This is a genomic window from Shewanella aegiceratis, from assembly GCF_019457495.1.
GTDB classification, from domain to species: Bacteria; Pseudomonadota; Gammaproteobacteria; order Enterobacterales; family Shewanellaceae; genus Shewanella; species Shewanella loihica.
Genome location: NZ_CP080416.1, coordinates 748,685 through 806,355, shown reverse-complemented (window position 1 = coordinate 806,355; position 57,671 = coordinate 748,685). Strand labels below are relative to the sequence as shown.

Sequence of the window (57,671 nt, the reverse complement as noted above, 5' to 3'; positions counted from 1 at the left end):
CCCCAATTCCCTATTAAGTCCGAGTTATCGCCTTGGCGATCTCGACACCATACTCCCGGCGCAGGCGGTCCCTGCGCACGGTTATTATGCTAAATTTCGCGCCCCTGGCAAGCGGGCTGCGAATTGGGCTATCACTTCAGAGCAAATCTATTACTCGGCGTCGTGCCAGTGCAGGCGCCAGTAGCCCTCTCCCGCCTTGTCGCGGTAATGTCTTATCTTGACCACGCTGCCGTAGTCCAGGCTCAGCCGGGTATAGAAGCCTACGGCGCGCTCTACCCCCAGGGCCTTGGCCATCAGGTGACGTATCACGCCGCCGTGAGTGAGCAGTAACAAGGCCTCGCCGCAATGCTGATGCACCAACTGCTCGACCACCTCGTCGACACGCCGCTCGAACTCAGCCATGGGCTCCCCCTCGGGCAGCGAATTGGCCCAAGGGTCCCGCCAATAGGCACTCAGCTCCTCACCGTGATCGGCATGCAGCTCAGGGATAGGCTGGCCATCCCAACGGCCGAAGTAGATCTCCTTGAGCCCGGCATCCAGGGCCACCTTCACCTGATTCTTAGCGGTGAGGTGCTCGGCAAATACACGGCAACGCTTGAGCGGCGAGCTGATCACCCTGTCCACCGCCTGGGGCAGCTTGGCATAGGCCAGCTGCATCTGGGCGAAGCCTATCTCGGTGAGAGGTTGATCGCTATGTCCGCGCAGCAAGTTGCCGCCTTCACATTCGCCGTGGCGCATCAAATAGAGTGTCGTTTGCGTCATAACTGCAGCATTAAACCTTTAAAATCTAGATGGTTAGCAGGATACTCTCTGGAAGTATCCCGTGGCAATGAAAGATAAATAAGACCTTGAAAAACTTTCAGATTCACCCACTATCAAGGGGAGAGCCTTTTGCCATGGGAACGCGGCTAAACCAGCATTCTTCCTCGAAGCCAAACCAGATTTAAGCTTATACTCATTTGACTTGCCCTGGGTATTATAAGTCGATTAGTATAGACGTCTATACGTTTATACATCCAAAATAAAAATAGCACGTCAAATCGATAGACGAGGCAGTTTAGGCAATAGGTCAGTTGAAGTAGGTGAAAGTTATGGCGACCCAATCCCCTGTTCGAAACGTAAGGCAGATTAACGACGCGATCCGCGCGCGGCTCAATAAGGAAATTTTGATCCTCGACGGCGCCATGGGCACCATGATCCAGAACCACAAGCTGGAGGAGGCCGACTTTCGCGGCGAGCGCTTTAAGGAGTGGCCCTGCGATCTCAAGGGTAACAACGACCTGTTGGTGCTGACCCAGCCCGAGCTTATCAAGCAGATCCACAAGGATTACCTACTGGCGGGCGCCGACATCATAGAGACCAACACCTTCAACGCCACCCAGGTGGCCATGGCCGACTATGAGATGCAGGAGCTGTCACGGGAGATCAACTTAGAGGGCGCTCGCTTGGCCCGCGCCGCCTGTGACGAGATAGCAGCAGAAACCGGCCGTCCATGCTATGTGGCCGGGGTTCTCGGCCCCACCAACCGTACCTGCTCTATCAGCCCGGATGTGAACGACCCTGGCTATCGTAATATCCATTTCGACGATCTGGTAGAGGCCTATATCGAGTCGACTCAGGCCCTTATCGAGGGCGGCGCCGACATCATCATGGTCGAGACCATCTTCGATACCCTCAACGCCAAGGCGGCGCTGTTTGCCATCGAGACATTGTTCGACCAGCTGGGCCAGCGTCTGCCCGTGATGATCTCGGGCACCATTACCGATGCCTCGGGCCGCACACTCACGGGTCAAACTACAGAAGCCTTCTACAACTCGCTACGCCACGTGAAACCGCTCTCCATCGGTCTCAACTGCGCCCTGGGGCCACAGGAGCTGCGCCCCTATGTGGAGGAGCTATCGAAGATCGCCGAGTGTTATGTGTCGGCGCACCCCAACGCCGGCCTGCCCAACGAGTTTGGCGGCTACGATGAGACCCCAGAGCAGATGGCCGAGGTGATCGGTCCCTGGGCCGAGGAAGGCCTGCTCAACATCATAGGTGGCTGCTGCGGTACCACCCCAGACCATATCAAGGCGATCCGCGCCGCCGTCATCAAGCATAGCGCCCGTAAATTGCCCGATCTGCCGGTGGCCTGTCGCCTCTCAGGCCTGGAGCCGCTGACCATAGATGCCGACTCGCTGTTTGTTAACGTGGGCGAGCGCACCAACGTGACCGGCTCGGCCAAGTTTCTACGCCTGATCAAGACGGGCGAATATGAAGAGGCGCTGTCGGTCGCCAGGGATCAGGTGGAGAACGGCGCCCAGATCATCGATATCAACATGGACGAGGGGATGCTGGACGGCGTCGAGGTGATGCAGAAGTTCCTCAACCTTATCGCCTCCGAGCCCGACATCAGCCGGGTGCCCATCATGATCGACTCCTCCAAGTGGGAGGTGATCGAGGCCGGGCTCAAGTGCATTCAAGGTAAGGGTGTGGTGAACTCCATCTCCCTCAAGGAGGGCGAGGCCAAGTTTATCGAGCAGGCCACCCTAGTGAAGCGCTACGGCGCGGCGGCCATCATCATGGCCTTCGACGAGGTGGGTCAGGCCGACACCATGGCACGCAAGATAGAGATCTGTACCCGCGCCTACCGGGTATTGGTGGATAAGGTGGGCTTCCCGCCGGAAGATATTATCTTCGACCCCAACATCTTCGCCATCGCCACCGGCATCGACGAGCATGACAACTATGCGGTGGACTTCATCGAGGCGACGCGCGAGATCAAGCGTACCCTGCCCCATGCGATGATCTCCGGCGGCGTGTCCAACGTCTCCTTCTCCTTCCGCGGTAACAACCCGGTGCGCGAGGCGATCCACGCCGTGTTCCTCTATCACGCCATTCAGGCGGGGATGGACATGGGCATAGTCAACGCCGGTCAGCTGGCGATCTATGACGACATTGACCCTGAGCTTAAGGCCAGGGTAGAGGCCGTGGTACAGAACCTGCCCTGCCCGGTGGAAGGATCGAACAATACAGAACAGCTACTGGAGATCGCCGAGCAGTACCGTGGCGACGGTGCTACGGGCGCCAAGAAGGAAGATCTCGAGTGGCGCAGCTGGCCGGTCAACAAGCGTCTGGAACACGCCCTGGTCAAGGGGATCACAGAGTTTATCGACCAGGACACCGAAGAAGCCCGCCAGCTGGCCAGCCGTCCGCTGGATGTGATCGAAGGCCCACTGATGGATGGCATGAACGTGGTCGGCGATCTGTTTGGTTCGGGCAAGATGTTCCTGCCCCAGGTGGTAAAATCGGCGCGGGTGATGAAGAAGGCGGTAGCCTACCTCAACCCCTACATAGAGGCAGAAAAAGTCGAGGGAGAGTCCAACGGCAAGATCCTCATGGTGACGGTAAAAGGCGACGTGCACGACATAGGCAAGAACATCGTCGGCGTGGTGCTGGCCTGTAACGGCTACGAGGTGGTGGATCTCGGCGTCATGGTGCCGGTCGAGAAGATCATAGAGGTCGCCAAGGCGGAAAATGTCGATATCATAGGCATGTCGGGGCTTATCACCCCGAGCTTGGATGAGATGGTGCACAATGTCAAAGCCTTCCACAAGGCGGGGCTGAATATTCCCTCCATCATAGGCGGCGCCACCTGCTCCAAGATCCATACCGCGGTGAAAATCGCCCCCCACGCCCCCGAAGGCGCCATCTATATTGCCGACGCCTCGCGCGCCGTGCCCATGGTGGCCAAGCTGATCAACAAGGAGACCCGTCAGGCGACCATAGATGCCGCCTACGAGGAATATCGGGTGATGCGCGACAAACGCAACTCACAGGCCAAGCGCAAGCAGATCGTCTCCCTGGAGGCCGCACGGGAAAATCGCTGCCAGCAAGACTGGAACGCCCATACGCCTTTCGTTCCGAATCAACTGGGCAGACAGGTGTTTGACGACTATCCGCTGGAAGACCTGGTCGATCGCATCGACTGGACGCCATTTTTCCGCAGCTGGGAGCTACACGGCCACTTCCCCAAGATCCTCGACGACGAGGTGGTGGGCGAAGAGGCGCGCAAGCTCTATCAAGATGCCAAGGCGATGCTCAAGACCATAATCGATGAGAAGTGGCTGACGGCCAAGGCGGTCATCGGCCTCTTCCCGGCCAACACGGTCAATCATGATGATATCGAGATCTACACAGACGAGAGCCGCAGCCAGGTCGAGATGATCACCCATCATCTGCGGATGCAGATAGAACGTGTGGGCAACGACAACTTCTGTCTCGCCGACTTTGTCGCACCGAAAGACTCAGGGGTTGCCGATTACATGGGTGGCTTCGCCGTCACCGCAGGACACGGCATCGACGAGCATGTGGCCCGCTTCGAGGCCAACCATGACGACTACAGCGCCATCATGCTTAAGTGTCTGGCCGACCGACTGGCCGAGGCCTTCGCCGAGCGGATGCACGAACGGGTGCGTAAGGAGTTCTGGGGCTATGCCGCCGATGAGAACCTGGATAACGAGGCGCTAATTCGAGAGAAATACAAGGGCATACGTCCGGCCCCAGGCTACCCCGCCTGCCCGGATCACACAGAGAAAGGCCTGCTGTGGGAGCTACTAAAGCCCGACGAGACCATAGATCTCAAGATCACCGAGAGCTACGCCATGTTTCCGACCGCCGCCGTCTCAGGCTGGTACTTCGCCCACCCGCAGTCACGCTACTTCGGCGTGACCAATATCGGCCGGGATCAGGTAGAGGACTACGCCAAGCGCAAAGGAATGAGTGTCGAGGAGACAGAGCGCTGGTTGGCACCGGTACTCGATTATGATGTTTAACGGGAAGTGATCTGGAGTCATCACCTTGACTCCTTTGATTACGCAAACTTCGTTTGAACGTTAGTTCAGAGGCTTCGCCTAACTAACTCATACGGCCTTACGGCCGGGGTAAGTCGTGGGTCTTCAACCCACACCCGACCAAAAGGGGAAAAGCGCCTGTTCCCCTTTTGGAAATCCCTCGGCGCCCCAGACGAAGTTGTTTTTCCTCATACTCCAATGAAAATCGCCTAACGACTCGGATGGGACTCCTGTCCCCCCGAGCCTTGCCCATCATCCATGATGGCCACACGGCATTTTCATCTGCGTATTTCGGCAACTTCGATGGGGACTTATTGTAGCATCCAACCTCATTCGCACACAGCCAAAAACCTTTAAACACCTTACATTACAGACGGTTAAGTCACATCTAAGGCGACTTATAACAGATGCCGGTTGTGGTTTAAAAGACCCCGTTGGAAGTTGCCGCAGTGGCTTGCAGAAAATCACGTGATTGAGGCAGGGATGCCGAAATAGCCTCAGGTGAGCCATGGATGGCGAATATGAGGCGATAGGGATTTTCAAAAAGACACGAAGGAGTACAACTTCGCCGGGGCGGCACGGGAAGATGCAAGAGGGGGATTGCTGGAGATCCCCCTCTTGCCCGGGTGTGGGATGGAATCCCACGACTTTCTTCGGTCACTAGACCGACTCACCTCATAACAATGGGATGGAATCCCACGATGTTAAATTAATATCCAAACAAAGTTTGAACCAATACATAAGAAAGCCGTGAGGCATCACCTCCCAAAGGGAAAGAAATAACCCCACGACTTATCTCAGCCGTCAGGCCGCACATTCCCTGGTGTGGAACGGAGTTCCACGACTTACAACGGTCATCAGACCGACACTCCCCTGTTATCTATCTAAATTCATCACCTTGACCCAGGCGGCGACGAAATCATCGACAAACTTCTGCTTAGAGGTATCGAAGGCATAAACCTCGGCAACCGCGCGCAGTTCAGAGTTAGAGCCGAAGATGAGATCCACCGAGGTAGCGGTCCACTTAGGTTTGCCGCTGCTGCGATCCAGCCCCTGATAGATGCCATCGACATCTGACTTCTGCCACAGGGTCGACATGTCTAACAGGTTGACGAAGAAGTCATTGTTAAGTGTGCCGGGACGCTGGGTCAACACCCCGTGCTTAGCCCCTTGATAGTTGGCATCGAGAGCACGCAGGCCACCGACTAACACAGTCATCTCGGGCACCGTCAGATCCAGCTGGTCGGCCTTATCCACCAGCATCTCGGTGGGCGACTTATAGCTGTGGTTTACGTCGAAGTAGTTTCTAAAGCCGTCGGCATGCAGCTCCAGCAGGCTAAAGGAGTTTTCGTCCGTCTGCGCCTGTGTGGCATCACCTCGTCCTGAGGTGAAAGGCACGGCGACCTCAAAGCCCGCCTGCTTGGCGGCCTGCTCTACGGCGCTAGCCCCCGCGAGTACGATAAGGTCGGCCAAGGAAACCTGACGCTTGCCGGCGCCCTTATTAAAGTCGGCGCGAATCGCCTCCAGCGTCTTAAGCACCTTGGCAGTTTCGGCTGGGTTGTTCACCGCCCAATCCTTCTGCGGAGCCAGCGCGATACGAGCACCATTGGCGCCGCCACGCATATCTGATTGACGATAGCTGGCCGCCGACGCCCAGGCCAGGCGCACACGCTCGGCAACGCTCAGCCCAGACTTGCTGATGGCTTTTTTAAGCTGCTTGATATCGCCGGCGCTGAGACGCGATTGGGTCTTATCATCGATTGGGTCTTGCCAGATGAAGCTCCCCTGAGGCACCTCTTTACCGAGGAAGTTACGGGCAGGCCCCATGTCTCTGTGGGTCAACTTGTACCAGGCCTTGGCAAAGGCCAAGCGATACTCTTCCGGGTCGGCCAGGAAGCGCTCGGCGATCTTTCGATACTCTGGGTCATACTTGAGCGCGAGATCCGCCGTGGTCATCACAGGCGCATGAAACTTACCTTTGACATGAGCATCGGGCACGGCCTTGTGCACCGACTCGTCGGTTGGGATCCACTGGATCGCACCGGCAGGACTGCGGGTCTGTTGCCAGTCGTAGGTCAGCAGGTTACTCAGATAGAGCGAGGTCCACTTGGTCGGTGCCTGAGTCCAGGCCCCTTCTAAACCACTGGTGATGGTATCTTCTGAGTGGCCCTTGCCACACTTGTTGTGCCAGCCCAGCCCCTGGGCTTCGATGCCTGCCGCGGCAGGTTCTGCCCCCAGACAATCTTTCGGCTTGTGTGCGCCGTGCATCTTACCGAAGGTATGGCCGCCGGCGATAAGCGCCAGGGTTTCCTCATCATTCATCGCCATGCGGGAGAAGGCGGTGCGGATATTCTTGGCCGAACCAAGCGGATCTGGCACCCCTTTCGGGCCTTCCGGATTGACATAGATAAGCCCCATGTGGGTGGCGCCTAAGGGCCTTTGCAGCTTGCCATCTCTGTCTTCACGATCGCTGGCGAGCATCTCGACCTCCGGTCCCCAGTACACCATGTCTGGCTCCCAGTCGTCGTTACGACCACCGGCAAAACCGAAAGTCTTGAAGCCCATGTTTTCCAGGGCGACGTTGCCCGCGAGCACAATGAGATCAGACCAAGAGAGCGCCTCGCCATATTTCTGTTTCACCGGCCAGAGCAGGCGGCGCGCCTTGTCCAGGCTGGCGTTATCGGGCCAGCTGTTTAACGGCTCGAATCGCTGCTGTCCGCCACCGGCACCACCACGGCCATCCAAGGTGCGATAGGTACCTGCGCTGTGCCAGGTCATGCGGATGAAGAAAGGACCATAGTTGCCGTAGTCGGCTGGCCACCAATCCTGCGATTGGGTGAGTAGCTGGTCGATATCGGTTTTTACCTGGTCGAGATCCAGCGAGTTGAAGGCCTTGGCGTAGTCGAAACTCTCGCCGTAGGGATTGGAGCGGGAGTCGTGATCCCGCAGCGGGGAAAGATCCAATTGATCGGGCCACCAAAACTGTTTGCTCTTGGGTTGAAACGCTTTGGCGGTGCCAGTGGCAGCAGCCCCTTTGGGCTTAGTCATCTGTGCGGATTCTTGCTCATCGGCGACGGCAGGGTTAAACACCAACAAGGCACTCACTAACGCCGCGAGCGTTTGCTTGTTTACTGTTTTTCCTTTCATGGTTAGCTTCCTTCAGGTTAATTGCGCTTCGCCGAGGCGAAGCCTGTTGTCAGCCCAGAGTGGATTTCGCCAAGCCACAAAAAACAAAAAAGAGACAGCAAGCGGCAAGGCTAAATTTCCAGGGCATTATTTAGTCATCAGGAATATATTAGAAGCAAGATGCTAAAAGCATATATCGAATAAAAACGATTATCTTAATCGAAAATAATTAGACCTTTTTAGTGGCGAAAACCACAGTTCTGACCATAGCCCGACAAACCTCTGCCGATCCCCGTCTCAAAAAGATCGGCACAACCATTTCAACGAAGGTACTAGCAACAACAATACAGGTCGTGGCTACAACAAATCCCCATCGAAGTTGCCGACGACTGCATGGATGCAGAAGGTAGAGCGAAGCCGGATGCCAGAGCCAAAATGCGTAGATGAAAATGCCGTATAGCCATCATGGAGGATGGCTAAGGCTCGGGGGACAGGAGTCCCATCCGAGTCGTTAGGCGATTTTCATTGGAGTATGAGGCTCCTAACCAATGCAGTTAACTTCGTCTGGGACGGCACGGGGAGATGCAAGGTGAATAATCATCTTTGATGATTGTGCTTACGAACGAGAGGCAGGGATGCCGAACTGGCTTTTATATAGGGATATATTTGGGGATTGCTGGAAATCCCCCTCTTGCCCTGGTGTGGAACGGAGTTCCACGACTTACCTCGGCCGTCAGGCCGCACATTCCAAGATATGGGATGAAAACCCACGACTTTCTTCAGCCGCCAGATCAACTCCCCCACGTGTGAGGAATAGAATCTCAAACGAGGTTTGCCCCCACTCCCCCTAGACCCAGCTAACACCTTGATCTACTATGCCCACTCACCAGGATGTCTGGTCTCTACCAGCTGGCAACAAGGATTTAAGAAAATGGAAGTCACACTCACCCCGAGCAATGCACTCGAAACTGCCCTGCAGGCGGCACTTGCCGATCACACCCAGGCCAAAACCCTCTATGAACAGCTAATTAAGGCCAGGCTCTACCTGCTGAGCGATGGCCAAGAAACGCCTCAGTCCGATGGCACCACAGAGCTCTCCATCATGCAATGGCACATCCCCGTCAGCGATGTTCAGGTGCACTACTTCGTCCCGCTGTTTACCTCCCAGGAGGCGGTCGATCAGGCCAAGGCCATCATGGAGAGCGAGGGCAGTGAATTTCACGGTCAGATAGAGATAGATGCGCCTCAGGCATTTCAGCTGCTGCTGAGCAACCAGATGGATATGGCGCTTAACCCCAATAGTAATCTATCGAAAGTCGTCAGCAGCGATGAGATCCGCTATATGTTGCTGCCCGACATGGCGCTACTTCCCCAGGGCAATCAGCTCCTGCTGCTGGGCAAGGTTCTTGATGATGGGCTGCCCATGTTTGGCGCGGTGCGCCAAATATTGGCTAACTACCCCAGCGTCAAGGCGGGCTATTTCATCGAAACATGCGAGCTGGATATCCGCCGCGGCGGCACAGACAGCGCCTTCACCCTGGCGCTCACCCTGGAGGGAGACAGGATTAGCGATGATTTCAGCCGCATTCGCAGCGATTGCCGCAACCTACATAGAGAGATAGAGCTTCATGGCTGGGAGATACGCCCCTACCTGTTAAGAAGTGACAAACATGATGAGATAAGCGACTTCTGCCTGAAGAAGCTTGAGCCCTTCTATCGCCCTTCGCTGCTGAGCAAATTCAAGACCTGGTTTAGCTGATCGGCAAGCCAGGCTCGGCGGGTGACTTAATCGATGAAAAGCGCTACTCAGTCAGCAGAAAAAACGGCTTTAAGTCAGCGGTGAAAAGTGCACTCAGCCAGCATTGGGGCCTGGCTGAACTATACTTAGCGATAACGTTTCACAACGTTAACGAGGCAAGTATATGAGTATTTCAAACCGCTTAAATCACTACCTGGCGGAACATGAAGTGAACTATGAGATAGTGCTGCACCGCCACAGCCACAACTCTATCAGTTCGGCCATTGCCGCCCAGCTGGCCCCCGCCCAAGTCGCCAAGGGGGTGATTCTGGAGGATCATCAGGGACGCAGGGTCATGGCTGTGCTACCCACCAATCATAAGATCAACCTCAAGGCGCTGGGCGACAAGCTCAACCGCGATCTGCATCTGGTGAAGGAGCAAACCGTCTACCAAATGTTTGACGATTGCGAGCATGGCGCCATCCCCTCCCTCGGCGCGGCCTACAATATCGAGACCATCTACGACGACCTGCTGATCGAGGCCAAGGAGCTCTACCTCGAGGCCGGCGATCACACCAGCCTGGTCAGGCTCAGCCGGGAAGATTTCATCAAGCTGATCAAAGACGCGAAACACCTGAGATTCAGCTATCAGAGCATCCACTAGCACCCGCTTATCGGGGAAGCCGCGGCTTCCCTTTTTTCTGCACAGGCTCACGCTCAAGGCACTTAGGTAACCTATCCACTGGCAACGAGGGCCAGTTGCGGCATAATAGGTCGACCTAACACAGCTTTTAAGTGAATGAATCATGATATTAATTACCGGTGCCAGCAGCGGCCTGGGGGCAGCCCTCGCTAGGCGTTATGCCAACATGGGGGAGCAGGTGGTGATCTCGGGGCGCGATCAAGCCAGGCTTGCCAGCGTGGCGCAGAGCAGTTGCGGCCTTCATCCTCTGAGTGCCGACCTATGCAACGAACAGAGCGTAGCGACCCTGTTAGATGGGGTCGACGCCATGAGCGGCGCCTCACCACTCGGCACCGTGATTCACTGCGCCGGCAGCGGCTACTTCGGCCCCATCGCCGAGCAGCAGGCCGATGAGATCCACAAGCTGATGCAGAACAACGTCACCTCCAGCATCTTGCTGGTACGCGAACTGGTGAAACGCTATCAGGACACGCCGCTGCATCTGGTGGTGGTGATGTCGACGGCGGCCCAGCAGCCCAAGGCGGGGGAGTCGACCTACTGCGCGGCGAAATGGGCCGTACGCGGCTTTATCGAGTCGGTGCGTCTGGAACTCAAGGGCAAGCCGATGAAGATCATCGCCGTCTATCCCGGCGGCATGGACACAGGCTTCTGGCCTAGCAGCGGTAAGTCTCTCGATACCTCCAGCTTCATGAGCGCAGACGAAGCCGCCGAGATGCTACAGGGCGCCCTGAAGGCCACCGCCCATGGCCATATAGCCGATATCACCATCGCAAGAGGTTAGGCTGGGCTAGCGCTAAGTTAGACTAACAGCAGAAGAACAACAAAGGCTCGGACTGAAGGCAAATTCAGTACCGAGCCTTTGTTACCCCCTAGTTACAGGCGAAGCCATAGCTGGTCTTATCCGGCCGGGCTCCTGCCTGCTTGGTGACTGTACAGTAGATCTTGCCGTGCTTGTTAGGAACCGAACCTTCGATCCCCATGCCTCGCATCAGCTCGGCGTAACTCTGTGCCTGAGCCAGACTTCCACCGAAACCATAACCGTCACTGGCTATCTCAGAAAGCGGCACTCGTTTACCTAGGTTGTCTCTTGCCAGTTCGGGAATGGCTTTGAAGGCTAATCGCAATTGATCATCGAATGCCTTTAGACGGATATCGACCAGGATTTGGGAGGAGTCTGATAAACTGACGACCCAGGAACGCTCTTGCGTCAAAAGCCCCAAGATGGTCGCAACATTTCGGTAGCTAAAACCGAGCGCATTACCGAGTCGTTGCACCTGATGACTCAACCGGGTGACCCGTTCATTGAGTCTTGAGAGATCTGCGCTACTTAAGTCGGTCGCTAGAACGCCCTCAAAATCGGCGGTCTCCCTTAAGGCGTCGGCAACCGTGATAAACCCCGTATCTGGCGGCAATTTAATGCCCTGCTTTGCCTGTTTGGCTAGCTGCAAATTGATGGCCTTGAGTTCGGCCAATGCGCTAGCGGCTTCGAGCAGATGTGGCTTGTCGCTATTAATCTCGACAACATAGGGGGCCGAAGCGGTCGCCGGACTATCTTCTGCGTAGCGCAGCCTGAACTCGGTCGCCGTCGCCTTCTCTCTGTCCAGGACAACCAGACTCTCATAAGCATTTTTTTCAGCGCCACTTATTTCAGAGCCACTCGTCTCTAGGGAATGAGTCGCTTCCACATGTATCTCTATCAGGGCGTTAAGTTTCGTCTGAGTACAATTATCACAAACATATAGCTGAGTCGCCTGGAGGTTTACGCAATAGAGGGCGGTTAAGCATAGGCAGCGTGCAATTGTTTTTTTCATCGCAATCTCCTTGATTTGAGTTTGTCATCCGTAACAAATCCATACTAGAAAATCTGCGCTGTAATACTTCCCGATTATGCCAAGCATACTCTTGGAAAATAGCCAGGCAAGGCGGCTGCAAGAATCAGCGAGACTTAAACAAAAGCAGACACTAAAGCTAGCACTAGAACTTGCACTCGAATTGGCATTCGAGATACTGCTAACCCTATCCATAAAGAGAAAGGCTCGGCCTGAAGGCAAATTCAGTACCGAGCCTTTTTTAATTAGGCTGCTCACACAGTTAGCCGTGCGATTAACCTTGTATTACTTGCGCTTGAAGATGGCTTCCATCTCAGCGGCTACCGCCTCTGTCTCCTCGGCCTGTACCCGGTCACGCTTCTCGGTCAGTTCGATAAGCTGACGCTCTAACGCCTCGAGCTGCGCCTCATCCGCCGCGCTGCGCTCGGGCTTATCCTGCAGGGCATAGATGGCTTCGCTAACCCTATCCATCTCGTCGAAGATGGCATCCAAGGAGTCGGGATTGGCGGCGTCTTGACGGTCGAGCTCATCCAGCCAGGCGTAAAACTGCTGATTAGTCACGCCCACCTCTGTGGCGGTCTGGTCGATGAAACAGTTGGACAAGGCATCGGCGTTCTCTTCTATCATCTGCTCATACTTATCGAAACAAAACTTCATGGCGCTGCGGTAACCACGCTCCAGCTTGCCGCTGTCGATCCCAGATACCTGCTCCATGGCGGTAAAGTCGCCGCCGGCTTTCATATGCGAGACATTCATCTCGATAAATTTATCGACGTCCACCTCCATGCTAGCCAAGTCATAGGGGGCGTTGTCGGGCAGCTCGGTGCCTTGGGCGCTGGTGAGGATAAAAAACAGTGGTAGTATGAGTGTTGCTTTCATCATTAATCCCTTATTGATGTGAAAAATCGGTGATGTTAAGAGCCGGTGATGGTCGGTCGACCAGGCGGTGACATCCTTGTTGCCGCCATAAGATAGCTCAGCCCAGTCTGGCCTGTCTAGTGAGAAAAAAGTCGATAGATAAAAGGCTCAGGCATGCAGATCTAATCGAGACAGAGGCCTGAATATGGGTTAGAGATAGGCCTCTATCATCTCCTGAATTGCATCTGGCATCACAGGTTTGGTGATATAGTCATCCACCCCCAGCTTGAGGGCAAAGTCTTTGTCCGACTGCTCCGCCAGCGAGCTTATCACCACCAGGGGGATCTTAGCGGTCTCTTCGCTGCCCTTAAGATGCTGGATCACCTGATAGCCGTTGACATGTGGCATGGTGATATCCAGCAGGATGAGATCCGGCGTCAGGGATTTCAGCACCTCTATGCCGCCGCTCCCCGAGTTCACCGAGGTCACGTCATAGTCGTCCCCCAGCATGGCGAGTAATATCCCGGTGCAGACGGGATCGTCATCTATGATCAAGATTTTCGCTCTGGACATTTATCTCTCGCTCTCGCTGTTAAATTGATTACATTGTATCCAAGTCTGGCCGGAATACCAGCCTGCCACGACTCGTTAAGCCTACAGCTTAGACCCGCCTTTTTCGCTTAAGTTTCAGCCACAAAAAACGCGCCCATAAAAAAGCCCCATCCAAAGACGGGGCCTTAAATCACCATAAGATAGCTAGCGGGCGATCTTCACCTCTGGCTCGTTGAGCAGCGCCAGCATAGGGTTATTATTCATCACCCGAGTCTTTAGGGTCACGCCCAGGATAAGCCCCATCACGAAGCCACCTATGTGGGCCCAGTAGGCCACGCCCTGACCGGCCATCACCAGACCGAAGATGTTGAAACCCAGCCAGATGGCGAAGAAGGCCATAGGACTGAGCTTCTTCTGAAACACCACAAACATGAAGGTCAGGCTGGCGTGGCGGAACCACATGAGATACATGCCGAACAGGCCAGCGATGGCGCCGCTGGCGCCTACCATATAGATGCCGGAGCCAGGATCGGCGGCGATCTGCGCCGCCGCTGCCGCCAGGCCACACAGGAGATAGAGCGCGAAAAACTTGGCGCGGCCCAGCACATCTTCCAAGTTATCCCCCACCACATAGAGGAAATACATGTTGCCTGCCAGGTGCATGATGTCGCCGTGGAGGAACATGTGACTCAACAGGGTCCAGGGATGATGACCCGCCAGCAGATCGTTGGAACGCATGGCGAAGTTCTCAAACACCATATCTGTGGTGCTCAGGTTAAAGCCATAGGCGAAGAAGATCAGGATATTGAGCGCCAGCAGCAGATAGGTTACCAGGGGCGTCGCCTTAGGCTTGAGGTTAAACTCCACCGGCATCTTAGAGAGGAACTGGAACAGCCAGGTCTTGACGCTGATGCTGCCATTCAACTCCTCCAGCAGTTGGCGCACCTTGGGCGACTGTACCACCTTGGTGCGCTCATGTTCGTCTATCCAGATGCCGCTACAGCCGTGGCACAGATCCACCTCAATCTCATAGCCAGCCATTAGATGGTAGCGCTGCATGGCAAGGTCGCAACGATGGCAGCAGCGACTGGAGATCCCCAGTTGATCGCCCAGGGTCTCTTCGATGCGCACGTTATCGTCGCCGTTATCCGCCTTAGACAGGGCGGCGTTCAGCTCACCATTCTCGAACCAGAGGCCGCCGCACTGGCGGCAGCAATCTACCTCTTCGCCGTGAAATTTAAACACTCTCAGTCGCCCATCGTGGCAACCCGGACAGATATTGGTCATGGGGAGTTCCTTTCCTAATCTACTGTGATGTCGTTGCGTCTCAGCTCATCGGCCAGCGCAGTGTAGTTCGCCTTCAATGCAGGCAGGGTGTCGTCGCTCATCGCTTTGGTCTGGGCCTTGAGCAGGTCGCCGCCGTACTTGGTGCCATAGACACGCCCCTCAATCTTACCGATGATATCGTTCACCTGCAGGTAGAAGCGCCGCGTCTGCGACAGCAGCTGAGGCGGCGTCTCCAGGGTATAGGGCGAGTAGCGCATATTCTCCCACACGAAGGTGGCCAGCGCAGGCCTGTGATTCTTGATGTCAAAAGGCGCCTTACCCGCGATGAAGTCGGCGTACTCGTTGATGATGCCGACATTATCCTGCACCTCATCGTACAGGGCATGACGCAGGTAATAGTTGTTCTGTTTGTTGGTCAGATTATCGAAGGTGATCGCCTGAGACAACCCCTCCTGAGCCGCCAGATAGACGCCGGCAACCGTGGCGATGATCATGAAGATCTGGCTGATCCAGAAACTGGTCTTTACCAGCTCCCTATTGTCTAAACGGGGAAAACGCTTGCCCTCATCAAAGGCGGCTTTGTCATTAACATCCATATCCAGGCTCCGGTAACAAATAACAGGCTCGCCACCACAAGACAATAATGGGGGAAGCTAGGCAAGCGCGGATACTAACACAGGCCAATGATGATTTTGTACAGAGAGATTAAATTTTGATAACAAAAACAAGGATTACCAATCTTATTCTTGATAAAACCCTCACTCGGCCTTAGCCAATTGCCTAGCAACAACTCGGCTAATCATCCTATTTTTTAGAATCTAATATGCGGTATTTAGCGATATTCGTTCGATTAATCCAGTGATAGGCTGATCCCATTCCCGCCAGCTACACTTAAGCAGCGCTAATGCAGTACTGAAGCAGCACCAGGCGGTTCCTAATCAAGAGGTACTAAAGATGAAAGTGATCAGCCAATTTACCGCCCGCCCGGCTATGGATGGCGACGGCGTCAACATCCGCCGTGTGGCCGATTTTATGAATACCCGCTTCGATCCCTTCCTGATGCTGGACGAGATCAAGTCAGACGACGCCAACGACTATATTGGTGGCTTCCCGCCCCACCCTCACCGCGGCATAGAGACCTTTACCTATATCCGCAAGGGCGGCTTCGAGCACAGGGATCAGCTGGGGAACGTCAAGGCGATCAAGGCAGGCGATGTGCAGTGGATGAGCACCGGCAGCGGCGTGGTGCACTCTGAGATGCCCCTGGCCGACGCCCAGGATGGCCTGCACGGCTTCCAGATCTGGCTCAACATGCCCGCCAAGGAGAAGATGCGTCCCGCCATCTATCGCGACAGCACAGATGAGCCACTACCCGAAACCGAAAACGACAGCGGCGCCAAGCTGCGCGCCCTGGCCGGCAGCTGGCAGCTAACGGGGACCGATCCCATCGAGGCGCCGATTCAACAGCTAGCTGGTCAAGGTAAGATTGCCGATCTCATGCTCGCGTCAAATGGCTCGGCCCAGCTGGATCTGCATGAACGTGAATATGTCGGCCTCTATCTCTATCAGGGAGAGATGGTCAGCCAGACGGCGCCGGAGAAGGTCTATAGCGCGGGGCAATACCTGGTTGTCGATAGCCAGCAGCTCATCGCGCTTAAGGCGGGCGAGCAAGGCGCCGGTGCCCTGCTGTTTGCCGGTCAACCCATTCGCGAGAAGATAGTACACATGGGCCCCTTCGTGATGAATACCGAACAGGAGATCCAGCAGGCAATCGCCGACTATCAGGCGGGACGATTCGGCAGCATCAAGGCCTGATGCCTGAGATAAATCACACAAAAAGAGGACCTAGGGTCCTCTTTTTTTATGTAAATTCAGCAGCATCCGCAGGCGCCAAAAGCGTGATCCTGTGCTAAGTTTCTAACAACGCAAAACGCGCAATCGTCACAATTCTGATGATAGGTTTATTACCACTTTGTAGGTAAATATTTATTTTTCATACATAATTTTGTCAATTTTATGTGACTTAGCCGTAACTAATACACATAAACTTGAGGCGCATCAAAATTTACAGCAGGAAAGCTGTGGTAATTTTTAAGCTATTCCTAACACAGAGAATACTTAATGAGAAACCTTAAGCCCCACTTTGGCAACCTTGCCAGTACCTTAGCAAGCTTAGTTATATGTTTGGCCGCACTGTTTAGCCCGGCTGTCTTTGCCAGCAGTGGCGAGGCCCATGGGCAGCTGTTAGATCTCACCGCCACCGGCGCCGGCTATGTCGCCGTGGTGATCTTCGTCCTGGCCTATCTGCTGGTGATGGGTGAAGAGGTGCTGCATCTGCGCAAATCCAAGCCAGTGCTGGTCGCCGCCGGTTTGATCTGGGGCATCATAGGTTACATCTATGTGCAGCATGGCATGTCGGAAATCTCCGAGACCGCCTTCAAGCACAACCTGCTAGAGTATGCCGAGCTGCTGCTCTTCCTGCTGGTTGCCATGACCTATATTAACGCCATGGAGGAGCGCAATCTGTTTGACGCCCTGCGGGCCTGGATGGTGGGCAAGGGCTTTAGTCAGCGCACCGTCTTCTGGCTCACCGGCTTCATGGCCTTCTTCATCTCCCCCATCGCCGATAACCTGACCACGGCCCTGTTGATGTGCGCCGTGGTGATGAAGGTGGGCGGCGACAACAAGAAGTTCATCGCCCTGGCCTGTATCAACATAGTGGTAGCAGCCAACGCCGGCGGTGCCTTCAGCCCCTTCGGCGATATCACCACCCTGATGGTATGGCAAAAAGGCGTGGTGCATTTCGAGCAATTCGTCGACCTCTTCATCCCATCCTTGGTTAACTTCCTGGTGCCGGCGGCGATTATGAGCGCCTTCATCGTCAATCAGGTGCAAGAAGCGGAAGAGGAGAAGGTGATGATGAAACGCGGCGCCAGACGCATAGTCGGCCTGTTCCTGCTTACCATAGCCACCGCCGTCTGCACCCACAGCGTGCTGGGTCTGCCACCCGTGCTAGGCATGATGACGGGCCTCGGCTTCCTGCAGTTCTTCGGTTTCTACCTGCGTAAGAGCTTCCCCAAGGCGGTGCTCAAGGCCAAAGAGCAGGCGGAGCGCGACAACAACCTCAAGCGCCTGGAGCAGCTGGGTAACGTGGTGCCCTTCGATGTGTTCAGCCGCATCGCCCGCGCCGAGTGGGATACCCTGCTCTTCTTCTATGGCGTGGTACTCTGCGTAGGCGGTCTGGGCTTCATGGGTTACCTCAGCCTAGTGTCCGAGGCCATGTATACCCATTGGGACGTCACCTATGCCAACATCGCCGTGGGTGTACTCTCCTCAATCGTGGATAACATCCCTGTGATGTTTGCCGTGCTGACCATGAACCCAGAGATGGCTCTTGGCCAGTGGCTGTTGGTGACCCTGACCGCAGGGGTGGGCGGTAGCCTGCTCTCTATCGGCAGCGCCGCCGGTGTGGCCCTGATGGGACAGGCTCGCGGCATCTACACCTTCGCCAGCCACCTCAAGTGGACACCCGTGATCGCCCTGGGCTATGTCGCCAGTATCTTGGTGCATCTCTGGCTCAACAGCTCGCTGTTCTAAGTCCGAGTGTCGTATGTAGCGTGTAGCGTGAAGGAATAAAAAGTTAGATTACCTGTAGTCACCCTATGGGTTAATCAAAAGGGGCGTTGACTAGACTAGTCAACGCCCCTTTCTCTTGCATCTCTCTTGCTGACTTAAGCCAAGATAAGGAAACCGATAAAGGTCAGTCCCGCCGCCAGCAGGGCGTAGGGGAGCTGGGTCACCGCATGGCTCACAAGGTTACAGTCTGAGCCCTGGGCCGCCAGCACGGTAGAGTCAGAATAGAAACAGGCCTGACTACCGAAGGATGAGGCCGACAGCAAGGCGCCGATCACCAGAGGAATATCGGCGTTCACCGCCTGGGCCAGTGGCATCACGATAGGGATAGACACCGCGAAGATCCCCCAGCTAGATCCTGTGGCGAAGGCCAGAATCGACATGGTCAGGAAGACCACGGCCGGCAGCCACTGAGAGGTCATGAAGGGGCTCAGGTTACCAATCACATATTGCGGCAGCATCAGCTTGTCGCAAACATCCTTAAACACGAAGGCGGCGATAACCGTGCCTATGGCCGGCAGCATAGACTTAAAGCCGTCTAGCATCTGCTCCATCATCTCTGACAGAGGCATCAGACGCTGCACGCCATAGTAAGGCAGGGTCACCGCCAACGTTGCGATCAGCCCCTTGAGCACGTCGATATCGAAGTAGACGGTAAAGCCCACCAGCAAGATTATTGGCACCATGAAGTTATGCAGCTTGCCCAGGTTATCGGCATGCTTAAACTCCTCTTCGATCGCCTTGACGCTGTAATCATCCGAGGTCTGCACCTCGTCAATGGCATCGACCGCCTTGGCCGGTTTACCCGCCAAAGCCGCCAGCTGCGCCTTCTTCATCGGACCGAAAGCAGGCACTATACCCAGGATCACCAGCAGCACCATGGCCACCGCCAACCAGGCGTAGAGCATGTAGGGAATGGCCGACATATAGACGCTGATCCCTTGGCCCTCGCCCGCCACGCCGTTGTCCACCAACAAACCGCCGAAGAAGACGGCCCAGGTCGATAGCGGCACCAGCACACAGATGGGCGCGGCGGTAGAGTCCACCACATAGGCCAGCATCTCCCGCGACACCTTAAACTTGTCGGTCACCGACTTCATGGTTGAACCCACGGTCAAGGCATTGAGGTAGTCGTCGATAAAGATCACCACGCCCAGGATAAAGGTCATCAGCAGAGATGACTTAGGCCCCTTGGCATACTTGAGCGCATGGCGACCGAAGGCCATGGAGCCCCCCGTCTTAACCAAGAGGGCGATCAGGGCGCCAAAACCGCCACACACCAGAATCAACCAACCTATGGTTTCATCGGCCATGACAGAGAGCGAGATATCAGAGAAGTTATTCAGCACCTGATCGGGTTGATACAAGACCAGACCCACTAAGGCACCTATGATTAACGAAAGGATTGGACGGCGTAGCCAAACCGCTAACACCAAGACCACCACAGGTGGGATAAGACTTAAGGCTGTCGCGTCAGACATGGCTTAAGGTCCTTCTAAAATTGAGCCGATACGGCAAACTCATTTTACTCGGCGTAAAACCCCAAAGTTTATACGCTTAATTGCTGCTTTATTATGGACATAACGACGTTCGCCCTTAGCGAACCATGCCTTTATTTTTGTACCCCAGCTAAAACATCGGGCGCAAAATAATCTGCATTGGAGACTGAGTCAATCAGAAATAGTTATCCGGCAATAAATAATTTTTCGGCCTCAAACGCAATTAGCGCAAGTCGTTGATAAACAACAATATAAGTAAAATAGAATGCGCTAATTTCGCACACCTTCAAAATTAAGCTTATGCAGTGAAAGCGCTTAATTAATAAGGCCATGCTCAATTAATCTTCGAAGGCGGGATTGCCCCTCAAAAAGGTCGATCAACCGCTAACCCCATTCGCCAGCAACTCGATAAGCGGCTAATGCCATCGTCAGCAACTCGGTAAGCTGGCATGTCGATAAGCCGCAGATAGATAAGCCACTGAGCCCGTTTCAGTTTATCCATGCGGCCAGAGACATGCTTTGTCTGCTTAATCACAAATTTTCATCTCAAAGATGACACGCACCTAAAGCGTGTTACTCTGCCACAGGTGTCAATCAAAGGAGCATGACCATGACCCAATCAAACGCTGCCCCACATTCTCACGCAGCAAACGCTTCTCCAAAAGCCATCCGCCCGCTCGCCTCGGCGACCCCGATTATTCTCGACTGCGACCCAGGCCATGACGATGCGATCTCCCTGATCCTGGCGCTGAGCAGCGAGCGCCTCAATCCGTTGGCGGTCACCACCAGCGCGGGTAACCAGACGCCGGACAAGACGCTCAACAACGCCCTGCGCATCCTGACCCTGCTCAACCGCGCCGACATGCCGGTGGCCGGCGGCGCGGTGAAGCCCCTGGCCAGAGAGCTGATTATCGCGGACAACGTTCACGGCGAGAGCGGCCTCGACGGCCCTAAGCTGCCGGATCCCAGCTTTGATCCCCTAACGCAAAACGCCATTGAGCTGATGGCCGAGAAGGTGCGTCAGAGCGCAGTGCCCGTGACCTTAGTGCCCTCCGGGCCGCTCACCAATATCGCCCTGTTTATCGCCAACTATCCCGAGCTGCACAGCAAGGTTGAGCGTATCGTGCTGATGGGCGGCGCCGCGGGGGTTGGCAACTGGACCCCAGCCGCCGAGTTCAACATCTTCGTCGACCCAGAGGCTGCCGATATGGTGTTCAAATCGGGCATTCCTATCACCATGTGCGGCCTGGATGTAACCCACGAGGCGCAGATCATGGATGAGGATATCGAGCGGATCCGCGCCATCCCCAACCCAGTGGCCCAGTGTGTCGCCGAGCTGCTGGACTTCTTCATGATCTACCACAGAGATCCTAAGTGGGGCTTCACCGGCGCGCCGCTGCACGATCCCTGCACCATCGCCTGGCTGCTAAAACCTGAGCTGTTCACCGCCCAGGAATGCTGGGTCGGCGTCGAGACCAAGGGGGAATATACCCAAGGGATGACTGTAGTGGATCGCTATCAGCTAACCGGCAAGACGGCTAACGCCACTGTGCTGTTCGACTTAGATCGCCAAGGCTTCGTCGACCTGATTGTCGACTGTCTCAGCGCCTATAATTAATAGCCCAGGGAGGGTTCGCCCTCCCCTCAGGCGAGAGGACACTATGACCAGACTGTTAATCCTCGGCAGTGCCAATGCCGATCATGTGATGAACCTGGAACACCTGCCCAGCGCAGGACAGACGCTGATGAGTCGCGGCTATAGGCTGGAACACGGCGGCAAGGGGGCTAATCAGGCGGTGGCCGCCGCACGCCTTAGCCAGGGCGAGACCCGGGTCGACTTCATCTGTCATCTGGGCCGGGACGCCATAGGTCAGGCAATGGCCCAGGCCTGGCAGCAAGATGGCATCGCGCCCGATGGCATCACCTACACGGACGAGCAACCCACGGGCACAGCGATGATCTTCGTCGCCGATAAAGGCGAGAACATCATAGGCGTTTCGGCCGGCGCCAACGCGACCCTGACCCCCGAGGCGCTCAAGGCCCATCTTGAGCTGATCGAAAAGGCCGATTATCTGTTGGTGCAGCTAGAGACCCCGGCGGTGACTGTGCTGGATGCCTTAAAGCACGCCAAGGCCAACGGTGTGACCACCATACTCAACCCGGCACCGGCCATGGTGATCGGCAAAGATCTGTTCCGCCTGGTGGATGTGATCACCCCCAACGAGACAGAGGCCGAAGCCATCACTGGCATAGAGGTGACCGATGAGCAGAGCGCCAGAATGGCGGCGCAGATGCTGCATCAATTCGGGCCGCAGACGGTGATCATTACCCTGGGCAAGCAAGGCGCCCTGCTCAGCACCAAGGACTATTGCGCCCTGATCCCTGGCGTTCAGGTGAAAGCCGTAGACACGGTCGCCGCCGGCGATACCTTCAACGGTGCCCTCATGGTAGCTCTTGGCGAGGGCAAGTCTGTCGAGGAGGCGGTCGCCTTTGCCCACCGCGCCGCCGCCATCTCGGTGACCCGCGCCGGTGCCCAGCGCGCTATCCCCTATCGCCACGAACTGGCGGATATCTAGCAAGCTTTGGGGTTGACCCTTGACCTCTTCTTTGAGGCAGGGATCAACCTTATTTCACCCAATACAGTTAGGCATAAGTTACTGAATTAAAAACTAAAACATTATTTGCTAATCTGTGATAAAATACTGTTTGCTTTTTAAGCAATCAAGAAGTAATCTTGCGCCGCCTGACAGAGTCAGGCACGACAATACAGATAGTTTAATACTGATAGTAAGAGGAAAAACCATGAGCAAACAATCGCGCCGTAACGCGCACGCTCCCCACGAGAGCGGCCGTGGCGTCATCAAGGACAACGCCTTAAAGGCGATAGTCACCAGCGAACTGTTTAAGATGCGCGTCGAGAAACCCAAGAAAGGCAAAGGGTCATACAAACGCCAACAACAAAAGGGGCATATGCTAAAGGGCAATGCCCCTTTTGACTTATTAAGCCCCTGCGTTTGACACCAAGAAATGAGTCGATACCAAAGATCCGACTCGGCCGTCATCCCCCTTTAGCCTTTTACCATAAACCATTCATCATAAATTTTTCTCAAGGCCACACTTGACCATAGCTTTCCGGTGCGAACTGGGTCAAAATCGCCTCTATCACTCTTTGCTTATTTTTGTACCAGGGCCCCGCTAGCATGTCTTCCCCTACTCAAGCCGACGCCGCTCAACTGCCGCGTCTGGTGCCTGTTTCGTTTCTGGCCGTGGTGCTCATCTGGTCGACGACTCCGCTGGGGATCGTCTGGAGCAGCGAGACGGTACATCCCACCATGGCGGTACTCTCGCGCATGGTGATCGCCCTAATCATTGGCAGCCTGATCATCCTCCTTAGCAGCATACGCCTGCCCTGGCATCGCACCGCCTTTAAGCTCTACGCCTATTCGGCCATAGGCATAGTGGGCGGCATGTTGCTGAGCTATTTTGCCGCCCGTTATCTGGCCTCGGGCACCATGTCGCTGCTGTTCGGCCTCTCCCCGCTGGTGTCAGGCCTGTTAGCACAGCGGCTGCTAAACGAACCTAAATTCAGCCCCATGCGGATCATGGCGCTCATTCTGGCATTCTGTGGCCTGGGCGTGGTCTGTTCGGCCAAGCTCGCCCTGGGCAGCGATACCTGGATTGGCCTGGTGTTGATCCTCTTTGCCGTGTTTCTCTTCAGTCTCAGCGGCGTGCTGATCAAGACGGTGGAACTGGCGATTCACCCCATCGCCAGCACGGTCGGCGCCTTGCTGTTTTCGACCCCCCTGTTTGCCCTGGCCTGGTTGATATTCGATGCCAGCCTGCCAGTGGAGACCTGGTCGACGCGCTCCATCGCCGCCATCTTCTACCTGGGGATCTTCGGCTCCTTGATAGGCTTCATCGGCTACTTCTATATTCTGCAGCACCTCAATGCCAGCACGGTCGCCCTGGTCACACTGATCACCCCGGTATTTGCCATGGCCCTGGGCGCAATGGTGAATCATGAGCAGATCTCCCAGACCCTGATGATAGGTGCCGGCCTGGTGCTGGCGGGGCTCGGCCTGTTTCAGTGGGGCGATACCCTGCTGGCTCGGCGGCGGGCCAGGGTCTCCTCACAGCTCTAACGCTTTATCAGGCAGGCCTGGCGCTCGCGTCGGGTGTGGCCCTTTTCTGCCTGGCCCCTGTCAGACTGGCGCCTGTCCGCGCCCGCCAGGCGCATTAACTTGCAGATATAATCGATACGTTGCCGGTAGGCCTCGCTGCTGGCATACAGGGTCCGGTTGACCACAAATCCCAACAGGGGAGCTTGATTGCATAACCTCATCGCCGACTCCTTACCCTCATGCTTGAGGTATCTGGTTCGATAACCTAGCTGAGCATAAGGCGTACCAATCCATGAGAAAGCCACTCAAGTGGTTCAATCGGCAGGGGTTGTTAATATGATTTGACGATGCTTAGCAGAGGGGGAAGCTCAGGCGGCGTCAAGAAAATGCGCTTTGCAATGCAAAACGCCTCCTAATCTTCGGCCTTCACCAGATGCAGCCGACTAAGGTCCTTGTTCCACAGCTGGATGATCTTGCGGGTCTTGTCTTTGTTCCAGAAGCATTTGCCGAAGAGAATGATGCCTGCCCCTTCGAGATCCTCCCGCTGCTGGATATCGTATTTCTTACACAGCTCATCCTTCACCTCCTCGATGGGGATGCCCACATCCTTACAGTCGGCGGGATTGAGCCAGAGCAGCGCCTTGTCGGCGTGGGAGATGGTGCCCCAATACATGCGCGGGGCGTGACGCTCGTTGGGCTCGGCATCGGCAAAGTTGACGAACAGGTTCTTGGCTCGCCAGCGATATTTGTCGTCGGTATAGACCCAGAGATCTGAGCTGGCCAGATCGCTGCCCCGCAACAGACTGTGGAGAAGTTTCTGTAGCCCCTGGGTGGCTACCTTAGGTTCTGGCGAGCCCTTCGGCTGGGACTCAGATTCGGTTTTAGTTTCGGCTTTAGACTCGGCGTTAGCGAGATAACTCCCCTTGGGGCTCTGCACGCCTTCCGCCTGAGCTTGTTCGGCCTGAGCTTGTCTGGTCTGAGCCTGCTGCGCTGGTTGACTCTTACGCCTGAGCGGCATGCTGAAGTCTATCTTCAGGGCGTCACTCTCCAGCAGCTGCTGATTCACCTCCAGGGCATCTTGCTCCTCCTGTTTGCGACTGGCCGAGGGATTAAACTCGCTGCAGTCCACCTGATGATAGCGAGAGCCGAAACAGGCGGCCTTGCCGTCCCGCGAGGCCTTGCGAAAATAGGCCTTGCCGTCACACACGGGGCAATAGAGCTGCTGGCGCAGCGCCTCTATCTCTTGCTCGCTGAGGCGCTGAAAAGTAAATACCGAATAGGTTTTCTCGGCCTGGCCCTCGACCCGGCAGACGGCATCCAGCATAGACCTACTCCGCCGTCTCGGCGTCGCGCAGTGACTCAGGCGCTTCCGCCTGAGCCAACACCGCCTCGGGCTCACCGCCATTTAGCCAGGCGATGAAGAGTTCATACCAGATGGCCAGCACCACGGCGCCCAGGAAGAGGCCGATGATCCCGGCAAACAGCATGCCGCCGATGGCACCTATCAGTATCACTGGCATGGGCACATCCACGCCCCGGCCCATCAACATAGGCTTGAGGATATTGTCCGAGATACCGCCGAGGAAGATCCACACGCTGAAGATGGTTGCCGAGGTACCCTCCATGGAGGAGTAGGCATAGCCAATCAGGGGCAACACTATGATCAGCGCCGGCAGCTGGGCGATCCCCAGGAACAGGGCCACCAGGGTGAGCAGTCCGGCGGCGGGCAGGCCGAAGACAAACAAAGCAGAGCCGATCAGCATGGCCTGGATGAAGGCGACACCGACCACCCCGAGGAGCACACTGCGGATGGTGGCGGCTGTCAAACTGGTCCAGGCGTGGGCATTGGGACCTACCGCCCGCACCGCCACTTTACTCATGGCTGCGGCGCACTGCTCTGAGTTCGCCATGAAGCCGGCGGCGATCAGCAGCGAGATGATAAACATCACCAGGGTGGCCAGGCTACTGCCTATCACCCCGGCCAAGGCCGAGAAGCCCGCCTTGATCTCCGGCAGGAAGTGCAATATCGCCTTCTCCAGGTTGCTGGCGATGTTATGCCACACCTCAAACAGGCGCTCGCCTATGATGGGAATTTCCGCCACCCGCTGGGTCGGCTCTGGCAGGTGGATCTCGCCGCTCTGCAGCACCTTAAGGGTGTTGGAGATCCCCTCAAAGATGGAGCCCGAGACTACCACGAAAGGGGTCACCAATAGGGCGATCCCCACCAGAGCGATAAGGGTCGCAGCCAGGCCACGACGACCCTTTAACATGCGCTCCAGCCTGTGGGTTAACGGCATTAGGGCAACTGCGATGATGGCGCCCCACAGGGCCGGTACGATAAAGGGCCGCACTATGTCGTAGGTCCAGATCACTAAGATGGCGAGTAGGCCGATGCGAATCGCCGACTCCGTCATATTACCGATAAACTCTTTGCGCTGCTGCGCCTTGGCTTCATTGTCCATAACTTTCCCTTCCCAGCGTGTGTAAGTGCGTACCGATAACCCGACTAAGGCCCAAAGCGTTAAACGCTAAACTAGAATCTTTGCTTTAGGCCTCACCACCTAGTCTGAGCAAAATATAGCCGATAGTGTTAATTAATCCCACAAGTAAAACAAGAATATAGCCCACATTTTGCCTCTTTGGACCTCGCCCTATTCCCTGATCTTGAGGCTGACCATCACGGGGGCGTGATCTGTGCTGTGGCTGTCGCGATCATATTGCGGATTGATCAGGTGGCTATCATAGGTGTGATACTGACTCACCTGTGCCAGACACTGATGATTATGAGGATCGAACTCGTTGGAGAGCAGGATATAGTCGATCACCTCGCCGCGATTAAGATGATAGTGGGTCGGGGCCCGCGCCACCGAGGTAGGGCTGTACTCGGAGCGCTCATGAAGCAGGTAGGCATCCTGCAGGCGATAGTCCTGAAACGCCTCCTCACCCAAGACCCCAAGCAGGCGACTATCCTCACTCACCAGGGCCGACAGCACGCCACCGGCCAGGCTATCGTTAAAGTCGCCCATCAGGATCACTGGGTAGCGGGTATCGATACGGCGCCTGGCGATGGCGACTCGCAGCAGGCTCGCCTCACTGCCGCGTATCAGCGAAGAAGCCCACTTGGCCGCCGCCTCGATGGCAAACAGGGCTTCACTCTTCTCAATGGTCAGGCTATCGCTCTGAGCCCCCGTTGCGGCAGGTTCGCTCCCGGAGTCTGGGGTCATTGCCTGCTCGGGCTCAAACTGAGCCCGCTTGGACTTAAAATGCACCAGATAACAGTCGCAGGGGCCAAGATGCGGCAGCGCTATGGTCGCCCTCAAGGGCAGGCGGCTGTATTGAAAGCCGGGGGCAATACCCATGAGGCTGGCGACCGTCTGATCTATGTCGCATGGCTCATAACTAAGGATGGGGTACTTGCTGGCCAGGGCCAGCACTGGGTGGCGATAGATGAAGTCGTCGCTGACCTCGGGCGTGTCGACGGTAACAAAATAGGGATAACCCGCCTCGGCCAGCAGGGCTTGCAATGCTTCTATCGAAAACACCTCCTGAAAGCCGATGACGCAGGGGTCATGGCTCGCCAGATAGCGCCTTATCCAGTCACATTTCTGCTGCCACTGGGCCTGAGTGTAGATGTTGTTAAAATCGTAGTAGGCGTCAGGCGGCGCGATGAAGTTGTACAGATTGAAACTGGCGATCCGTATTTGGCCCGCCGCTGCTGACGTTTGGGTCACGTCCCCTCCTCTACGCCTCTACTAACTGCCAAATCTATACTAGCGACCAAACCTATACTAACGGCCAAACCTATACTAACGGCAAGGCCCTTACTCGCGGCAAAGCCATCATGAGTAGACAAGCCCTGCCGCTAGCATCTCTCCTGTCTCACGCGCAGCCAGGCTTAACCCCAGGGCATGTCGAAATAGACTCTGACGAAGAGATCTTTGTTCCAAGGCAAGATCGGCAGAAAGTCCGGCGAGTCCACGGGCACCCTGGCATAGGGGTCCAGATTATACTCGTTATATTTCACGCTGAAGACGAGCTGACTCTTAGATGACCAATGGTCGGCATCATAGCTGAGACGCGCCTCCAACTGGTTCTCCAGCCAGTCGCTACCATCGTGCCACTGCTGCGCCGCCAGGCTCAGATCGAAATCTTTGCCCAAGGCAAACAGGGTCGCCGCGGCCAGCGTGTAGGCGCCGGTCTTATTCTGGAAATCTTCCCTGTCATAGCCACGCATGCGCGGCACATCGTCGTCGATCTCAAGGAAGTAGTAACCGCCTCCCAGCTTAATATCGGCCTGAAACCCCTCTCTCTGGTAGCCATAACCCAGGGCCGGAAACAGCCTAACCTGTTTCTCCACCGAGCTGACGGTATTACGCTTGCCCCCCAGGCTTATGTCCCAAAAGAGACGAGAGTACTGGGATAGCGAGAAGAGGTCGCCACTGGCACTGTAGTAAGAGCTAAACCAGACGGGAATATGGTCGGGGTCGAGCTCGTCCACATCATGATCCACGAAGATATTCAGCTCGCCGGTAAGCTTGATCTCACTCTCGGTAAGATGGGTCAGGGCAATACTCACCCCAGCGCCTAAGGTGTGGGAGTCGGCCTCATCCACATAGTAGTCGTGTCCGCCTATGCCCAGGCGCCAGTCCAGGGCCATGGCGGGCGCACTCAACAATGCCCCCATCAGGGGCCAGGCGATGATGGATGAATCGATTCGAAAAGCCATGTTTTCTTCTCCGGCGTAGGCGAGTCGGGCGGAGCGCTCGACTCAAGATGACAGCTCTGAAAGTTAAGCATAAATCATCTTTTTTGTCAGGTAATTAGCTTCACTTATGCGACTGCTATCCGTTGAGCAATCGCTAAGGGTTATGCCTAGACGATCATAATGGCCTCTGCAGACTGGTGACCGCCTATTATCAATATTTTTTTGAAAGTATATGTGACTTTCCTCTGTTTTTATCGGTGAAAGAGTCACGTAGAATCAGCCTCACTCTCGACATAAAGAATCGACTCAATCACAGGATGCTTGTCATGCAACAACTCAGTTTCTACACCAATAAGCGCTACACCACTAAGGCATTCGACCCTAGCCGCAAGATCGCCGACGACAAGGTCGAGGAGATCAAGCAGCTGCTTCGCATGAGCCCATCGTCGACCAACTCACAGCCTTGGCACTTCGTGCTCGCCTCGACCGAGGAAGGTAAGGCGCAGATCGCCGAGGCCACCAGCGACTTCGCCTTCAACACCGCCAAGATCCTCAACGCCTCCCACGTGCTGGTGCTCTGCACTAAGACAAACATGGATGAGGCCCACCTATTAAAGGTACTCGAGCAGGAAGATGCGGATGGCCGTTTCGCCGACGAAGCCGCCAAACAGGGCCAGCACAACGGACGTTCCTTCTTCGCCAACATGCACAGAATCGAGCTGAAAGACAGCCAGCACTGGATGGAGAAGCAGGTCTACTTGGCGCTGGGCACCCTGCTGCTGGGCGCCAGCCTGCTGGACATCGACGCTACACCAATCGAAGGCTTCAACGCCACTAAGCTCAACCAGGTGTTGGAGCTGCCGGCCAAAGGCTACGCCGCCTCTGTGGTGGTGGCCCTGGGTTATCACAGCGAGGATGACTTTAATGCCAAGCTGCCTAAGTCGCGCCTGCCTATCGAGACGCTCTTCACCGAGATCTAAGCGTCTCAACTCATGATCTGCCATAGGGCGATGCATATGCCATGCATCGCCTTTTCATTGGTTTCTGGCCCGGCTAGCCCAGGCTTAACCAATAAGACTTGCGTTCTATTTTCTCCATTGTCATAGTAGAAATTATCGCCAGTCACGGATGAGACTCTCTGTATGCTTCTTGCCAAATCGACCCCGACAGCCGCCAGGCTGCAAGACGCCTCATCGTCCAGCCAATGCTTCGCCATCAAAGGCGATAACCCGCTCATCTGGCCGCTCCTCACCCTGCTGCAGCGGAGCAATCGTAGCTGGAAAGTGCATCACCTGGCCGCCGCCCTACAAGAGAAAGGCCTGATGCGCGCGCTGGATACAGACCCACAGAAGGCCCTGTTTAAGCAGAACTTCCTGCTGATGAATGCCCTGTTCGAGTTACAGGCCATGCTACTGCCCGGCAGTTACCTGCAGGTCAGGGCGATGGAGATACAGATTTTTCGCATCCCTCCCAGCAATTTAGATAGCCAGCTGAGTCAGGACGATGCCCTGAGAAGCTACTATCAGGACTGGCAACACTACGACACCTGCCCGGATATCATTCAGGAGATGCTGGAATCCTTCTGGCAGCGCTATGAGGACTATATCGGCACCCGCCACAACGCCCTGCCCAAGCGTCAGGCGCTGGAGGTGTTCGAGCTGCCCCAAGACGCCAGCGACAGAGAGATACGCAAGCAGTGGCGAAAATTGGCCCTGCAATGGCACCCCGACCGTGACGGCGGCGACGCCACTCAGTTTAAGCGGGTCTGCGAGGCCTGGCAGACACTGAGAGAGTCGCGCTAGCCCCGTCACAGATCCGCCCTTTCTACCGACAGACAAAACGCAGAACTTCAGCTCAGGTCACACTCTGGCCACTGTTTCTCACTGCGCCTTCAGTCATAATTAAGCTTTGGCATTTAGGCTAACCCTATTGTCGATTGACGTTAGCCATTGATTGCACAACGACGCTATCAATTTAAGGATCATCATGATTAAACATATCGCACTCGCCCTGACCCTAGCCGTGGCGCCGCTCACCAGTTTTGCCGCCCAGTTTGTCGAGGGGCAACACTTCATGACGGTGTCTGACAAGGCCCCCAGTGCCAGCCCTAAGCTGACCGAGTTCTACTCCTTCTACTGCCACAACTGCTTCAACATGGAGACTCAGTTCCTGGGAGACATCAAGGCTAACCTGGACAAGCGAGTGAGCTTCGACAGCAAGCATGTGGACTTCATGAACTCAGACATAGGCACAGAGGTAATGCGCTCACTTGGGGTGATCCAGGAGCTGGGCGTCGAAGACAAGATGGTCCACGCCATGTTTAGCGCCATTCAGGGCGAGCAAGGCGGCCACGGACACAGCCATGATCATGACCATAGCGCCCATGAGAAACCTGCTATTAATACCCGCGACGACATCAAGAAGGTGTTCGCCGATCAGGGGATCGATATCAGCAAGTATGACGAGATCGCCGATGGTAAGACGGTCAGCAGTAAGCTAGACCTATGGCGCGCCCAGCAGCGTGAGTTCCGCATTCAGAGTGTGCCCACCTTTATCGTTAACGATAAATATGCGGTCAACCTAAGCCAGATCCGCACCCTGGGTGAGCTGATCGATCTGATCAACTACCTAGCCGTCGAGCACAAATAGGCTCGGCAAAATGACATAAAAAAGGCGCCCTACGGCGCCTTTTTCGTTTCTCGTTGTTATTAATCGCATTGGCTTTAACCTTGTGGCGTTAGCCGACAACCACCTGCTGCGCCCCCTGATAGGTCTGTTGCTCCCCCCGCGCCAACGCCTCGGTCTGTGCCCGGTAAATAGTGTTAATCACACTTAGGGTAGCGAAGGCCAATAAGATAGTGGAAACCTCTGATACTTGAGCTAGCATGTTGAGATTAATGAAATCTTGTAACTCCTCTGCCCTATCGGTTAATCGATATACCACCTGACCCAGGGCATTACTGACGATCCATAGTAACCACCACAGGCTGATGCTGGAGTTGAAGCCGCTCAAACTCCAGTTCTCGGGATCATGGCTCGCCTGCCAGATCTCATTCATCGCCTGATAGGGTTTCCAGATGCAGAAGATGGGAATGAAGAAGTAACCGATGGACCAGCCAGGAGTGAAGCTCATATCAGTGGCGCCCAGCTGACGCGCGTTGAAGTTCGCCCTGTATATCCACTTGAGGATCATGATCCCCGAAACGATAAAGACAACAAAATAGAGACCTGCCACCCCCAGCTGGCGTCGATCATTTTCGTCACCATCGGCAATCGCCTGCTCCTCTGAAGAATAAGCCCCAGACTGATAATCCATCAGCAACTGATATTCCATGTAATTGGAGCTAATCGCGAGCAATGCAACAAAGACTTGGGCATAAAGCAGATAACGCACCCATTGAGTTAATAGTCTTGCGTCTTTAAATTTAAAGATATTCCCTGACATTTTGATTTTCCTATTATTATTTCTGGCATTATCCGTTTACTAAAGCGCTAATTGTAAGGCACCAGCTCAAGGCGTCGTGCGATGCACCAGGCTTGAGGCCGCTTCATCCTCAGGGACACACTTGAAATGCACCTCCCCTTCCTGCATATGTTTAGTTTCATATTCTGATTCGGTGCGGCTCACGCCCAAGACTGATACAGAGGAAGATTTCTTGGTTTGGTCGATGGCTTCACCCGTCATCTCGATATTTTCAGAGATGATGTCGTAACTCAGTCCCTTATCACTACATATCTTATTCATGAATCCTTTAGAGGTTTTCACCACCTGTGTCTTACTGGGGTGGGCAACAAACACCTTATAGGTTCCATCGGCTAGCTCGATCACCTCGGGCATAGGAGGGATACCGTTAAGGGAGACCTGGCAGCCGCCAAGGCCGATTAGAAACAGCAAATTCACCTTGCTCAATCTAGGCATATCTAATTAATCCTTTAATTTTTTTAGCGAAAAACATTAGGCAATGTCGGTAAATCTAGACTGCTGAAGGAGTGTATTTGCCAGGAGAGATCCCAGATGCCTTCCATGAATTGACCCATTCCCTGCACGCACCGACGAAGACGTTTATCCGCTCGCCATGGCGATACGCTCCCAAGCTAACATACTCGCAATGCTCTGCAAAGCAGGCTATGCCTAGCTCTGCTCTTAGCCCTTCACAATAAGCTTGCCAAGACCTAGGCTAAATCAGGCTAACTCTCTTTCCCCGCCTTTTTAGATACCTAGGTCATATAAACACCACTAAAACGAGACTTGTTACTTGCTGGTAACAGGATCGAGGTTTACCATGAAACAATCTCTATTCATCGAGGCGAAGGCATGTCTGCTGCGGAACAATCATCACGGAAAATGAGTTTTTACATCATAGGCTTAATCTTAGCGGTCTGGCTCTATAGCCTGTGGGCCGACAGGGTAACGCCCATGACGAGCGATGCCAGGGTGCATGCCTATCTGGTGCGGGTGGCCTCAGAGGTCGCCGGTAACATCACAGAGGTGAGCGTCAGAGATAACCAGATCGTCGAGGCCGGCGAGCCCCTGTTTCAGATCGATCCGCGCAACTATCGTCTCGCCATGCAATCGGCTCAGGCCAATCTATCGTTGGCGGGGCAGAATATCGGTGCCAGCACGGCGGCGGTAGAGGTAGCACAGGCCAAGGTGGTAGATGCCATCGCCGCGCGTAACAACGCTAAGGAGCAGGCCGCGCGCGTCAGCGAGCTGGCCGGACAGGGGGTACTCAGCCAGGCAGAGCTGGATAACGCCATCGAGGCCAGAGACAGAACCCAGGCGAATCTCGAAGCGGCCGAGGCCTCGCTAGTGCAGGCCAGACAGGCCCTGGGCCCGGCAGGTCAGGACAATCCGCAGATCCTCGCGGCCATGGCAAACCTGGAGAAGGCTCAGCTGGATCTGCAAAAGACTCAGGTCAAGGCCCCTTCTAAGGGCGTGGTCACCAACCTTCAGCTCACCCTAGGACAGCGCGCCAACGTCGGCTCGCCCATGTTGACCTTTATCGATCCAAGGGGCGTGTGGATCTCGGCCTTGGTCAGAGAAAACTCGCTGGAGCATATCAAGGTGGGCAACAAGGTGGAGATAGTCCTCGACGCCCTCCCGGGACGAGTGCTAGAAGGCAAGGTCGACAGCATAGGCTGGGGCACGGGCGGCAGCAACAATATCGACCAGAATACAGGGTTTCTCACCGCAGACAGCAATGGCATCAAGGCCCAGCGCTACCCGGTCAACATAGTCTTCACCGGCACTAAGCCGCCAGGCAATATTCGCTACGGCTCTCAGGCCACAGTGGCCTTCTACACAGAGCAGAGCAGCATAGGCGAGTTCCTGGCCGGCATCTGGATGCAGATAGTGAGTATCTGGACCTATGTTTCATAGCCCAGCCAACCCTATCATACGCCTGGTATTCGGCCCGCTGGCGCTGCTGTTTTACCTCTGGTCCCAGGCGGCGCCGCTAGCCATATTGGCGCCCATGTTCATGGTGATCTTTCTCACCCTGATGCCCTCGCGTCCGCCCCTAAGCCTGATGCTCAAGCTGCTGCTGATCGTCCTGTTTGTCAGCCTGGGGCTGGTGTTTATCGGCGGACTCTTGCTGGACTCTCCCAGCGGTTACCTGCTGTTTTGCTGGTCGCTGCTGTTTTGGAGTTTCTATCGCAGCCACAACGACGGCAAAGATCTGCTCGCCACTCTGATGTTGATCGTGGTGATCATCATGACCATCATGAGTAAGCAGATGCAGGCGCCCATCGAGGTGCTGCCCTGGTTGCTGATGAAATCGGCGGTGCTGGCACTGATCCTCACCTATCTGAGTTTCCTGCTGTTTCCCGGCGACGAGCAAGACATACTGGCCGATGAGACCCAAGCCGATGGCAGCAGCACCCATATGGGCACCATCTTATTTAAGACCACCGCCATGACAATCGTGTTGGCGGCGCTGATCGGCATAGGCAGCTCACAGAGCATGCTGATCGCCATCACCATAGGCAGCATGATCAAGCTGGCGGATCCCAAGGAGCACAAGAGCTTCAAGCAGAATCGTCTGATCACCACGGCCATAGGTATCCTGTTCACCTTCCCCGTGATGTTGACCTTCGCCTTCGGTCTGCCGACCTGGGTGGTGTTGGGAATGGCCATCTTCTGCGGCTTGCAACTGGCGGGCTTTGCCGTCAGGCGAGCCACTCCCCTCGCCATCTATCAGCTGCTGTTTACCAACTTTGTGGTGCTTGTGTATCAGATCATCACTCACATAGGATCCGATGCCCTCTATGCCCAGCTGGTGCGCCTTATCTCTATCAGTATCGCCATCATTATTGGTGGCCTGCTGCTCAGCCTGCTGCACCATGAGACGGTGTCAACTGATGAAACGGAATTGACTGATGAGACGGGCGCGGATGATGAAAAGGGCTCAGAGGAGGCGCCTAGCAATGCTCCCGCAAAGGAACCTGAGGCGGCACAAGCTGGCAACTAGCCATAGGGGCTGATAAGAAAAAGCGCGGCCTAAGCCGCGCTTTTTTAAACCCATTTTGTTAAGGCATTCGCCTAGCTTACATATTAGACCAGGTGATGGTCTGAGCGCCTTTATCTACCTGAGCCATGATATCGGCATGCATTGGCGTCTTGAACTGCTTAGTGTCTTCCAGGTTAAACTTGATCTCCTTGCCGCTCATCAGGCTGCGGAACCAGATATCACCGTTATCCAGGTTGTACTGCATGCTGAAGAAGCTTGGGTAGTCTTTGCCCGTCTTAGGGTCCTGCACACCGAATGGCACCAGCGCCGCCGCATCGAAGGTGCCCTTCTGACGAGCAACTGTCTCTGTGTAGCTCAGCCCTTCTAAGTCCATGTGAGTCGACATGGCCAGCAGGCGTGAGTTACGCTCCAGGCCGCCGATGCTCCAAGGCATCTTAGTGGCGACGCTAGGATCCTTAAGGTCGAACTGCTGCATATACTCTCTGTGCTTCTCCTGCAGCGGGTCGTTAGTCTTGACGCGCAGATCCGATTCGGCATCACCCAGATAGATCTTCTGCTCACCGCCCTTCACCAGTTGGATGAGCATGATGTTACCGTCGGCATCAACCACAGAGTAGTGCAGTGGCGCAGCGTGCTCCATACCATTTGGCGCAGAGGCCCAGGCGATTTGGAACTCACCATTATCCAGGGCCGCTTTCACCTCGGCGGTGGTGGCATAACGCTCGGTGATAAAGCTCACTACGTCGGCGGTATTGACCGCTGGCGCGCCATTATCTTTGTGCTGGCTCAGATAAGGCTCGCTGTCATGCTGAGATAGTGCCATCACGCTGAGTCCCTTCTCGTTAGAAGTCTGACCCGACAGGCCGCCGAAGGCGCCATGCTCTTCGATAGAGAGGGTGTGGTACTTAGTCTGCCACTTAGTCATGGCCTGCTGGTACTCGGCAACCTGACCGCGCATGGTGCGCTCGGTGCCGACAGGGAAGACAGACATGTGACCGTCGAAGGGGGCTGTGCTCACCCAGTCTGCGGTGCGCATTAACATAGTGCCGTATTGGGTCTCTGTCACCAGACGAGAACAGGCTTCGGCGTTTATGGCGGCGCCCATAATAGTGGCAAATAGGGCTGCGATAGTGGTGCTTAGTAGTACTTTTTTCATGGTAACAATCTCCGTAACTAAGGATGTTGATTCGTTGACGGGTTAATCGTACCAAAGGCGAAAAAAGTGCTACGCTAAGAACTATCAACCTAAAGTTAAAGGTTCGCCGATGATCATCACCACAGAGAGATTGCAATACATTGTGTCCGTAGCCCAGCATGGCAGCTTTTCCGGCGCCGCCAAGGAGCTGGGGGTCAGCGTCGCTGCGGTCAACAAGGCGATACAACATCTGGAGTTTGATCTGGAACTGACCCTTTTCGAGCGCCATGGAGGTAAGAAACCACAGCTCACCCAGGAGGGCAAACGCCTCTATGTGAAGGCGCTGGAGATTCTGCCCAAGCTTATCGCCATGGAGCGCCAGGCACAGATGATGAGCGAAGGAATAGAGAGCCAGCTCTCCATCTGCCTGCATCCCTATACCTGTTACCCCGAATACACCCGGCTCATCGGCGAGCTAGCGGCGCGCTACCCAGATCTGGAAATCAACATAGTCGAGGCGGAGACCCTGGACTGGCAGAATCTTCAGTGCGATATCATCATCGCGCCCAATCGCCTGGCAAACCTCAGGGGGGTCAACATACAAACCATCAGCCGTATTAAATGGCTGCTGGTGAGCGCCCCCCAGCATCCACTGGCACAGCTAAGGAGTGCCCCCGAGCTGGAAGACTTCGATCACCATCACCAACTCATGCCGCCTGCGGGCAACATCATACTGCCCCATTACCTCGAGGTGATGCGCTACTCCAGCAAGCTGGTGACCGTCGAGCGCTTCTACCAACTGCGGGAGCTACTGCTAGCGGGCTGTGGTTTTGCCATGTATCCAGAGGCGCTCGCTAGGCCGCTTATCGAGGAGGGCAAGCTTAAGGATCTGAACTTCGATTATGGTAAGCAGGGCAATCACTGGCCCATAGATCTCATCTGGCAGGAGGGACTGGGCCAGGCGGGCAACTGGTTTATCGAGCAGTTGGTCGATGAGGAGTGAGCAATTCTAGCCTTGTCTTGCGGCGCTTAAACTCTCGCGGACGCTAGCTCTGGCCTAACTCTGACCTAGCACTGGCCTAGCACTGGCCTAGCGGCGAATAAAGTCCAGCAGGTGCGACAGGGCAAACAGGGCGTGGATCACCATGAAGACGATGAAACCATGGGCCAGGCTGTGATGATAGCTGCGCCAGTTGAGGGCCTCGCTGCTGCCCTGGGTGAGAAACCACATCAGGCCGGTAACGGATACCGCCACAAACAGCAGCATACCTATCCCCTCGACCACGCTAAACAGGCCGCGGCCACCGGCCAGGGGCAACTTGCCACGCTTCAGGCCACACACGTCGTTACTCAGCTGGGTAAAATCGCCCACCAGATAGGGAAAATATTGTCGCCACTGACCGCGCATCAGGTTGATCGCCAACATGGTGACCGAGAAGATCCCCGCCAGCAGCCCAAGGTAGACATGCAGGATGTCCCAGACCGAGGCGTTGGCCCGCAGCGCCCGTCCCATCATGAGCCAGCCGCTGGTGCTCACCAGAAACAGGGTCAGCAGGATGACAAACAGATGCTGATAGGTCTCCAGCACCTCGCGCAGCTTGGTCAGTGTCTTCATCTTGCTCTCCCCTTGATATGACTCGCGCTATGTTGACGCTTGGACTTCACGAAAGCGCGCAATATTAGAGCGCATCGACCTGCTGCGCATAGTGTTTCACCTTGTCCCAGTCGGTGTACTCGACCTTGGTATCCGGCGCCGTCGGCCCCTTAGTGATCCACATGATGAAGCGTATGATGTTGCGATCCAGGGCGTTATAGCCCTGATAATCCAGGTTACCGCCAAACACCGCCAGCAGCTTAGGCTGCCAGGGCGATTTGGCCAGAAACGCCTGCATGTACGGGTTGGTCTCCGGGGTATTCTTGGCGGGCTTTCGTGCCACCAGGCTCACCGAAAAGAAACTGCTGGCCTTCTCCTGCAGCACCTTGATGTTCTCGCGAATGAAGTCATACACCCTGGGATTATGCTTGCCGTGACGAATGCTGGCGCCCAGGACTATCTTATCGAACCCTTCCAGGGCGGGCGGGTTGTCTATGCTGGCGCAGGTGACGCTATGTTCCAGCGCCTCGAGCTCGCGCTGCATAAAATCGCACAGCTTACGGGTCTGCCCATGCACACTGGAATAGATGATTAATATTTTGCTCACGAAGGCCCCTAAGTCGACTTAACTCTTGCTATAGCACCATGATAGGGGAAATCGGGCAATATTTAATTGAAACAGATCACGAGGACTAAGGGCAAAATCCGGCTTAAGTTTACCGAGGTCACAAATTGCCTCCTGGATACATTTTGTCATAAAAAAGCGCGGCCTAGACCGCGCTCCTCATCGTCTTTCTTAGCCTTAGAGGGACATCACGAAGGCCAGCAGTTGCGAGCGCTCCTCTTGAGTCAGGGCCATAAACTTATCGGTGCTGGCCTGAGCCTCACCGCCATGCCAGAGGATCGCCTCCTCGACACTCGCCGCGCGGCCATCGTGCAAAAAGCCCGCCTGAGGATTAACCGTCTGGGCCAGGCCTATCCCCCACAGTGGCCGGGTGCGCCACTCGCTACCGCTGGCCAGAAAGTCCGGGCGACCGTCGCTCAGCTCTTCGCCCATGTCATGGAGCAACATGTCGCTGAAGGGATAGATGGTCTGCCCCTTGAGGGCCTCTATCATGGGCAGGCCGCCGATCTCGCCACTGCTCTTGGTGACAAACTTGGGCTGGTGACAGCCGCTGCAGTTGACCTGCTCGAACAGGCGCGCCCCTTCCCTCACCTTAACATCATCCACCTGGCGCCTCGCCGGCACCGCCAGGGTCTCGGCGTAGAAGACCACGTCGTCGCTGAACTCGGCGCTCGCCTCCGGCTCACCGTCGACGCCGCTGCCGGTATCGACAAACCCAGTGCGGGTTAGGTAGCTGTCGTGCATGCTGGTGCCCTGGATGCTCTCCTCGGGAAACAGAGGATTGGTGATCCCTATATCGCCGCGTAGCGCGCCCAATGACTGTACCCGCACGCTGGGGGTGTTGGCCTTCCAGCCGAAACGCCCCAAAGAGACGGGATGGCTCTCGCCGCGCTGCGCCTTGACGGCGTCGAACACATAGTTTGCCCGTCCTGAAATGCCATCGCCATCGGCATCGTTTTCATCCACCAGCGCCAGAATACTCGCCTCGGGAATCGCCTCCAGCAGCCCAAGACCAAACACAGGCATGCCGTTACGCCAGCCCATCAAGACATCGCTCTGCAAAAGCTCAGAGGTCACATTGCTGCTGTTAAGGCGCTCACCCGGTGCATCGAAGGGGTTTTCCACCGCAAACAGTGGTCTTTTCAGCGTCACTTCGGTGCCGTCGGGATAAGTAACCGTCTTTAGCTCGTAGGAGAGGTAGACATCCGCCTGACCGCCGAACAGGTTCTGCTGCCAGTCTTCCCTGGCCTTAAGCACGCCGCGGTGAAACAGCTGAGTGCCGAAGTTGGGCACAGGGATAGGCGCGCAGTAGTTGTTCGCTGCCGTCCCTTGCAGGCAGGGCTGGTCCGGCGCCTTGCTGATACGCAGGAAGATCCCCGCCTCGGAGCCGAGCTTGATGCGCGCTTGCCCCGCAGGCACTATGGGCGTCGAGTTACGACCGTCGCGCTGATGGCAGGAGTTACAGTCGGCGTTGTTGAACACTGGCCCCAGGCCGTCGAGTTCGGGATGCTCCTCGTTGGGCGCCGTGGTAAAGGCGGTCTCAAAATTCAGGTCACCACTAAGGTGCTGGGCGAGCTGCGTCTGGTTGAGATTCAACGCCGGCGTCGAGTAGCCGTGACCCGAACTCGAGGCATCGAAGGTGGTGGTGTCACCGCCCAATGCCGTCACCTGGGTATAGTCGGGATACAGCTTCTCGGGCTCTGGCACCTCTATCTCATCACCCGAGCCACCACAGCCGGTCAACGCCAACGTATGTGCCAGGGTCAGGGCCGCCAACAGGGCGGAGGGTTTGGTTAAGCAATTCATCATCTTTATCACACTTTATTGCAGTCGGGCCAAATGGGGCTTTTGCCATTTAGCCTTTGTTTTTATGAGGTTATATAGGCAAGAAAAAGAGAGCCTGGGCTCTCTTCTTAACTGGCCTTATACCTTCCACTCTTTGAGTAGCGGCAGCACCTGGTTTTCCAGACTCGCCTGCAGGGTAGCCAGGGCATCGACCGCCTTCTGGATGCGCGCGCGGCCCGCCTCATCTTTTATCGCTTGACGGAACGGCATCTTGTCAGTGCCTTCGATGGCGCGGATCTGCAAGATGGCGGCGTCTATTTCGGCGGCGACCCGGCTAGCCAGCTCGCTGTCGGCGGCGCGCACGAAGTCGATGATCCCCTGCTTGTCGGCCTCGCCGGTGAACTCGCCCTGATATACGTTGCGTACCCCTATGATGTTGTCGCTAAAGTCGGTCAGCGAGTTCCAGGAGTACTGCGATTCCACCTTAGATGTGTCGGCGCTGGCCAGCGAGCCGCCAAAGGGATCGGCGATCTTACCGTTGCCCACCTCATCGACTATGCCGATCATCCCCTTGATCAGCTCCTCCAACACGCCCACCTGCGAGCTGTAGAAGGTATTGCCATCGACGCCCGGCGATTTCAGCAACTCGCCATAGGCCTTGCCGCTCTGACCGTCATGGCTGACCAGCCAGGCATCGGCCAGCTGTTTGGTGTAGTCGCGAAACACCTCGGCCAGCCCCATAAGGTAGTCTCGCTCATTGGCGGTCAGCTCGTCGATCTGCTTGACGTTGTCGTCTATGCCGTCACCGAACAGCAGAAACTCCATGGTGTGGAAACCCTGCACGTCATCGTTCCAGCCCTTGATGGTCTCGGCATCGAAGCCGCTGCTGTTGACTAATACCGTCTTAAGATCTGTGGTGTTCAGCGGCCAGCTATCCAGGTGTGGGTCGATCCCCAGCGAGTCCACCGGGCCGAAGATGTGTGACTCGCCCTGCTCCCAGGGCTGACGGGCCGCCTTCCAGGCCGACTGCGCCGCCTCAAGGTTGGCCTGGGTCGGAGTGGCAACCAGGGTCTGGGTGGCCTGTAGCAAAGCCTCGCCGCGATCTGCCAGTGTGCTGTAACCCTTGACGATCACCTCGTCGCTCAGGTTGACGATCAGGGCGTCGGCATCGAAACTAAAACCAGTTTCGGGCACCACCACCTCGGGCTCATCGCTGCCCGAACCACCGCAGGCCGCCAGGGCCGAAATGAGTGCCAATGCGATCGCGCCATATTTAAATTGTTTCATCTGTCTCTCCATAAAAATCAAAGTTGTCGGCCGTTAGAGCGAGAATTGATAGCCCACGCCCAGGGCAAAGAAATGGGTGTCCGGGATGGCAGCTACCGCCACCTGATGCAGGCCGCCCTCGGCCTTGATCACTATCTCGGGGATCGGCGAGTAATTGATGCCGACGCTGGTCCAGGTGTTCTCATAGCGCTTGGTGGCCGTACCGGTTTCCACCTCGCTCAGCGGGTTGGCGTAATCCAGGTTGGCAAACACAGTCAGCGGCACAGAGAAGAAGTGGTTGAGATCCAGCCCCGCCTCGACGAAGAAGGACTCTGCCTTGCTGCCCAGCTGGGCGAAGTTACCCGGCTTGAGACCCGGGGTGGTCTTGTTGGCCTGAGTGATCGCATCGGCATCATCCAGGGTGCCCTGCAGATACTGCCCGCGCAGTATCCAGGGGCCGTCCACATAGGCACCGGACAGCGCCAGCAGGCTCACGCTGCCATCACCGGCCAGCTTGTTGCTCTTGTGGCGATTACCGCTGGTGTTGCCATAGTAGTAGGCGGCGCCCAGGGCCAAACCTGGCTGTTTGAAGCTGCCGTAATCCAGGCGCAGCACATAGGCCAGCTCGTCGGCGTTGATGTGCTCGAAGCGCTTCTGATGACCGGAAGCTATCCAGTCGTAGGTGCGGAAATACTCAGAGTTGAGGCCGCTGACCACCTGAGCCTGATAGTGAAAATCCCCCAGGTCGCCGAAGATGCCGATACCCGTCTCGTTCCACACCGCGGGCAACATGGCCGCCTCGCTGCGGTGACGCAGCACGGTCAGGTATTGGTTAGGCTTGTGCAGCACGCTGGAAAGCCCCACAGGCAGATGTATGTTACCGAACTTGACGCCGAAGGCTTTACTCGGGCGATACCTGAGCTGGGCCTTCTCGATCATCACCTCACCGCCGGCTTCGACCTCCGACTCGAACTCGCCGAACTCGTCGAAACCGTCATATTCCAGGGCGCTGCCCGTGCCGCCATGTTCATATTCGATCTCCACCTCCATGTCCCACTCGTCGTTGAACTGGTAGCCAAATTCGGTGACGATCCGCTCCAGATCCAGGCGGCCGCGACGCTCGGGCGAGGTGTCCTGCACGTTATCGAAATACTCGTCGCTGGTGTAATTCATGCTGCCGTAGGATTCAAACTTGAAGCGGCTCCAGGGGCTGTTAGCGGCCTCCAGAGCAACCTGTTCCTGTACCGCCTTGGTCAGCGCCTGTCGGTCAATCTGTTGCTCGGCCTGTTTCTCTGCCTGTTTCTCTGCCTGCTGCGCCTTAAGCTGGGCCAGCTCCTGTTTCAGCTGAATAAGCGCCTGTTCCTGCCTGGCGATCGACTCGGCTAAGGTGGCGGTATTGGTCGCGGTATTGGTTGTGTTATTTAGTTGTGTGTCGGCATAGGCATTGCCCGCCAGCAAGCCGGCGATTGCCATCCCTAAGGTGGTTAATTTCAGTGTCATCTTCTCTCCATGCTGAATAAACAGCATCCCCCATTAAATTGCGGGCACAATATTTCAAATGAGAATAATTTGCATTACAATTTACATTTGTTAATAACAAATTGATGACAAAGCATGCTAGGGCGTAATGATTGAAACCAGTTTGTGCCGCCCAAGCTATGGGGTAGACTGATCGCCCCGGGAAAGACTGGAAGCCAATGGAATGTTAAAGAAGAACCCACAAACCCTCTTACTGCTGATGACCTTCGTGATGTCCTTGGTGTTTTCTGTGTGGCAGGTGCTGCTGAACAACTTCGTCATCGAGCGGGCCAGCTTTACCGGCGCCGAGATAGGCATATTACAGAGTCTGCGGGAGGTGCCCGGATTTCTGGCCTTTACCGCCATCTTCATCTTACTGCTGCTCAGGGAACAGACCTTCGCCCTAGTCTCCCTCGCCCTGCTGACCATAGGGGTCGGCATCACAGGCTTCTTCCCTCAGGTGCTGGGCCTCTACCTGACCACCATACTCATGTCGGTGGGCTTTCACTACTACGAGACCATCAATCAGTCCCTCACCCTGCAGTGGGTCGACAAAGCAGACACCGCTGGCTTCATGGGCAAGGCGCTGGCCTGGCGCTCGGCGGCGGCCCTCACAGGCTATGGTAGCATCTGGGTGGTGATGACCTATCTGCAACTGGATTATCAGTGGATGTACGCCATCATAGGGGGCCTGGGGCTGCTGATGGTGATCGCCCTGACTCTCTACTTCCCGCAGTTTCCCCAGGGCGAGGTGCAGCACAAGAAGGTGATCCTCAGACGACGCTACTGGCTCTACTACCTGCTGACCTTCTTCTCCGGCGCGCGGCGACAGATCTTCATGGTGTTTGCCGGCTTCATGATGGTGGAGAAGTTTGGCTATAGCGTCAGCCAGATCACCGCGCTGTTTCTGATCAACTATGTGGTCAACCTGCTGTTCGCCCCCGCCATTGGCCGCTTTATCGGCCGCATCGGCGAGCGCAACGCCCTGATGATAGAGTATGTGGGCCTGATAGTGATCTTCACCAGCTACGCCTTCGTGCAGCAGGCGGAGATGGCGGCCGTGCTCTATGTGCTGGATCATCTGCTGTTTGCCATGGCCATCGCTATCAAGACCTATTTCCAGAAGATCGCCGAGCCCAAGGATATCGCCGCCACCATGTCGGTCAGCTTCACCATCAATCATATCGCGGCCGTGGTGATCCCGGCGCTGCTGGGGATGCTCTGGCTCTACTCCAACAAGTGGGTGTTCTTTATCGGGGCAGGCTTCGCCGTCTGCTCACTGGTGCTGGCCTTCAACATTCCGCGTCATCCGGCCCAGGACAAGCATGTCAACTGGCCGGCCAGCGCGTGAAACTAGGGTCTGTAGTGAATTTCAGATAGAATCGGACAATAGCATCACTAGATAAGATTATTCACAAGAAAAGATTATGGCCGAGATCGTTAAGCTATCCAATTCAGGGTCCAATCAACCCGATGTATCTGCCCGCCGCAAGGCCCTGCTGCTTGGGCGCCTTATCGGTCTGGGCAGCGATGAGGATTACCGTCCCTCTCAGGCCTCGTTGGCCGAGCGCTCGGACCATCGTCTGCGCAAGCTCGCCAGCCAGTATCAGGCTAACCTGGAAAACATCTACGCCATCGCCCTCTCCCACACGCCGTCGGATGTGACCGGCGCGGATCTCGACCCCGATTGGATCCACCAGTTTTTTCAGCTAGCAGAGCAGATCCACAACCGCAACATGCAGGCGCTCTGGGGACGGATCCTGGCCAATGAGATCACCAGCCCAGGCAGCTTTAGTCTCAGGAGTCTGGCGACCCTGAAGCAATTGACCCACAAAGAGGCGCAGATGTTCGAGAAGGCTCTGGGAATGGCAGTGACCTTCAACAACGAATCTAAGCTCAAGTTGGTGATCGGCTTTCGCCACGCCGGCGGCATAGGCCAGCTGTTTCGCAAGACGGATACCACCCAGATCGCCCTGTCGCAGTTTGGCCTGCCCTACTCCTCAGTGCTCACCCTGGTGGATGCGGGCCTGCTGCACAGGAGCGAGTTTGAAACGGGGCAGCTCAACGCCAAGAACCCCATTAGCTTTACCCTGTCAGGCAAGCGCATGACGCTCACACCCAAGCACGGGCACTTAGTATTTAGCTACTATCGACTGACGCCGACCGGCGACGAGTTGGCGCAGCTGGTGCGCCCCAAGGCAGATGAAGAGTATGCCCGCGCGCTGCAGGCACTGTTCAAGAAAGACTTTAAAGTAGACTACTGAAAAGCAGATTACTGAAACGTAGATTACTGAAAAGTAGATTACTGAAAAGTAGATTATTGGCCCAGCGACTGCTTCACAGCAGCATCCAGGGTCTTAGGGCTGGTCTCTGGGTTGAACCAGTGCAGGCTATCGGCCAGGCCAACCACCTCACCTATGATCATCAGCGCCGGCATCTCCAGTGCCGGATCCGCCGCCAGTTCCGCCAGTTCACCTAGGGTGCCGATAAATCGCTGCTGCGCCGCCGTAGTCGCCTTAGAGACGATAGCCACCGGCGTCTTGGGCGAGCGCCCAGCCGAGATAAGTCCATGTTGAATGCTGGCGGCGTTGAGGATCCCCATATAGACCACTAGCGTATTGGCGCTGTTGGCATAGGACTGCCAGTCCATGGGACGACTCTCCAACTTGCAGTGACCCGTAATAAAGGTGACTCCCTGGGCATGGTCCCTGTGGGTCAGGGGAATACCTGCGTAGGCAGAGGTGCCGCTGGCCGCCGTGATGCCTGGCACCACTTCGAACTCAACCCCCGCCTCTACCAGGGTCTCCAGCTCTTCGCCACCACGGCCGAAGATGAAGGGATCGCCCCCCTTGAGACGCACCACATTCTTGCGGGTATAAGCCTTGGTCACCAACAGCTGGTTGATCTCCTCCTGGGCAGCGCTGTGTTTACCAGCGCGCTTGCCCACGGCGATCAGCTCCGCCTCTTTCGGCGCTAAAGCCAAAATCTCGTCGCTCACCAGGGCGTCGAACAAGACCACATCGGCCTTCTTCAGGATGCGGTAGGCCTTGAGCGTTAATAGCTCAATGTCGCCAGGACCGGCGCCCACAAGCCAGACTTTGCCCTGTGCCTGCTGCCCGGGTAGAGTAAATAGTTCCATATCCGCATCTCGTACAATAGTGATGAGGTTAATATAGCGTCATTCTTATTCCATAAAAAATAGAAGTTTATTAGGTTTTATTCTTTTTAGTTATTAGTGGCGTTTGACGAAATTTTCATGAAATAAATCAAGTAGACAGAATTAAAATAGGTGCGCGCGGCGGGCTCAAATGTTACAACATAGCCTAGATTGGAGACGACGCGCTAAGCTTGCGACACGAGAGGAAACAAGGATGCAAACCACCCAATACCTTAAATGGCTTCCCCTAATCACCCTATGTTCACTGCCTGCAACCTGCCTGGGCGCCGAGCCCACAGAAGAGAAGAAAACCACAGAGGGTAGCTCGTTGCTGGACCAGCGCGTCGAAGATGAACTGGCAACCTCGGAGAAGCCCTTCGTGATCACGCCGCACAAGGTCAACTACATCTTGCCCGTGACCTATAACAGCTCCCCCAATAGAGATCCCTTTGATGAGAAACTGTCCAAGAACAACTCGGAAATCGACAACCTGGAAGCCAAGTTTCAGATTAGCTTTAAGTTTCCCTTGATGTATAACGTGTTCGGCGACAACGGCCACCTGTTTTTCGCCTACACCAACCAGTCTTACTGGCAGGTGTATAACAAGGATATCTCCTCGCCGTTCCGCGAAACCAACCATGAGCCTGAGATCTTCATGCTGTTCAACAACGACTGGCAGATAGGCCCGCTGACCAACTCCTTCTGGGGCGTCGGCGCCGTGCATCAGTCCAACGGCAATTCAGGCTCCCTGTCCCGCAGCTGGAACCGTATCTATGGCACCATGGTGTTCGATAGCGGCCCCTTTGCCCTCGCCGCCAAGGTGTGGTGGCGGATTCCCGAAGATGAGAAAGAGACACCCGATTCACCCAAGGGAGACGATAACCCGGATATCCTGGATTACATGGGCAACTTCGAGCTCATGGGCGTCTATGGTGTAGACAAACACAGGTTCTCGCTGATGCTACGCAACAACCTAGAGAGCCCTAATCGCGGCGCGGTGGAGTTTACCTGGAGCTATCCCATCATTGGCAATCTGCGTCTCTATACGCAATATTTTAATGGCTATGGCGAGAGTCTCATCGACTACAACGCCCATACCCAGAGGATCGGCATCGGCTTCGCGATCAACGACATTCTCTAACCATAGGCGGCGCGCTATGCTCGCCGCTCGCATTAGGAAGCAGAATGAAATTCGGACACCAGAGCATCATCAACGGCTTCGGCCTCATCATGCTGTTGAGCTGTATTCAGCTGACGGTGATCGCCCTGCGCGAGGAGCCGCCCAAGCCGCAGCTCTCCGCCCGGGAGATGCTGTCGGATCTTAACTATCTGCAACAGCATCTCAGCCAATACTCCGCCAGCGCGGCCGCTTCCCCCCAGCGCTTAGTGAGCCTGGAAACCCAGATCAACAAGGCCCAGGGCCAGCTGCCCTTGGGCGGTGAGCGTCAGCTGTTTGCTCAGCAACTGCTTAAGATACTGACGGCCATAGACGATCCCAGCGCCCGGCTCGAGGGTGTTACCGCCCAGGCCTATCTGCCGATCAAGCTGCGCAAGCTGGACGATAAGTGGCTGGCGCTGACCCAGGACAATCGCCCGCTGGACAGTGAAGCGCCCTTTATCACCCATATCGATGGCCTACCCATCGCCCTCTGGGTAGCAGCCACCCAGGGCTTTCTGCCCCCCAGCCTGGCCGACACGGTAAGCGAACAGGCAAGCTATCTTGGGATGATTGCCATGCTCAGGCGCGAGATAGGCCTGGCGCCCAGCGAGCACTGTCGCCTCACCCTGAGCGATGAGCAGGGCAACGGCCACCAAGTTAGCCTGGCGCTGACCAGCAAACCGCCTCAGGCGCTCAGTAGCAATGACAATGAGCAGGTCAGTGTCGACCTGCAAGGGGTGTTTAGCCTCCATGACCTGTCGAGCTTCAATCCAGGCAGCCCCCTAGGGCAGCGTCTCAAGCGCTCGCTGACCAGCCCTGTCACCATATTGGATCTGCGCCAGGCTCATGGCGCGGGCGATGAACTGCTGAAAATGCTGGCCCAGACATTCAGCCCGGACATCAGACCGCCGCTACTGGCGGGCTGGCCAGACTCCCTCCAGGCGGTGGCGCGCTACAAGAAGGGGCCTAATCTGCGCAGCGACTACCTCAAGCCCTTAGGCTTCCTGCCGCCCGCTAGCCTGAGTCAGGCGGAGCAGTTACAGCTGGAGTTGCTCCGCCCACACCTGCCCGAAGAGGAACCCGGTTTTAGCCCCTGGCAGGCCAAGTTTTGGCACCTGGCCAGCCTACCCTGGTCGTATCTTCCCCGCCCTAAACGAGGTAAGTTGATGTTGCTGATTGGCCCAGATTGTCGTCAGCAGTGCCAGTGGGTAGCCCACTTCGCCAAGACCTGGCCAGACACCTTAGTGGTGGGTGAGGCGACGCGGGGGGAATATGGCAGACAGCAACAGCTCACCCTTCCAAACAGTGGCTTTAAGATAAGTTTCAACGCCACCCAGGTATATGACGCCACGGGCAAGGCGCTGTCGGGTGTGCCGACTCAGCCGGATATCGAGCAGTCGCTGGATGATGCCATCTACTGGGAAAACCTGATCGCCCTGTTTACGCCGGATACAGACACCCAGGCGCCGACTTCAACTAATACAAGTAATTAATACAAGTGCCTAATACAAGCAGCTAATATAACTAAGCCTACAACGAACACAGCCAACTCACTAAAAAGGACCACACATGAATAAGTTAGTCACCAGACTCTTGCTCGGCCTGAGCCTACTTCTCGCCGCACAGGCCAACGCCACCGACCTCAAGGTGGGCGATAAGGCGCCAGATTTCCGCCTACAGGCCACCGACGGCCACTATTATCAGCTCAGCGACTACCTGGGCAAACAGACCCTGGTACTGGCCTGGTACCCTATGGCCAATACCCGAGGCTGTACGCTTGAGTGCAAATCTCTGGTGGAGAAAGGCGATCTTATCCGTCAGTACAAGGCCGTATACATGATGGCCAGCGTCGATGATCTCGAAGACAATCAGAAGTTTGCCAAGGAGCAGAAGGCCGATTTCCCTATGCTCAGTGACCCCACAAAAGAGACCGCCAAGGCCTATGACGTGCTCAACCTGGTGCGCGTCGCCAGCCGAGTCACCTTCTACATAGGCGAGGACGGCACCATATTGAAAATCGATGAAGACATTCATCCTAAGACGGCCGCCGAAGATATCGCCGCCAACCTGGCTGCCTTAGGCATCGCCAAGGCCGAGTAAGTTAAAATTAGCAATAAAAAAAGCCCCGGGCGCTCAGGCCCCAGGGCTTTTTATTTGCTATGACTTATGTGCAATGACGTATTTGCAACGATGAATACGCTTAGTCGTTGCGGGTCTCCACCAGGCTGTCGATGACGATCCCCTTGGCATTGATATCCATCCCCACCTTCAGCTGGGTGCGATAATCTTTCAGCGCCTCCAGCTCCTCAGGAATAGGCTCGCCGCTCATGGCCATCAGGTTCATGGCTGGGGTGAACAGCTTGGCGTAATCGGCTGTCATAGAAAACAGGCCATTCGCCGTTGGCTTCTCATCGGCAAGCTTGTCGGCGATCGCCTGGCTCTTGTCGCCCGTGTAGATGGTCAGGTGTTGACCCTTAAGCGCCATCTGTGCCCGCACCCCGAGGGATGGCGGTAGTTGCAGCGCTGCGCCGAGATCGACCGTGCTACCGTCGCTAGGCAGATTGACATTGGCCAGCTCGGGGGCAAACGGCTTCACCATGTTAAACAGAGTCGCCGGGTCGTCCGCCGTTAGGGTAGCGATGGCGTCGAGATCCTTAAGGGAGATCTCTTGGGTATCTTGCTCCAGGGCGTAATCCAGCAGCGAGAAGGAGACCCCTTTCACGCCGTTGGCCATACCGGTAAACATGCCGAGCATGGCCGGGCTCTGCCCTTCCATTTCACCCTGTAGCTGCGCCAGCGGCTCACACTGATAGCTTGGGGTAAGCAGATCATCCCAAATCTTAGAGATGCTAGGCACAAACTGATTCACATCCAAACCAAGGGCCATGGAGAACACCCCAGCGTCTATGCGCTTGGTATGAGCCGGAATAAAGCCGCGCATCTGACTCAGGGCGCCGAGGATCACCTGGTTATTGCTCTCGATAACAGTGCTAAAGCCTATCTTGGCCCGCTTGTTCTTCACCTCGAAATCCGTATAGCCGATCACTGTGCGTGGCCAGTTGGCGGCGATGCCGGCCAGCTCGCTTTGACAGGCCTGGGAGCGTAGTTCAACGAAGGGATCATCATGAATCAACTTAAATATCTTGGTCAGCTGACGCGCCATCTGGTTAGCATCCAGTGTGGTGATCGCCTTAACTAATTCCTGATGATTGATATAGCTGACGCTGTCCTTTTTAAAGCCGTGTTTCTTGATGATCTCATCGACCGTGCCAGCCTTGGCCAGCGAGTCTTGTACCGGCTTAAGCCCCAGTGCGGTTTCAAGCAGCTCAGGCTCGAGGAAGCTGGTTTCCAGCGTCAGGGTCAGCATGCCCTTGTCGATGGCAAACACTAGATCAACGCGTTCGTTCTCGCCCTCGTCGGTAAGACTATAGGCACGGTACTTGACCTCGCCAAGCTGCTTCGCCGTGTGGGTCAGGCCGCTTTCAACCTCGGCCTTATCCAGCACCGCCCAGAGATGATCTGGATTGGCGATATCCAGCTTGATCACGGGCAATACGCCTAGGGTATAGAAATAACTGGTGATCTTCTCGGGCAGGCCGAAGGTATCGATCAGCTGCTGGCCATCTTTCGAGGCGTCGAAGTAACGCTCCAACACTCTGAAGATAAACTGGGCTCTGGGATCATCATCCTCAGACAGCAGGGTCTTCATCTCTACGGGATATTGCTTCTGCGCCTCTGGAAGCGCGTCGATATAGTCCTTTATGGGAAAAGGCTCAAACTGTGCGGAAAATAGCGGTGTATCGGCAGGTACATAGGCCAATACCTGATTATCCACCGACTTAGGCGTCTGTTGCATCGCCCAGTAGCCTCCCGCGCCTATGGCAAGGATCGCCGCCGCCACTAATGCCTTCTTCATTCACTAAACTCCCTGTTAATTCGCGCGGCAGTCGGGCCTATCCCAAGCTGGCAAGCACGTAATACCCATCAATGACTTACTTTGATTGGTATAAGAAAAGAATGGGGTCGATATTACTATATAGATGAATAAAAAGGGAAATAAGATTAGCGGGGATATCCCTGGATAGCCGCAGCGGACTATCCAGGGCCTATGGCTATTAATTAGCATGCGCCAGCAGACCAATCAAACATCTAGCTCTCGCCAAGCGAGTTGGGTTTCGATCTTGTCGGCGGCTCTGCCTGTCGCATCAAAGAGGAAGAGAAAGCGACTGGATCCAAGTGAGATCCGATACAGACAACAATCCAAAACCATCTACGGGAACTTACCACTATAGTTCAAATTTCCGATCTGTGCATAACCCTGTGTAAAAAAAGTGCACAAATCAGAAAAAAGTACTAATGAATCAAACCGCTAGTGCAGCGAATTTCGCTGCAGCATTAGATCTCATAGTGCAGGCCACACTCGCGCTTGAGGCCGTTGAAGCGGGTCTCCTCTTCGGTCATCCCCAGCTCCAGCGGGCGACTCGAATGGGTATCGCCAACCGACACATAGCCCTGCTCCCACAGCGGGTGGTATGGCAGGTCATGCTTGGTGAGATACTCATGCACATCCTTGTTACTCCACTCCAGGATCGGCAGCAACTTGTAGCGATCGCCGTGGATCGCCAGAATCGGCAGATCCTCACGGGTGCTGGACTGGCTCCGGCGCAGGCCCGCGAACCAGGTGCCTACTTCCAGCTCCTTGAGCGCCGTCTGCATAGGAGTCACCTTGTTGAGGCGATTGTATTGCTCCAGGCCATCCAGCCCCTGCTCCCACAGGCGACCGAAACGGGCTTCCTGCCAGGCGCTGGTCATAGGCGCGCGGTACACCTTAAGATTGAGCTTGAGTCGCTCGGTCAGCTCATCGATAAACTGATAGGTCTCCGGAAACAGATAGCCAGTGTCCGTGAGGATCACCGGGATATCCTGCTGTACCTGGGTGACCAGATGCAGCATTACGGCCCCCTGAATACCGAAGCTCGACGACAGCGCATGGGTGCCCGGCAGGTAAGCCAGGCCCCAGATCACCCGCTCGGCGGGCGTGAGTCCCGCCAGGAAGGCGTTGACTCGAGCCAGCTCGGCGTCTTGCTCCGCCTTGGGCGCGCTAAGCAATGCTTGCAGCGCCTGGGCAGAGATCACTGAATTATCCATGGAAATCCTTAGCGGCATCGATAACCGCCTTCACCACGCCGACACGCACGGTGAAGTTACCAAAGGTTTCGCCAGCTTCACGCTCTTTGACGTAGCGGGCAAACAGTTCGTCCAGGGCCGCCAGAATCTCGGCTTCCTGAATGTTCTCGCGGTAGAGTTTATTGAGGCGCGTCCCCTCGAAACTCGCCCCCAGATAGAGGTTGTAGCGTCCAGGCGCCTTACCCACCAGACCGATCTCGGCGGCAAATGGACGGGCACAGCCGTTAGGGCAGCCCGTCATGCGGATCACTATCGGTTGCTCCAGGAAGCCATGCTTCTCCTGCAGTGCCTCCACCTTGGTCATGAAGTCCGGGAAGTAACGCTCGGCCTCAGCCATCGCCAGGGCACAGGTCGGCAGCGCCACACAGGCGATAGAGTGGCCACGGGTCGGGCTGATCAGCTTGCCCATCAGGCCATGACTGCGGGCAAGAGCCTCGATCTGCGCCTTATCTTCTTCGGCCACACCGGCGATGATGATGTTCTGGTTGGCAGTCATGCGAAAATCACCCTTGTGTACCAGAGCTATTTCACGCAGGCCGGTCTGCAGCGGTTGTCCCGGCAGATCTTTTATACGGCCACCCTCGATAAACAGGGTCAGGTGCCAGTGGTTATCCACGCCCTTGATCCAGCCGTAACGATCGCCGCGATCGCCAATCACCACCTCACGCTTAGGCTCAAATTTTACCCCGGCGCGCTGCTCCACTTCTGCCTTGAAGGCCTCAAAACCATGCTTGACTATGGTGTACTTGAGGCGCGACTGCTTACGATCTGAGCGGTTACCCCAGTCACGCTGCACCTTGAGCACGGCCTCGGCAAACTTCAGGCAGTCTTCGGCCTTGATGAAACCAAAGTCATCACCCAAACGTGGGAAGGTCGCGACCTCGCCATGGGTCGAGCCCATGCCGCCACCGGCCACCATGTTAAAGCCTACCAGCTCGCCGTCTTCGGCCACGGCGATGAAGCCAAGGTCATTGGTGTAGACATCTACATCGTTATCCGGCGGCACGGCCACGGCCATCTTAAACTTACGGGGCAGATAGGTCTTACCATAGACAGGCTCCACCTCTTCGCTCTCGCTCACCGCCACCTTATCGTCACCCAGCCAGATCTCGGCGTAGGCCTTGGTGCGTGGCAGGTAGTTGTCCGACAGCTTCTTGGCCCAGTAGTAGGCCTGCTGATGCAGCTTGGATTCTACCGGGTTAGGGTTACACATGACGTTACGGTTCACGTCGCCACAGGCGGCGATAGAGTCCAGCGCCTCTCTATCCAGATCCTGGATCAGCGTCTTGAGGTTACGCTTAGGGATGCCGTGATACTGAAAGGTCTGGCGGGTCGTCAGACGAATGCTGTTGGAGCTGGTCAGGGTCGAGGCAATCTTATCCACTCCCAGCCACTGCTTGGGGGTACAGACGCCACCGGCCACACGGGCGCGCAGCATGAAGCTGTAGAGGGGCTCTAGCTTCTGCTCCTTACGCTCGTTGCGCAGATCGCGGTCGTCCTGCTGGTAGAAACCATGGAACTTGATCAACTGCTGATCCGCATCGTTGAAGGCACCGGTCAGCGAGGTGTCTAACCCCTCTTCGATAGTGCCGCGCAGGTAGTTACTGTCGGTCTTTAGGTACTCGTTTACTGATAATTTCTGGTCGCTCATGGCTGCTGCCCTATTGTCTCTTTTGCACCGGCTCTGCCCATGCAAGTTAATCTGTCGGCGACTGGCGCCTGTCTCAATTAATAAACATCTTTCTGGTAACGCTTGTCGCTGCGCAGGCTTTCCAGCAGGGCCTCGGCCTGCTCTTCACTCTTGCCGCCATGCTGTTTGATCACCTCGATCAATGCCTGATGCACATCTTTCGCCATGCGCTCGGCGTCGCCGCAGATATAGAGATGCGCGCCGCGCTCGATCCACTGCCATAGGGTCTCGCCCCGCTCCAGGATGCGATGCTGCACATAGATCTTATGGGCCTGATCCCGCGAGAAGGCTGAATCTAAGCGGGTCAGCACGCCGTCTTTGAGATACTGCTGCCACTCGGTCTGATAGAGGAAATCCTGCTCGAAGTGCGGGTTACCGAAGAAGAGCCAGCTATCGCCTTGGGCACCTTGGGCCGCGCGCTCCTGCATGAAGGCACGAAACGGCGCCACACCCGTACCAGGGCCAATCATGACCACAGGCGTGTCTGGGTTTTCTGGCAGACGGAAGTGATTGTTCGGCTCCACATAGACCTTGACCTCTGCGCCTTCCTCGGCGCTTGCCAGGAAGTGAGACGCGCCGCCAAAGCGGGTGCCCGAGTCGCGCTCATCTGCCACCAGGGCCACGGTCAGATGTACCTCGCTCTCCACCTCAGATTGGCTCGAGGCGATAGAGTAGAGTCTTGGGGTGATTGGACGCAGCAGTTCCACCAACTGGAAGGCACCTATATCCACAGGATACTTGGCCACCAGGTCGGCAAGCTGATGCTTGAGGATAAACTGGCGGGTCTGCTCTCTGTCTTCGCTGATCGCCTGCAACTCTTCGTTGCCGCTCAGCTGCGCCCAGTTTTGCACCAGGCCAGGATAGAGCTGGGTCAGCTCACGTTTCTCTTTGAGTGCTTGGGCCAAAGTTAGGGTGACATCACCCAAGGTCACCTCAGCCTCGCCATCCAGAGACAGGCCATTGATGATCTCTTCCACCAGGGCGTCGCTGTTACTGAACCAGACGCCCAGGGCATCACCCACCTGATAGCTCAGGCCAGACTCGCCAAGGTCTATCTCCACATGGCGCACGTCGCGGTCCGAATCGCGGCCGGTGAGCTTCTGACTCACCAGTAGCTCGGCGCTGTAGGGCTTCTGCTTGCTGAAGGCTGAGCTACTGACTGTGCTGCTTGCGCTGCCGATGGAGACCACGCTGGCGCCGGTGCCCACCAATGGCTTGACCGCGCCCAGCACGGCTTCTTGCCACTGACTGGCCGCGCTCTCGTAGTCCACGTCACACTCGGTGAGCGGCACGATCGCCTTGGCGCCCAGTGCGCTCAGGCGCGCTTCGAAATCTTTACCCGTCTGGCAGAAGAACTCATAGCTAGAGTCTCCCAGCGCCAATACGGCGTAGTTGAGGGTGTCTAGCTGAGGGGCGCGCTTAGAGGCCAAGAACTTGTGCAGCTCGATGGCGTCGTCCGGCGCCTCGCCCTCACCATGGGTGCTCACCACGGCAAGCAACAGTGTCTCCTGCTTGAGCTGGCGCGTCTTGTAGTCGGCCATAGAGACCAGGTTGACGCTATAGCCCTGGGCCTGCGCCTTCTCGGCCAGCTCGGTGGCGATACCACGGCCGTTGCCTGTCTGGCTGCCGTAGAGAATGGTGATGGTCTGCTGGGGCGCTTGCTGCACCTCGCCGGCTACGCCGCTCAGTTCGGCCGTGGCCGACAGATAACCACCTACCCAGGCGAGTTGCACGGCGTTGAGTTCGGAGGTGAGTTGCTTAAGCTTATCCACCTGCGTCGCAGACAGAGGAGAAGCCAGTGATGAAAGCTCTTTTAACAGCATGGAAGACGGCCCTATAACAGTGTAATTAGCCTAGCTTAGTGGCTTAAGAGAAAAGCAAAAAAGAATAAAATCTAATTTTTAATTCATTTTTGGAATATGCAAAGGTCATAATTTGAGCTACAAAAGTGAGAGTGGTGAGCGATATTTGCTTAAGCTGTGCCCTTAACCACAGAATTTGAAATGAAATTTTGTGGACTGGCGCAAACTTTTTGCTCCGACCAGTGCACCAGCGCTGATTATGAAAAATTCGCGCTTGTGTCTAAGTCCAGACTCGCCACAATAGCGAGCCAACAATTCAAACGACGTCTGTCCCCAACTAAGAGGTTTCTCAGTGAAACTAGGTCTACCTAAAGAGAGCCATGCCGGCGAAAAACGCGTTGCGTTGATCCCGGCCAATGTGACTCGGTTAATCAAAAAAAACCTCCAAATTCTCGTGGAGAGCGGAGCGGGTCTCGCTGCGGGCTTTAGTGATCAAGCCTATCAGGAAGCAGGAGCCGTTATTGCCAACAGAGACGAGGTACTCGGCGCCGATATCATCACCCTGGTCAACCTTAAGGGTGAGCAGTTCGAGGAGATCAAGGCCAAGGCGAAGCCCCAGCAGCTGTTTATCGGCATGATGGATCCCCTGGCACAACCGGAAAATGCCGCCGCCCTGGCCGAAACAGGCACCAGCGCCTTGGCACTTGAGCTGGTACCAAGGATCACCCGTGCCCAGAGCATGGATATTCTCTCCTCCATGGCCACTATCGCCGGTTACAAGGCCGTGTTGCTGGCCGCCCATGAGGCGCCGCGCATGTTCCCTATGATGATGACGGCCGCCGGCACGCTCAAACCCGCCCGCGCCTTCATCATGGGTGTCGGCGTCGCCGGCCTACAGGCCTGTGCCACCGCCAAGCGCCTTGGCGCCGTGGTGGAAGCCTATGATATTCGCCCGGCCGCCCGGGAGCAGATCCTCTCGGTAGGTGCCAAACCGGTTGAGCTGGATCTTGAAACCGAGAACACAGAGACCAAGGGTGGCTACGCCGCCGAGCAGAGCGACGACTTTATCAAGCGTCAGCAGCAGGCGATGGCCAATGTGCTGGCCCAACAGGATATCGTTATCACCACGGCCGCTATCCCAGGCCGCAAGGCGCCCGTGTTGATCACCAAGGAGATGGTGGATGCCATGAAGCCTGGCACGGTGATTGTCGACCTTGCCGCCGAAACCGGCGGTAACTGCGAGCTGACTGAGCTGGACCAGACCGTTATCCATAACGGCGTTACCATACTCGGCCCCTCAAACGTGCCGGGCAGCGCCGCGACCCACGCCAGCCAGATGTATGGCACCAACATAGAGAACCTGCTCAAACTGATCGTTGACAATGAAGGCCAGTTAAACC

Annotated in this window: 48 protein-coding genes and 1 riboswitch (2 of these 49 running past the window's edge); of the genes, 22 read left to right on the top strand and 26 right to left on the bottom strand. The window is 55.9% G+C overall.

Features of this window, described 5'->3' with window-relative positions; translation table 11 throughout:
- Nucleotides 1–68, bottom strand: a riboswitch (cobalamin riboswitch); it reaches 111 nt to the left of the window's first position.
- 82 nt (nt 69–150) lie between these two features.
- A complete protein-coding gene (locus K0H80_RS03610) occupies nt 151–762 on the bottom strand; it encodes a histidine phosphatase family protein (protein WP_220073126.1) in 612 nt (203 codons plus the stop codon).
- Between the two features lie 329 nt (nt 763–1,091).
- On the opposite strand from K0H80_RS03610, the gene metH reads away from it, so the two are divergent.
- A complete protein-coding gene (gene metH, locus K0H80_RS03605) occupies nt 1,092–4,814 on the top strand; it encodes a methionine synthase (RefSeq protein ID WP_220073125.1) in 3,723 nt (1,240 codons plus the stop codon).
- Between the two features lie 894 nt (nt 4,815–5,708).
- On the opposite strand, the gene katG is transcribed toward metH, so the two are convergent.
- Nucleotides 5,709–7,979 (bottom strand): catalase/peroxidase HPI, encoded by a 2,271-nt coding sequence (katG, locus tag K0H80_RS03600; RefSeq protein ID WP_286670254.1) that lies wholly within the window; start codon nt 7,977–7,979, stop codon nt 5,709–5,711.
- Between the two features lie 910 nt (nt 7,980–8,889).
- Between katG and K0H80_RS03595 the strand changes: the two genes are divergently transcribed.
- The 3 genes from K0H80_RS03595 to K0H80_RS03585 all read left to right on the top strand — a co-directional run bounded on the left by K0H80_RS03595 (nt 8,890) and on the right by K0H80_RS03585 (nt 11,180).
- Nucleotides 8,890–9,717 (top strand): SseB family protein, encoded by an 828-nt coding sequence (locus tag K0H80_RS03595; RefSeq protein ID WP_220073124.1) that lies wholly within the window; start codon nt 8,890–8,892, stop codon nt 9,715–9,717.
- A gap of 163 nt (nt 9,718–9,880) precedes the next feature.
- A complete protein-coding gene (locus tag K0H80_RS03590) occupies nt 9,881–10,360 on the top strand; it encodes a YbaK/EbsC family protein (protein ID WP_011864513.1) in 480 nt (159 codons plus the stop codon).
- Nucleotides 10,361–10,502: 142 nt separating this feature from the next.
- Nucleotides 10,503–11,180 (top strand): SDR family NAD(P)-dependent oxidoreductase, encoded by a 678-nt coding sequence (locus tag K0H80_RS03585; protein WP_220073123.1) that lies wholly within the window; start codon nt 10,503–10,505, stop codon nt 11,178–11,180.
- 88 nt (nt 11,181–11,268) lie between these two features.
- Here K0H80_RS03585 and K0H80_RS03580 read toward each other — a convergent pair whose 3' ends face one another.
- The 5 genes from K0H80_RS03580 to K0H80_RS03560 all read right to left on the bottom strand — a co-directional run bounded on the left by K0H80_RS03580 (nt 11,269) and on the right by K0H80_RS03560 (nt 15,521).
- Nucleotides 11,269–12,210: a hypothetical protein gene (locus K0H80_RS03580; protein ID WP_220073122.1), complete on the bottom strand. Its 942-nt coding sequence runs from the start codon at nt 12,208–12,210 to the stop codon at nt 11,269–11,271.
- Between the two features lie 303 nt (nt 12,211–12,513).
- The gene (locus K0H80_RS03575) at nt 12,514–13,110 is read right to left on the bottom strand and encodes a hypothetical protein (protein WP_220073121.1); all 597 of its coding nucleotides are present in this window, start codon (nt 13,108–13,110) and stop codon (nt 12,514–12,516) included.
- A 186-nt stretch (nt 13,111–13,296) separates the two neighbouring features.
- Nucleotides 13,297–13,659 (bottom strand): response regulator, encoded by a 363-nt coding sequence (locus K0H80_RS03570; RefSeq protein ID WP_144199530.1) that lies wholly within the window; start codon nt 13,657–13,659, stop codon nt 13,297–13,299.
- Nucleotides 13,660–13,842: 183 nt separating this feature from the next.
- Nucleotides 13,843–14,925: a rhomboid family intramembrane serine protease gene (locus K0H80_RS03565; RefSeq protein ID WP_220073120.1), complete on the bottom strand. Its 1,083-nt coding sequence runs from the start codon at nt 14,923–14,925 to the stop codon at nt 13,843–13,845.
- Between the two features lie 14 nt (nt 14,926–14,939).
- On the bottom strand, nt 14,940–15,521 hold the full coding sequence (locus tag K0H80_RS03560) for a hypothetical protein (protein WP_220073119.1): 582 nt from the start codon (nt 15,519–15,521) through the stop codon (nt 14,940–14,942).
- A gap of 358 nt (nt 15,522–15,879) precedes the next feature.
- Between K0H80_RS03560 and K0H80_RS03555 the strand changes: the two genes are divergently transcribed.
- Nucleotides 15,880–16,740, top strand: coding sequence for a pirin family protein (locus tag K0H80_RS03555; RefSeq protein ID WP_220073118.1), 861 nt, complete (start codon nt 15,880–15,882; stop codon nt 16,738–16,740).
- Nucleotides 16,741–17,046: 306 nt separating this feature from the next.
- The gene (nhaD, locus tag K0H80_RS03550; protein ID WP_220073117.1) at nt 17,047–18,522 is read left to right on the top strand and encodes a sodium:proton antiporter NhaD; all 1,476 of its coding nucleotides are present in this window, start codon (nt 17,047–17,049) and stop codon (nt 18,520–18,522) included.
- A gap of 134 nt (nt 18,523–18,656) precedes the next feature.
- Here nhaD and K0H80_RS03545 read toward each other — a convergent pair whose 3' ends face one another.
- Nucleotides 18,657–20,039, bottom strand: coding sequence for a Na+/H+ antiporter NhaC family protein (locus tag K0H80_RS03545; protein WP_144199540.1), 1,383 nt, complete (start codon nt 20,037–20,039; stop codon nt 18,657–18,659).
- A 628-nt stretch (nt 20,040–20,667) separates the two neighbouring features.
- Here K0H80_RS03545 and rihA point away from each other — a divergent pair.
- The 4 genes from rihA to K0H80_RS03525 all read left to right on the top strand — a co-directional run bounded on the left by rihA (nt 20,668) and on the right by K0H80_RS03525 (nt 24,199).
- Nucleotides 20,668–21,675 (top strand): pyrimidine-specific ribonucleoside hydrolase RihA, encoded by a 1,008-nt coding sequence (gene rihA, locus K0H80_RS03540; RefSeq protein ID WP_011864503.1) that lies wholly within the window; start codon nt 20,668–20,670, stop codon nt 21,673–21,675.
- A gap of 43 nt (nt 21,676–21,718) precedes the next feature.
- Nucleotides 21,719–22,633 (top strand): ribokinase, encoded by a 915-nt coding sequence (rbsK, locus tag K0H80_RS03535; RefSeq protein ID WP_220073116.1) that lies wholly within the window; start codon nt 21,719–21,721, stop codon nt 22,631–22,633.
- A 226-nt stretch (nt 22,634–22,859) separates the two neighbouring features.
- Nucleotides 22,860–23,075 (top strand): ribosome alternative rescue factor ArfA, encoded by a 216-nt coding sequence (locus K0H80_RS03530; RefSeq protein WP_220044274.1) that lies wholly within the window; start codon nt 22,860–22,862, stop codon nt 23,073–23,075.
- 182 nt (nt 23,076–23,257) lie between these two features.
- A complete protein-coding gene (locus tag K0H80_RS03525; protein ID WP_220073115.1) occupies nt 23,258–24,199 on the top strand; it encodes a DMT family transporter in 942 nt (313 codons plus the stop codon).
- On the opposite strand, the gene K0H80_RS03520 is transcribed toward K0H80_RS03525, so the two are convergent.
- The 5 genes from K0H80_RS03520 to K0H80_RS03500 form a co-directional block, all read right to left on the bottom strand.
- The gene (locus K0H80_RS03520) at nt 24,196–24,399 is read right to left on the bottom strand and encodes a hypothetical protein (RefSeq protein ID WP_220073114.1); all 204 of its coding nucleotides are present in this window, start codon (nt 24,397–24,399) and stop codon (nt 24,196–24,198) included. The two genes, K0H80_RS03525 and K0H80_RS03520, sit on opposite strands and share 4 nt — an antisense overlap.
- A gap of 191 nt (nt 24,400–24,590) precedes the next feature.
- Nucleotides 24,591–25,502 carry a hypothetical protein gene (locus K0H80_RS03515; RefSeq protein ID WP_220073113.1) on the bottom strand — a complete coding sequence of 304 codons (912 nt, stop codon included), beginning with the start codon at nt 25,500–25,502 and terminating at the stop codon, nt 24,591–24,593.
- A gap of 4 nt (nt 25,503–25,506) precedes the next feature.
- Nucleotides 25,507–26,640 carry an AI-2E family transporter gene (locus tag K0H80_RS03510; protein ID WP_220073112.1) on the bottom strand — a complete coding sequence of 378 codons (1,134 nt, stop codon included), beginning with the start codon at nt 26,638–26,640 and terminating at the stop codon, nt 25,507–25,509.
- 189 nt (nt 26,641–26,829) lie between these two features.
- Nucleotides 26,830–27,909, bottom strand: coding sequence for an endonuclease/exonuclease/phosphatase family protein (locus tag K0H80_RS03505; protein ID WP_220073111.1), 1,080 nt, complete (start codon nt 27,907–27,909; stop codon nt 26,830–26,832).
- Nucleotides 27,910–28,073: 164 nt separating this feature from the next.
- Nucleotides 28,074–28,904 carry a hypothetical protein gene (locus tag K0H80_RS03500; protein ID WP_220073110.1) on the bottom strand — a complete coding sequence of 277 codons (831 nt, stop codon included), beginning with the start codon at nt 28,902–28,904 and terminating at the stop codon, nt 28,074–28,076.
- A gap of 305 nt (nt 28,905–29,209) precedes the next feature.
- Between K0H80_RS03500 and nfsB the strand changes: the two genes are divergently transcribed.
- From nfsB to K0H80_RS03485, 3 genes are all read left to right on the top strand, one after another.
- Nucleotides 29,210–29,863 (top strand): oxygen-insensitive NAD(P)H nitroreductase, encoded by a 654-nt coding sequence (gene nfsB / locus K0H80_RS03495; protein WP_220073109.1) that lies wholly within the window; start codon nt 29,210–29,212, stop codon nt 29,861–29,863.
- 162 nt (nt 29,864–30,025) lie between these two features.
- Nucleotides 30,026–30,685 (top strand): DNA-J related domain-containing protein, encoded by a 660-nt coding sequence (locus K0H80_RS03490; protein WP_220073108.1) that lies wholly within the window; start codon nt 30,026–30,028, stop codon nt 30,683–30,685.
- Nucleotides 30,686–30,869: 184 nt separating this feature from the next.
- Nucleotides 30,870–31,532 (top strand): thiol:disulfide interchange protein DsbA/DsbL, encoded by a 663-nt coding sequence (locus K0H80_RS03485; RefSeq protein ID WP_220073107.1) that lies wholly within the window; start codon nt 30,870–30,872, stop codon nt 31,530–31,532.
- 88 nt (nt 31,533–31,620) lie between these two features.
- Here the strand turns inward: K0H80_RS03485 and K0H80_RS03480 are convergent, their stop codons facing one another.
- Nucleotides 31,621–32,328 (bottom strand): DUF4328 domain-containing protein, encoded by a 708-nt coding sequence (locus tag K0H80_RS03480; protein ID WP_220073106.1) that lies wholly within the window; start codon nt 32,326–32,328, stop codon nt 31,621–31,623.
- A gap of 66 nt (nt 32,329–32,394) precedes the next feature.
- Complete coding sequence (locus K0H80_RS03475) at nt 32,395–32,802, bottom strand: hypothetical protein (RefSeq protein WP_011864490.1); 408 nt, start codon at nt 32,800–32,802, stop codon at nt 32,395–32,397.
- 426 nt (nt 32,803–33,228) lie between these two features.
- On the opposite strand from K0H80_RS03475, the gene K0H80_RS03470 reads away from it, so the two are divergent.
- On the top strand, nt 33,229–34,263 hold the full coding sequence (locus K0H80_RS03470; RefSeq protein ID WP_258406165.1) for an HlyD family secretion protein: 1,035 nt from the start codon (nt 33,229–33,231) through the stop codon (nt 34,261–34,263).
- Nucleotides 34,253–35,353 carry a DUF2955 domain-containing protein gene (locus K0H80_RS03465; protein ID WP_220073104.1) on the top strand — a complete coding sequence of 367 codons (1,101 nt, stop codon included), beginning with the start codon at nt 34,253–34,255 and terminating at the stop codon, nt 35,351–35,353. The genes K0H80_RS03470 and K0H80_RS03465 overlap by 11 nt, the downstream gene beginning before the upstream one ends.
- 76 nt (nt 35,354–35,429) lie before the next feature.
- Here K0H80_RS03465 and K0H80_RS03460 read toward each other — a convergent pair whose 3' ends face one another.
- Entirely contained in the window at nt 35,430–36,509 is a 1,080-nt protein-coding gene (locus K0H80_RS03460) for a linear amide C-N hydrolase (RefSeq protein WP_220073103.1), read from the bottom strand.
- A 109-nt stretch (nt 36,510–36,618) separates the two neighbouring features.
- On the opposite strand from K0H80_RS03460, the gene K0H80_RS03455 reads away from it, so the two are divergent.
- On the top strand, nt 36,619–37,491 hold the full coding sequence (locus tag K0H80_RS03455) for a LysR family transcriptional regulator (RefSeq protein WP_220073102.1): 873 nt from the start codon (nt 36,619–36,621) through the stop codon (nt 37,489–37,491).
- 87 nt (nt 37,492–37,578) lie between these two features.
- Here the strand turns inward: K0H80_RS03455 and K0H80_RS03450 are convergent, their stop codons facing one another.
- From K0H80_RS03450 to K0H80_RS03430, 5 genes are all read right to left on the bottom strand, one after another.
- On the bottom strand, nt 37,579–38,103 hold the full coding sequence (locus K0H80_RS03450) for a cytochrome b/b6 domain-containing protein (protein ID WP_220073101.1): 525 nt from the start codon (nt 38,101–38,103) through the stop codon (nt 37,579–37,581).
- A 64-nt stretch (nt 38,104–38,167) separates the two neighbouring features.
- Nucleotides 38,168–38,689 (bottom strand): menaquinone-dependent protoporphyrinogen IX dehydrogenase, encoded by a 522-nt coding sequence (gene hemG / locus K0H80_RS03445; protein ID WP_144199574.1) that lies wholly within the window; start codon nt 38,687–38,689, stop codon nt 38,168–38,170.
- Between the two features lie 195 nt (nt 38,690–38,884).
- A complete protein-coding gene (locus K0H80_RS03440; RefSeq protein WP_220073100.1) occupies nt 38,885–40,516 on the bottom strand; it encodes a di-heme oxidoredictase family protein in 1,632 nt (543 codons plus the stop codon).
- A gap of 114 nt (nt 40,517–40,630) precedes the next feature.
- Entirely contained in the window at nt 40,631–41,779 is a 1,149-nt protein-coding gene (locus K0H80_RS03435; RefSeq protein WP_220073099.1) for an imelysin family protein, read from the bottom strand.
- 33 nt (nt 41,780–41,812) lie between these two features.
- Nucleotides 41,813–43,258, bottom strand: a complete 1,446-nt coding sequence (locus K0H80_RS03430) for a hypothetical protein (protein ID WP_220073098.1) — start codon at nt 43,256–43,258, stop codon at nt 41,813–41,815.
- 202 nt (nt 43,259–43,460) lie between these two features.
- Here K0H80_RS03430 and K0H80_RS03425 point away from each other — a divergent pair, with 202 nt between their 5' ends.
- Together K0H80_RS03425 and K0H80_RS03420 are read left to right on the top strand one after the other, a co-directional pair.
- Nucleotides 43,461–44,627: an MFS transporter gene (locus tag K0H80_RS03425; RefSeq protein ID WP_220073097.1), complete on the top strand. Its 1,167-nt coding sequence runs from the start codon at nt 43,461–43,463 to the stop codon at nt 44,625–44,627.
- 76 nt (nt 44,628–44,703) lie between these two features.
- Entirely contained in the window at nt 44,704–45,540 is an 837-nt protein-coding gene (locus tag K0H80_RS03420; RefSeq protein WP_220073096.1) for a TIGR03899 family protein, read from the top strand.
- A 53-nt stretch (nt 45,541–45,593) separates the two neighbouring features.
- Here the strand turns inward: K0H80_RS03420 and cobA are convergent, their stop codons facing one another.
- Nucleotides 45,594–46,415, bottom strand: coding sequence for a uroporphyrinogen-III C-methyltransferase (cobA, locus tag K0H80_RS03415; protein ID WP_220073095.1), 822 nt, complete (start codon nt 46,413–46,415; stop codon nt 45,594–45,596).
- A 232-nt stretch (nt 46,416–46,647) separates the two neighbouring features.
- On the opposite strand from cobA, the gene K0H80_RS03410 reads away from it, so the two are divergent.
- The 3 genes from K0H80_RS03410 to K0H80_RS03400 all read left to right on the top strand — a co-directional run bounded on the left by K0H80_RS03410 (nt 46,648) and on the right by K0H80_RS03400 (nt 49,692).
- Nucleotides 46,648–47,574: a phospholipase A gene (locus K0H80_RS03410; protein ID WP_220073094.1), complete on the top strand. Its 927-nt coding sequence runs from the start codon at nt 46,648–46,650 to the stop codon at nt 47,572–47,574.
- A gap of 44 nt (nt 47,575–47,618) precedes the next feature.
- On the top strand, nt 47,619–49,085 hold the full coding sequence (locus K0H80_RS03405; RefSeq protein WP_220073093.1) for a S41 family peptidase: 1,467 nt from the start codon (nt 47,619–47,621) through the stop codon (nt 49,083–49,085).
- A 76-nt stretch (nt 49,086–49,161) separates the two neighbouring features.
- The gene (locus K0H80_RS03400; RefSeq protein WP_011864475.1) at nt 49,162–49,692 is read left to right on the top strand and encodes a peroxiredoxin family protein; all 531 of its coding nucleotides are present in this window, start codon (nt 49,162–49,164) and stop codon (nt 49,690–49,692) included.
- Between the two features lie 100 nt (nt 49,693–49,792).
- On the opposite strand, the gene K0H80_RS03395 is transcribed toward K0H80_RS03400, so the two are convergent.
- The 4 genes from K0H80_RS03395 to K0H80_RS03380 all read right to left on the bottom strand — a co-directional run bounded on the left by K0H80_RS03395 (nt 49,793) and on the right by K0H80_RS03380 (nt 56,292).
- On the bottom strand, nt 49,793–51,508 hold the full coding sequence (locus K0H80_RS03395) for a hypothetical protein (RefSeq protein WP_220073092.1): 1,716 nt from the start codon (nt 51,506–51,508) through the stop codon (nt 49,793–49,795).
- A gap of 479 nt (nt 51,509–51,987) precedes the next feature.
- Nucleotides 51,988–52,740 carry a phosphoadenylyl-sulfate reductase gene (locus K0H80_RS03390; protein ID WP_258406164.1) on the bottom strand — a complete coding sequence of 251 codons (753 nt, stop codon included), beginning with the start codon at nt 52,738–52,740 and terminating at the stop codon, nt 51,988–51,990.
- Nucleotides 52,733–54,430 carry an assimilatory sulfite reductase (NADPH) hemoprotein subunit gene (cysI, locus tag K0H80_RS03385; protein WP_220073091.1) on the bottom strand — a complete coding sequence of 566 codons (1,698 nt, stop codon included), beginning with the start codon at nt 54,428–54,430 and terminating at the stop codon, nt 52,733–52,735. Before cysI ends, K0H80_RS03390 begins: the two co-directional genes overlap by 8 nt.
- Nucleotides 54,431–54,507: 77 nt before the next feature.
- Nucleotides 54,508–56,292: an assimilatory sulfite reductase (NADPH) flavoprotein subunit gene (locus K0H80_RS03380; RefSeq protein WP_220073090.1), complete on the bottom strand. Its 1,785-nt coding sequence runs from the start codon at nt 56,290–56,292 to the stop codon at nt 54,508–54,510.
- A 331-nt stretch (nt 56,293–56,623) separates the two neighbouring features.
- On the opposite strand from K0H80_RS03380, the gene K0H80_RS03375 reads away from it, so the two are divergent.
- On the top strand, nt 56,624–57,671 hold the 5' portion of the coding sequence (locus K0H80_RS03375) for a Re/Si-specific NAD(P)(+) transhydrogenase subunit alpha (protein WP_220073089.1). It continues 122 nt past the right edge of the window; only the first 1,048 of its 1,170 coding nucleotides appear in the window; its start codon is at nt 56,624–56,626; its stop codon lies off the right edge, out of view.

Excerpts from the sequence above, each read along its gene's own strand:
- K0H80_RS03610 (WP_220073126.1), bottom strand. The coding sequence starts at position 762 with ATGACGCAAACGACACTCTATTTGATGCGCCACGGCGAATGTGAAGGC.
- metH (WP_220073125.1), top strand. The coding sequence starts at position 1,092 with ATGGCGACCCAATCCCCTGTTCGAAACGTAAGGCAGATTAACGACGCG.
- katG (WP_286670254.1), bottom strand. The coding sequence starts at position 7,979 with ATGAAAGGAAAAACAGTAAACAAGCAAACGCTCGCGGCGTTAGTGAGT.
- K0H80_RS03595 (WP_220073124.1), top strand. The coding sequence starts at position 8,890 with ATGGAAGTCACACTCACCCCGAGCAATGCACTCGAAACTGCCCTGCAG.
- K0H80_RS03590 (WP_011864513.1), top strand. The coding sequence starts at position 9,881 with ATGAGTATTTCAAACCGCTTAAATCACTACCTGGCGGAACATGAAGTG.
- K0H80_RS03585 (WP_220073123.1), top strand. The coding sequence starts at position 10,503 with ATGATATTAATTACCGGTGCCAGCAGCGGCCTGGGGGCAGCCCTCGCT.
- K0H80_RS03580 (WP_220073122.1), bottom strand. The coding sequence starts at position 12,210 with ATGAAAAAAACAATTGCACGCTGCCTATGCTTAACCGCCCTCTATTGC.
- K0H80_RS03575 (WP_220073121.1), bottom strand. The coding sequence starts at position 13,110 with ATGATGAAAGCAACACTCATACTACCACTGTTTTTTATCCTCACCAGC.
- K0H80_RS03570 (WP_144199530.1), bottom strand. The coding sequence starts at position 13,659 with ATGTCCAGAGCGAAAATCTTGATCATAGATGACGATCCCGTCTGCACC.
- K0H80_RS03565 (WP_220073120.1), bottom strand. The coding sequence starts at position 14,925 with ATGACCAATATCTGTCCGGGTTGCCACGATGGGCGACTGAGAGTGTTT.
- K0H80_RS03560 (WP_220073119.1), bottom strand. The coding sequence starts at position 15,521 with ATGGATGTTAATGACAAAGCCGCCTTTGATGAGGGCAAGCGTTTTCCC.
- K0H80_RS03555 (WP_220073118.1), top strand. The coding sequence starts at position 15,880 with ATGAAAGTGATCAGCCAATTTACCGCCCGCCCGGCTATGGATGGCGAC.
- nhaD (WP_220073117.1), top strand. The coding sequence starts at position 17,047 with ATGAGAAACCTTAAGCCCCACTTTGGCAACCTTGCCAGTACCTTAGCA.
- K0H80_RS03545 (WP_144199540.1), bottom strand. The coding sequence starts at position 20,039 with ATGTCTGACGCGACAGCCTTAAGTCTTATCCCACCTGTGGTGGTCTTG.
- rihA (WP_011864503.1), top strand. The coding sequence starts at position 20,668 with ATGACCCAATCAAACGCTGCCCCACATTCTCACGCAGCAAACGCTTCT.
- rbsK (WP_220073116.1), top strand. The coding sequence starts at position 21,719 with ATGACCAGACTGTTAATCCTCGGCAGTGCCAATGCCGATCATGTGATG.
- K0H80_RS03530 (WP_220044274.1), top strand. The coding sequence starts at position 22,860 with ATGAGCAAACAATCGCGCCGTAACGCGCACGCTCCCCACGAGAGCGGC.
- K0H80_RS03525 (WP_220073115.1), top strand. The coding sequence starts at position 23,258 with ATGTCTTCCCCTACTCAAGCCGACGCCGCTCAACTGCCGCGTCTGGTG.
- K0H80_RS03520 (WP_220073114.1), bottom strand. The coding sequence starts at position 24,399 with ATGAGGTTATGCAATCAAGCTCCCCTGTTGGGATTTGTGGTCAACCGG.
- K0H80_RS03515 (WP_220073113.1), bottom strand. The coding sequence starts at position 25,502 with ATGCTGGATGCCGTCTGCCGGGTCGAGGGCCAGGCCGAGAAAACCTAT.
- K0H80_RS03510 (WP_220073112.1), bottom strand. The coding sequence starts at position 26,640 with ATGGACAATGAAGCCAAGGCGCAGCAGCGCAAAGAGTTTATCGGTAAT.
- K0H80_RS03500 (WP_220073110.1), bottom strand. The coding sequence starts at position 28,904 with ATGGCTTTTCGAATCGATTCATCCATCATCGCCTGGCCCCTGATGGGG.
- nfsB (WP_220073109.1), top strand. The coding sequence starts at position 29,210 with ATGCAACAACTCAGTTTCTACACCAATAAGCGCTACACCACTAAGGCA.
- K0H80_RS03490 (WP_220073108.1), top strand. The coding sequence starts at position 30,026 with ATGCTTCTTGCCAAATCGACCCCGACAGCCGCCAGGCTGCAAGACGCC.
- K0H80_RS03485 (WP_220073107.1), top strand. The coding sequence starts at position 30,870 with ATGATTAAACATATCGCACTCGCCCTGACCCTAGCCGTGGCGCCGCTC.
- K0H80_RS03480 (WP_220073106.1), bottom strand. The coding sequence starts at position 32,328 with ATGTCAGGGAATATCTTTAAATTTAAAGACGCAAGACTATTAACTCAA.
- K0H80_RS03475 (WP_011864490.1), bottom strand. The coding sequence starts at position 32,802 with ATGCCTAGATTGAGCAAGGTGAATTTGCTGTTTCTAATCGGCCTTGGC.
- K0H80_RS03470 (WP_258406165.1), top strand. The coding sequence starts at position 33,229 with ATGAGTTTTTACATCATAGGCTTAATCTTAGCGGTCTGGCTCTATAGC.
- K0H80_RS03465 (WP_220073104.1), top strand. The coding sequence starts at position 34,253 with ATGTTTCATAGCCCAGCCAACCCTATCATACGCCTGGTATTCGGCCCG.
- K0H80_RS03460 (WP_220073103.1), bottom strand. The coding sequence starts at position 36,509 with ATGAAAAAAGTACTACTAAGCACCACTATCGCAGCCCTATTTGCCACT.
- K0H80_RS03455 (WP_220073102.1), top strand. The coding sequence starts at position 36,619 with ATGATCATCACCACAGAGAGATTGCAATACATTGTGTCCGTAGCCCAG.
- K0H80_RS03450 (WP_220073101.1), bottom strand. The coding sequence starts at position 38,103 with ATGAAGACACTGACCAAGCTGCGCGAGGTGCTGGAGACCTATCAGCAT.
- K0H80_RS03440 (WP_220073100.1), bottom strand. The coding sequence starts at position 40,516 with ATGATGAATTGCTTAACCAAACCCTCCGCCCTGTTGGCGGCCCTGACC.
- K0H80_RS03435 (WP_220073099.1), bottom strand. The coding sequence starts at position 41,779 with ATGAAACAATTTAAATATGGCGCGATCGCATTGGCACTCATTTCGGCC.
- K0H80_RS03430 (WP_220073098.1), bottom strand. The coding sequence starts at position 43,258 with ATGACACTGAAATTAACCACCTTAGGGATGGCAATCGCCGGCTTGCTG.
- K0H80_RS03425 (WP_220073097.1), top strand. The coding sequence starts at position 43,461 with ATGTTAAAGAAGAACCCACAAACCCTCTTACTGCTGATGACCTTCGTG.
- K0H80_RS03420 (WP_220073096.1), top strand. The coding sequence starts at position 44,704 with ATGGCCGAGATCGTTAAGCTATCCAATTCAGGGTCCAATCAACCCGAT.
- cobA (WP_220073095.1), bottom strand. The coding sequence starts at position 46,415 with ATGGAACTATTTACTCTACCCGGGCAGCAGGCACAGGGCAAAGTCTGG.
- K0H80_RS03410 (WP_220073094.1), top strand. The coding sequence starts at position 46,648 with ATGCAAACCACCCAATACCTTAAATGGCTTCCCCTAATCACCCTATGT.
- K0H80_RS03405 (WP_220073093.1), top strand. The coding sequence starts at position 47,619 with ATGAAATTCGGACACCAGAGCATCATCAACGGCTTCGGCCTCATCATG.
- K0H80_RS03400 (WP_011864475.1), top strand. The coding sequence starts at position 49,162 with ATGAATAAGTTAGTCACCAGACTCTTGCTCGGCCTGAGCCTACTTCTC.
- K0H80_RS03395 (WP_220073092.1), bottom strand. The coding sequence starts at position 51,508 with ATGAAGAAGGCATTAGTGGCGGCGGCGATCCTTGCCATAGGCGCGGGA.
- K0H80_RS03390 (WP_258406164.1), bottom strand. The coding sequence starts at position 52,740 with ATGGATAATTCAGTGATCTCTGCCCAGGCGCTGCAAGCATTGCTTAGC.
- cysI (WP_220073091.1), bottom strand. The coding sequence starts at position 54,430 with ATGAGCGACCAGAAATTATCAGTAAACGAGTACCTAAAGACCGACAGT.
- K0H80_RS03380 (WP_220073090.1), bottom strand. The coding sequence starts at position 56,292 with ATGCTGTTAAAAGAGCTTTCATCACTGGCTTCTCCTCTGTCTGCGACG.